47 protein-coding genes and 2 pseudogenes (2 of these 49 running past the window's edge) are annotated in these 57,671 nt (G+C 64.0%); 23 read left to right on the forward strand and 26 right to left on the reverse strand.

Annotation, left to right across the window (positions count from 1 at the left end; all coding sequences use genetic code 11):
- Nucleotides 1-168, reverse strand: the 5' portion of a protein-coding gene (locus tag X733_RS156565; protein ID WP_023688887.1) for a F0F1 ATP synthase subunit delta. 393 nt of this gene lie to the left of the window's left edge; the window shows 168 of its 561 coding nt (coding positions 1-168); the start codon lies at nt 166-168; its stop codon lies off the left edge, out of view.
- Nucleotides 169-414: 246 nt separating this feature from the next.
- Nucleotides 415-810, reverse strand: coding sequence for a DUF4345 family protein (locus X733_RS156560; RefSeq protein WP_023684099.1), 396 nt, complete (start codon nt 808-810; stop codon nt 415-417).
- A 138-nt stretch (nt 811-948) separates the two neighbouring features.
- Here X733_RS156560 and X733_RS156555 point away from each other — a divergent pair, with 138 nt between their 5' ends.
- Nucleotides 949-1,137: a hypothetical protein gene (locus tag X733_RS156555; RefSeq protein WP_023818245.1), complete on the forward strand. Its 189-nt coding sequence runs from the start codon at nt 949-951 to the stop codon at nt 1,135-1,137.
- Nucleotides 1,138-1,153: 16 nt separating this feature from the next.
- On the opposite strand, the gene X733_RS156550 is transcribed toward X733_RS156555, so the two are convergent.
- From X733_RS156550 to X733_RS156530, 5 genes are all read right to left on the reverse strand, one after another.
- Nucleotides 1,154-1,849 (reverse strand): aspartate/glutamate racemase family protein, encoded by a 696-nt coding sequence (locus X733_RS156550; protein WP_023726135.1) that lies wholly within the window; start codon nt 1,847-1,849, stop codon nt 1,154-1,156.
- 110 nt (nt 1,850-1,959) lie between these two features.
- Nucleotides 1,960-3,294, reverse strand: a complete 1,335-nt coding sequence (locus tag X733_RS156545) for a SidA/IucD/PvdA family monooxygenase (protein ID WP_023684096.1) — start codon at nt 3,292-3,294, stop codon at nt 1,960-1,962.
- Complete coding sequence (locus tag X733_RS156540) at nt 3,291-5,111, reverse strand: IucA/IucC family siderophore biosynthesis protein (RefSeq protein WP_050588639.1); 1,821 nt, start codon at nt 5,109-5,111, stop codon at nt 3,291-3,293. The genes X733_RS156545 and X733_RS156540 overlap by 4 nt, the downstream gene beginning before the upstream one ends.
- Nucleotides 5,108-6,172, reverse strand: a complete 1,065-nt coding sequence (locus X733_RS156535; RefSeq protein ID WP_023684094.1) for a GNAT family N-acetyltransferase — start codon at nt 6,170-6,172, stop codon at nt 5,108-5,110. The genes X733_RS156540 and X733_RS156535 overlap by 4 nt, the downstream gene beginning before the upstream one ends.
- Nucleotides 6,169-7,956: an IucA/IucC family protein gene (locus X733_RS156530; protein WP_031193155.1), complete on the reverse strand. Its 1,788-nt coding sequence runs from the start codon at nt 7,954-7,956 to the stop codon at nt 6,169-6,171. Before X733_RS156530 ends, X733_RS156535 begins: the two co-directional genes overlap by 4 nt.
- A 121-nt stretch (nt 7,957-8,077) precedes the next feature.
- Here X733_RS156530 and X733_RS156525 point away from each other — a divergent pair, with 121 nt between their 5' ends.
- A complete protein-coding gene (locus X733_RS156525; RefSeq protein WP_023752656.1) occupies nt 8,078-9,250 on the forward strand; it encodes an MFS transporter in 1,173 nt (390 codons plus the stop codon).
- An 11-nt stretch (nt 9,251-9,261) separates the two neighbouring features.
- Here X733_RS156525 and X733_RS156520 read toward each other — a convergent pair whose 3' ends face one another.
- From X733_RS156520 to X733_RS156505, 4 genes are all read right to left on the reverse strand, one after another.
- On the reverse strand, nt 9,262-10,548 hold the full coding sequence (locus tag X733_RS156520) for an MFS transporter (protein WP_023818247.1): 1,287 nt from the start codon (nt 10,546-10,548) through the stop codon (nt 9,262-9,264).
- Nucleotides 10,545-10,919, reverse strand: coding sequence for a hypothetical protein (locus X733_RS156515; protein WP_155924176.1), 375 nt, complete (start codon nt 10,917-10,919; stop codon nt 10,545-10,547). Before X733_RS156515 ends, X733_RS156520 begins: the two co-directional genes overlap by 4 nt.
- A 15-nt stretch (nt 10,920-10,934) precedes the next feature.
- On the reverse strand, nt 10,935-13,139 hold the full coding sequence (locus X733_RS156510; RefSeq protein ID WP_023818249.1) for a TonB-dependent receptor: 2,205 nt from the start codon (nt 13,137-13,139) through the stop codon (nt 10,935-10,937).
- 280 nt (nt 13,140-13,419) lie between these two features.
- Nucleotides 13,420-15,603, reverse strand: coding sequence for a primosomal protein N' (locus tag X733_RS156505; RefSeq protein WP_023684089.1), 2,184 nt, complete (start codon nt 15,601-15,603; stop codon nt 13,420-13,422).
- A 90-nt stretch (nt 15,604-15,693) separates the two neighbouring features.
- On the opposite strand from X733_RS156505, the gene fsa reads away from it, so the two are divergent.
- Entirely contained in the window at nt 15,694-16,350 is a 657-nt protein-coding gene (fsa, locus tag X733_RS156500) for a fructose-6-phosphate aldolase (protein ID WP_023684088.1), read from the forward strand.
- An 87-nt stretch (nt 16,351-16,437) separates the two neighbouring features.
- Here fsa and lptE read toward each other — a convergent pair whose 3' ends face one another.
- Together lptE and leuS are read right to left on the reverse strand one after the other, a co-directional pair.
- On the reverse strand, nt 16,438-17,034 hold the full coding sequence (gene lptE / locus X733_RS156495; protein ID WP_023818250.1) for an LPS assembly lipoprotein LptE: 597 nt from the start codon (nt 17,032-17,034) through the stop codon (nt 16,438-16,440).
- Nucleotides 17,021-19,648 carry a leucine--tRNA ligase gene (leuS, locus tag X733_RS156490; RefSeq protein ID WP_023818251.1) on the reverse strand — a complete coding sequence of 876 codons (2,628 nt, stop codon included), beginning with the start codon at nt 19,646-19,648 and terminating at the stop codon, nt 17,021-17,023. Before leuS ends, lptE begins: the two co-directional genes overlap by 14 nt.
- Before the next feature lie 147 nt (nt 19,649-19,795).
- Between leuS and X733_RS156485 the strand changes: the two genes are divergently transcribed.
- The 3 genes and pseudogenes from X733_RS156485 to X733_RS01000000166030 all read left to right on the forward strand — a co-directional run bounded on the left by X733_RS156485 (nt 19,796) and on the right by X733_RS01000000166030 (nt 22,069).
- Nucleotides 19,796-20,458 (forward strand): YggS family pyridoxal phosphate-dependent enzyme, encoded by a 663-nt coding sequence (locus X733_RS156485; protein WP_023818252.1) that lies wholly within the window; start codon nt 19,796-19,798, stop codon nt 20,456-20,458.
- A 197-nt stretch (nt 20,459-20,655) separates the two neighbouring features.
- Nucleotides 20,656-20,799 carry a hypothetical protein gene (locus X733_RS1000000171430; protein ID WP_348625858.1) on the forward strand — a complete coding sequence of 48 codons (144 nt, stop codon included), beginning with the start codon at nt 20,656-20,658 and terminating at the stop codon, nt 20,797-20,799.
- Nucleotides 20,800-20,943: 144 nt separating this feature from the next.
- A pseudogene (locus X733_RS01000000166030) lies at nt 20,944-22,069 on the forward strand (aldo/keto reductase).
- A gap of 51 nt (nt 22,070-22,120) precedes the next feature.
- On the opposite strand, the gene X733_RS156480 reads toward X733_RS01000000166030, so the two are convergent.
- Nucleotides 22,121-23,029, reverse strand: coding sequence for a LysR family transcriptional regulator (locus tag X733_RS156480; RefSeq protein ID WP_023818253.1), 909 nt, complete (start codon nt 23,027-23,029; stop codon nt 22,121-22,123).
- A 126-nt stretch (nt 23,030-23,155) separates the two neighbouring features.
- On the opposite strand from X733_RS156480, the pseudogene X733_RS01000000166035 reads away from it, so the two are divergent.
- Nucleotides 23,156-24,341: pseudogene (locus X733_RS01000000166035) on the forward strand (MFS transporter).
- Between the two features lie 43 nt (nt 24,342-24,384).
- Nucleotides 24,385-25,419: an aldo/keto reductase gene (locus X733_RS156475; protein WP_023818254.1), complete on the forward strand. Its 1,035-nt coding sequence runs from the start codon at nt 24,385-24,387 to the stop codon at nt 25,417-25,419.
- 181 nt (nt 25,420-25,600) lie between these two features.
- On the opposite strand, the gene X733_RS156470 is transcribed toward X733_RS156475, so the two are convergent.
- Nucleotides 25,601-25,873, reverse strand: coding sequence for an usg protein (locus tag X733_RS156470; protein ID WP_023668649.1), 273 nt, complete (start codon nt 25,871-25,873; stop codon nt 25,601-25,603).
- 305 nt (nt 25,874-26,178) lie between these two features.
- On the opposite strand from X733_RS156470, the gene acs reads away from it, so the two are divergent.
- Together acs and X733_RS156460 are read left to right on the forward strand one after the other, a co-directional pair.
- Nucleotides 26,179-28,134 (forward strand): acetate--CoA ligase, encoded by a 1,956-nt coding sequence (acs, locus tag X733_RS156465; protein ID WP_023818255.1) that lies wholly within the window; start codon nt 26,179-26,181, stop codon nt 28,132-28,134.
- Nucleotides 28,135-28,143: 9 nt separating this feature from the next.
- Nucleotides 28,144-28,881, forward strand: coding sequence for an MOSC domain-containing protein (locus X733_RS156460; RefSeq protein ID WP_023818256.1), 738 nt, complete (start codon nt 28,144-28,146; stop codon nt 28,879-28,881).
- Nucleotides 28,882-28,947: 66 nt separating this feature from the next.
- On the opposite strand, the gene X733_RS156455 is transcribed toward X733_RS156460, so the two are convergent.
- Nucleotides 28,948-30,216 (reverse strand): cyclopropane-fatty-acyl-phospholipid synthase family protein, encoded by a 1,269-nt coding sequence (locus X733_RS156455; protein WP_023818257.1) that lies wholly within the window; start codon nt 30,214-30,216, stop codon nt 28,948-28,950.
- 386 nt (nt 30,217-30,602) lie between these two features.
- Nucleotides 30,603-31,472 (reverse strand): transglutaminase family protein, encoded by an 870-nt coding sequence (locus X733_RS156450; protein ID WP_023700201.1) that lies wholly within the window; start codon nt 31,470-31,472, stop codon nt 30,603-30,605.
- Nucleotides 31,473-31,652: 180 nt separating this feature from the next.
- Here X733_RS156450 and X733_RS156445 point away from each other — a divergent pair, with 180 nt between their 5' ends.
- The gene (locus X733_RS156445; RefSeq protein ID WP_023693195.1) at nt 31,653-32,318 is read left to right on the forward strand and encodes an HAD-IA family hydrolase; all 666 of its coding nucleotides are present in this window, start codon (nt 31,653-31,655) and stop codon (nt 32,316-32,318) included.
- A 77-nt stretch (nt 32,319-32,395) separates the two neighbouring features.
- Here the strand turns inward: X733_RS156445 and X733_RS156440 are convergent, their stop codons facing one another.
- Nucleotides 32,396-32,602 carry a DUF1674 domain-containing protein gene (locus X733_RS156440; protein ID WP_023688862.1) on the reverse strand — a complete coding sequence of 69 codons (207 nt, stop codon included), beginning with the start codon at nt 32,600-32,602 and terminating at the stop codon, nt 32,396-32,398.
- Nucleotides 32,603-32,707: 105 nt separating this feature from the next.
- Here X733_RS156440 and htpX point away from each other — a divergent pair, with 105 nt between their 5' ends.
- Nucleotides 32,708-33,733 (forward strand): zinc metalloprotease HtpX, encoded by a 1,026-nt coding sequence (gene htpX / locus X733_RS156435; protein WP_023818258.1) that lies wholly within the window; start codon nt 32,708-32,710, stop codon nt 33,731-33,733.
- Nucleotides 33,724-35,109, forward strand: coding sequence for an RsmB/NOP family class I SAM-dependent RNA methyltransferase (locus tag X733_RS156430; RefSeq protein WP_023818259.1), 1,386 nt, complete (start codon nt 33,724-33,726; stop codon nt 35,107-35,109). Before htpX ends, X733_RS156430 begins: the two co-directional genes overlap by 10 nt.
- Nucleotides 35,110-35,128: 19 nt before the next feature.
- Here the strand turns inward: X733_RS156430 and X733_RS156425 are convergent, their stop codons facing one another.
- On the reverse strand, nt 35,129-36,067 hold the full coding sequence (locus tag X733_RS156425) for a phytanoyl-CoA dioxygenase family protein (protein WP_023742198.1): 939 nt from the start codon (nt 36,065-36,067) through the stop codon (nt 35,129-35,131).
- Nucleotides 36,068-36,160: 93 nt separating this feature from the next.
- Between X733_RS156425 and X733_RS156420 the strand changes: the two genes are divergently transcribed.
- From X733_RS156420 to purH, 3 genes are all read left to right on the forward strand, one after another.
- Nucleotides 36,161-37,000: an AraC family transcriptional regulator gene (locus X733_RS156420; RefSeq protein ID WP_023693199.1), complete on the forward strand. Its 840-nt coding sequence runs from the start codon at nt 36,161-36,163 to the stop codon at nt 36,998-37,000.
- Between the two features lie 217 nt (nt 37,001-37,217).
- Nucleotides 37,218-38,942, forward strand: a complete 1,725-nt coding sequence (locus X733_RS156415) for a heparinase II/III family protein (RefSeq protein ID WP_023742197.1) — start codon at nt 37,218-37,220, stop codon at nt 38,940-38,942.
- Nucleotides 38,943-39,043: 101 nt separating this feature from the next.
- Nucleotides 39,044-40,660, forward strand: a complete 1,617-nt coding sequence (gene purH / locus X733_RS156410; RefSeq protein WP_023742196.1) for a bifunctional phosphoribosylaminoimidazolecarboxamide formyltransferase/IMP cyclohydrolase — start codon at nt 39,044-39,046, stop codon at nt 40,658-40,660.
- Between the two features lie 44 nt (nt 40,661-40,704).
- Here purH and X733_RS156405 read toward each other — a convergent pair whose 3' ends face one another.
- Entirely contained in the window at nt 40,705-42,084 is a 1,380-nt protein-coding gene (locus X733_RS156405) for an MFS transporter (protein ID WP_031193159.1), read from the reverse strand.
- 275 nt (nt 42,085-42,359) lie between these two features.
- Nucleotides 42,360-47,150, reverse strand: coding sequence for an NAD-glutamate dehydrogenase (locus X733_RS156400; protein ID WP_023818261.1), 4,791 nt, complete (start codon nt 47,148-47,150; stop codon nt 42,360-42,362).
- Between the two features lie 131 nt (nt 47,151-47,281).
- On the opposite strand from X733_RS156400, the gene X733_RS156395 reads away from it, so the two are divergent.
- Both X733_RS156395 and X733_RS156390 read left to right on the forward strand, forming a co-directional pair.
- Nucleotides 47,282-47,845: a peroxidase-related enzyme gene (locus X733_RS156395; protein WP_023736824.1), complete on the forward strand. Its 564-nt coding sequence runs from the start codon at nt 47,282-47,284 to the stop codon at nt 47,843-47,845.
- A gap of 3 nt (nt 47,846-47,848) precedes the next feature.
- Nucleotides 47,849-48,289 (forward strand): hypothetical protein, encoded by a 441-nt coding sequence (locus tag X733_RS156390; protein ID WP_023736823.1) that lies wholly within the window; start codon nt 47,849-47,851, stop codon nt 48,287-48,289.
- A gap of 25 nt (nt 48,290-48,314) precedes the next feature.
- On the opposite strand, the gene X733_RS156385 is transcribed toward X733_RS156390, so the two are convergent.
- Nucleotides 48,315-48,929 (reverse strand): LysE family translocator, encoded by a 615-nt coding sequence (locus X733_RS156385; protein WP_023818262.1) that lies wholly within the window; start codon nt 48,927-48,929, stop codon nt 48,315-48,317.
- A 141-nt stretch (nt 48,930-49,070) separates the two neighbouring features.
- Between X733_RS156385 and X733_RS156380 the strand changes: the two genes are divergently transcribed.
- Both X733_RS156380 and X733_RS156375 read left to right on the forward strand, forming a co-directional pair.
- Complete coding sequence (locus tag X733_RS156380) at nt 49,071-50,105, forward strand: L-idonate 5-dehydrogenase (protein WP_023818263.1); 1,035 nt, start codon at nt 49,071-49,073, stop codon at nt 50,103-50,105.
- A gap of 335 nt (nt 50,106-50,440) precedes the next feature.
- Nucleotides 50,441-51,067 (forward strand): DUF1062 domain-containing protein, encoded by a 627-nt coding sequence (locus X733_RS156375; protein WP_196813716.1) that lies wholly within the window; start codon nt 50,441-50,443, stop codon nt 51,065-51,067.
- A gap of 59 nt (nt 51,068-51,126) precedes the next feature.
- Here the strand turns inward: X733_RS156375 and typA are convergent, their stop codons facing one another.
- Nucleotides 51,127-52,956: a translational GTPase TypA gene (typA, locus tag X733_RS156370; protein ID WP_023681424.1), complete on the reverse strand. Its 1,830-nt coding sequence runs from the start codon at nt 52,954-52,956 to the stop codon at nt 51,127-51,129.
- A gap of 197 nt (nt 52,957-53,153) precedes the next feature.
- Here typA and X733_RS156365 point away from each other — a divergent pair, with 197 nt between their 5' ends.
- Entirely contained in the window at nt 53,154-53,432 is a 279-nt protein-coding gene (locus X733_RS156365; RefSeq protein ID WP_023753187.1) for a hypothetical protein, read from the forward strand.
- A 100-nt stretch (nt 53,433-53,532) separates the two neighbouring features.
- Here X733_RS156365 and X733_RS156360 read toward each other — a convergent pair whose 3' ends face one another.
- Nucleotides 53,533-54,816, reverse strand: coding sequence for an MFS transporter (locus X733_RS156360; RefSeq protein ID WP_031193160.1), 1,284 nt, complete (start codon nt 54,814-54,816; stop codon nt 53,533-53,535).
- A 73-nt stretch (nt 54,817-54,889) separates the two neighbouring features.
- On the opposite strand from X733_RS156360, the gene X733_RS156355 reads away from it, so the two are divergent.
- Together X733_RS156355 and X733_RS156350 are read left to right on the forward strand one after the other, a co-directional pair.
- Complete coding sequence (locus X733_RS156355; protein ID WP_023818266.1) at nt 54,890-55,507, forward strand: TetR/AcrR family transcriptional regulator; 618 nt, start codon at nt 54,890-54,892, stop codon at nt 55,505-55,507.
- Nucleotides 55,508-55,762: 255 nt separating this feature from the next.
- Nucleotides 55,763-56,356, forward strand: a complete 594-nt coding sequence (locus X733_RS156350; protein ID WP_023818267.1) for a hypothetical protein — start codon at nt 55,763-55,765, stop codon at nt 56,354-56,356.
- Between the two features lie 228 nt (nt 56,357-56,584).
- Here the strand turns inward: X733_RS156350 and ppa are convergent, their stop codons facing one another.
- Together ppa and X733_RS156340 are read right to left on the reverse strand one after the other, a co-directional pair.
- Nucleotides 56,585-57,118 carry an inorganic diphosphatase gene (gene ppa, locus X733_RS156345; protein ID WP_023668623.1) on the reverse strand — a complete coding sequence of 178 codons (534 nt, stop codon included), beginning with the start codon at nt 57,116-57,118 and terminating at the stop codon, nt 56,585-56,587.
- A 123-nt stretch (nt 57,119-57,241) separates the two neighbouring features.
- Nucleotides 57,242-57,671: the 3' portion of a GNAT family N-acetyltransferase gene (locus X733_RS156340; RefSeq protein WP_023668622.1), read on the reverse strand. It continues 77 nt past the right edge of the window; only the last 430 of its 507 coding nucleotides appear in the window; its start codon lies beyond the right edge, outside the window; the stop codon is at nt 57,242-57,244.

Here is a 57,671-nt window from a genome sequence, read left to right on the forward strand (position 1 = left end):
CGGGCTGTTGATGAGGCGCGTCAGGTCGGCGCTGTCATCCAGCATCCTGGCGAAACTGTCGAGGTCGGCCTCGACCTTGGCCACCGAATTCGACTGCCGCGCAAGTTCGAACAGCGAACCCGCGTAGCGTTCTGCGACACCCGAGATTGGCGATGACGATTGAGCCACGGACCGTCTTTTCTCTTGTCTGAGGGGCCGCAGATTGTTGGCGCGAGCAAAAACTCTGGCTAAATCTTTGACCTTACTAAGTTTTTCCAAGCACGGAGGCGCGGCTTCCGCTATCCCCGGCCGAAAGTCGATTGCCGTCTAGCACAGGCATTTTAAGACCGCAATGCGTCGTCCCGCATGCTTTTCGGGCACTATTGTCGCATCCGGCCGCAGAGTTCAACCGAAGCCTTTGGATTGGCTGCCGATTCAGGGCAGAAAGCCGAAGACGAAGGCAAGCGGCAACGCGGCCAGGACGAGTTCGACGACGATCGACGCCCAGTTGAAAGGCGTGTTGGCGCCGTCCGACATCATCGACAGCAAACGGCCAAAAGCGGTGAACAGCCAGGAAAAGCCGAGTGCCATATAGAGCCACGGCTGCGCCAACAGAATGCAGCACAGGCTGACGCCGAGATAGAAGCCCGACATCCGGCCGCGCCCTTCCGCGATTGCCGCTGCCCTTTCGGGCCGGACCTGCAGCCGCAGAATCCGAAATGCCAGCCCTGGCGCGAGGAAAAACAGCAGACCGAGCGCCAAGGTGACGACGGCGCTGGACCAAGCCAGCCATTCGCCCTGGCTGGTCGGCCACGGAAACGCAAATTCCATCTTGCTTTCATCCCCTCACAGCAATGCCGGATGTATTGAATGTCGCTGCAAAAAGAAGTCAAGCGCGCGGCAGTTTTGGCACGCAATTCGTGAAGGAGCGGAAGGCTGTTTAGGCCGCGCGCGCGTCCGGCCAGCATCGTGGCCAACCTGTATTGTCAGGCGACGCCTCACTCCTATCTGCAGGACCGGTTTTGCACAGCCAAAGGCCCCGACACCGATCGCCTTTATTTCCTGACCAAGCACCTCAATCTGGCCGGCACGGAAGCAGATCGATGGAAGCTGAAAGTGGTCGGCAGCGGCAATGTCGCCGTGGCCGCCCAGCCCTGATCTCTGTTTTGGCCCTTCAGGGCAGCATGAATGCGACCGCCGCCTCGGCATGGATGCGCGTGGTGTCGAACACCGGAATGTCGAAATCGCGCTCGCCAATCAACATGGTGATCTCGGTGCAGCCCATGATGACGCCATCGATCTTCTCATCGCGTCGCAGACGGGCGACCTCGTCGATATAGGCCGCCTTCGATGCCGCGCTGACGATGCCCCGGCAGAGCTCGTCGTAGATTACCTGGTGCACCATGTCGCGCCCGGCCTGGTCCGGCACCACGGGCTGCAGCCCGTATTTCTCCGTCAGTCGGCCCTTGTAGAAATCCTGCTCCATGGTGAAGCGGGTCGCCAGCAGCGCCGGCCGCTTGACGCCGGCGCCCTTGACCGCGACGGCCGTGGCGTCGGCAATGTGGATAAGCGGGATCGACACCGCCGCCTGCACCCGGTCGGCGAGCTTGTGCATGGTGTTGGTGCAGATCAAAAGCCCCTCTGCGCCGCCCGCCTCCAGCTTGCGCGCCGCATCCGCCAGCAGCACGCCCGCACTGTCCCAGTCGCCATGATGCTGCCGGTCGGCGATTTCGGCGAAGTCGAAGGAATAGAGCAACAGCTTTGCCGAATGCAGCCCGCTCAGCCGCTCGCGCACGATCTCGTTGAGCAGGCGATAATAGATCGCCGTCGATTCCCAGCTCATGCCGCCGATGAGGCCAAGGGTTTTCATGCGCTGAGCCTCCAGCAGGACCGAACGATCTCTCTCACAGAAAAGCTTTACGGGTCGATGTCAACCTTAACGCGCGCCGTACCACGCTCTTCGGCCCGCCTCCACAAACATCACCGCGCGCCCGATTCGGTCATCCTCGCATTGGCGCCGAGATGATGCAGGCTTTGTGTCGTGTGCCTTGAACTCCAGGCAACCGGCGGATCGGGCAGATCGAGATCGAACTGTGCCCGCCCGAGCAGCGAATTGACGATCTTGGCGCTGCGCCAAGCCATCAGGCTGAGCTGCGGCTCGGCTATGCCATGGCTGAGCCGGCCGGCATTGAGCGCGTAGATCCGGCGGTCGTCGGGCCCGTCCCATTCGACCTCGAAGCTGGCGTTGAGCCTGTAATGACCGCGCTCGTCCAGCGCGATCCTGTTCATGAGCGGCGCCATGCAATCAGGAATGGCAAAGGCATAGCCGGTGGCCAGAACCACCGCATCGACGGTGCGCGTCTCGATGGCGCCGTCGAAGCCGTTGCGCATGATCAGCCGGTATTCGCTGCCTTCCCGCGTCACGTTCAGCACTTCGCGGTGCGGCGTCATGTTGACCGCCGTCGTTTCCTCCGAGAGGTGCCGCAGCGTGTAAAGCTGGCGATAGATCGCCTTCAGCGTGCTCGTCGATGCGCCGTCACCGGCAAGCAGTTGCTGTTCCAGGATCGTCTCGCGCCGCCCTTGCGGCAACCGATGGAAGTTTTCGACATAGCCCGGCGTGAAGAGTTCGTCGGTGAAAGGCGAGTCGTCCAGTGGCAGGAAATTCGGCCGCATCGAGATCCACTCGATTTCGCGGCCGGCGAAGCGGTCGGAGGAGATCAGATGCAGAAGCACTTCGGCGCCGCTCTGGCCACCGCCGATCACGGCGACACGCTGTCCGCTCAGGCGATCGAGGCGGTTGGCGGCCTGGGCGTTGTGGAAGCATTGATCGGAGGCCGCCGCCCGCGCCCAGGCGGGGATGTTGGGCACCAGCCCGACGGCAATGGCGAGATTGCGCGCGTTCACCTGCTCGCGGCCGATACGCAGCCTGAAATTCGTTCCGTCGAAGTCGATCCGGTCGACGGCGCTGGCGAAGCGCAGCGAAGACAAGTTCTCGCCGACCCATCCAAGATAGCGGGCGAATTCCGGCCGCGGGATGGCTGAGAAATCCGCGTTGAGGAATTCATAGAACCGCTTCTGCGCGACCAGATAGGACATGAACGACCATGGGCTGGTCGGATGCGTCGCGGTGACGAGATCCTTGAGGAAGGATGTCTGCAGTTCGACGCCCGGCAGCATCATACCCGGGTGCCATTCGAGCCGCGTCGCCCGATCGAAGAAGCGCGCTTCGACGCCGTCCACCGCATCGAGATGGGCGGCGAGGCTGAGATTGAACGGCCCGATGCCGATGCCTGCGAGGTCAAGCGTATGGGTCATGGCGAACTCCTTATGGAGCTGGCTGGGCTGATGGGAGATCGCCGGGCTGACTCGGGGTTAAGCGGATTGTCGAGCGGTGTGCCGAGGTCCGGCAGAGGGCGTTCGCCGCTGTCACCGTACCCGATCGCGAAGCGCACCTTGTTGATGGCGATGCGCGGAATCTTCGGCGCAAACAGATCGAACAGCACGAACCGTTCCGCCAGCTCGGTGTTCTGCGCCTGGTAGCGCCGGATGGCGCCGGCGAGGATGGCGTAGAAAGTCCTCTCGTCGAAGCGGTCATAGGCGGCCAGCGCCTCGGACAGGAAACGCAGAACGCTGACGATGTGTCCCGTTTGCAGATGCTGGAGAAGATGTGCCGGGGGCCGGCGCTTCAGCGTCGACAGGATTTTGGGGTCGAGGCCGGCCAGTTCGGGAAACGGCTGGTCGACGAGATCGAGGTCGCCCTGGAAATCCTTGACCGCCACGCCGAGAGGCGTCGCTCCGTCGAGGATGATGGTGACGTTCTGGCCATGGGCGATGAAGCCGACGCCGTAACGGCACATGAAGTGGTAGAGCGGCACGAAGGCCGTGGAGAACAGGCGATCGAGCCATGCCTCCGGACCAAGGCCGGACTGCTCCATCAGGGCGCTGGCGATCGGCCTGCCGTGGGCGTCGCGCTGCGGCAGGGCGCCCATCATCATCGGCCGCTGGCCCGCTGTCAGATCCTTTTCGGGGCTTTCGCGCCATATGGCGCCCAGCATCTCGCAAAACTGATAGGGCGCGCCTTCAACGCCGGTATAGTGCGGATGCGGATAGAAGGCGCCGGCGACTTCCTTCAGCACCTTGACGTCCTTGAGCACCGGGTCCGCGGCCGCCACCGTGGCCAGCCAGCGCGACAGATCGGCGCCGATCGCCATGTATTTGCCCGGCACGCCGCGCCACGCTGAGGTGTTGAGGACGGTCAGCGGCAGCTTGACGTGCAGCGCCTCGGGCCGTGCCACATTGGCAAGCGTGCGCAGCGACTGCAAGGGCAGGAACGGATCGCCGAACTGGCCAAGCGGCACCAGCCGGCCGGCGGCGATCTCGCTACCATATTGCGAGGCGATCATCGCCTGCCACTGCCAGGGGTGGACCGGCAGCAGCCTATGCGTCGATCGCGAGATCCCGGCGGCGCTGAAAGCCGCTTCGAGCCTTGCGCGCTCGTAGTCGCCGAGTGCGGCCTGCAGCAGCGCCTCTTCGTCGAGCCCGCAGTCAAGCGCCAGCAGGCAGCGATCGCTGGCGGCGGCAAGCCAGAAGAGCTGGAATGCGGTGGCCGATTCTGGCGCGTAGCGCTCGAAGTCGTCCCGTCCCCAGCCAAGCCGTCCCTTGTTGGCAGGGGCCTTCGGATGGCCGTCGAGCAATGCCTGCAACTCGGTATCCGGCAGCGCGGCTAGATCGGCGGCCGGTCGATTGCCGCGTGCCTTGGCGATCCGCATGTCGGCCATCAGCGTGTTGTAAAGCTCCTTCGCATAGGTGCAGAATGTTGCCGGCGACATGCCGAGCGTCTCGCGCGCGTCGGCGAAGAAGGCGACCGCATCGTCGACCGGCAGCTCGATGCCGGCGTCGCGAGTCAGCGTCTCCGGACGGACGGCGATCTGGCCCCACAGGCGCCGCGTCGCGGCAAAGCGATAGGTCACGCCGGGGCCGGGCGTCAGCTCCCATCGGCCGGGCGAAAGCTCGCGCGGCGACAGGCACTCCTCGAAGGTCAGTTCGGAAATGGCCTTGGCGACGGCGTCGCGGTTGATCGCGGCCCAGCGTGTCGCCTCCCCCGCTTTGGCAATCGGTTGCTGCACCGTCACAGCGGCACCTCGCGGAAGAAGCGCTCGCGTTCGCAGCAGACCAGCGCCGCGCGCTTGTGCGGGAAGTCGAACTCCTTGACCTTGTCGTAGGCGGCGCCGGCGCAATAGCTCAGCATCTTCTGGTGCGCGGCGCGTGGCTCGCCGACGACGCGCTGCGTGCGCGGCTCGTCGAGGAACAGATAGTGGGTGACGGAGCGGAACAGTGACAGCGTCTTCGGCCGGCCGAGATGGCGCATATTGCCGATCAGCCCATGCCAGCCGCGGTCCCAGTCGAGCGGCTCATAATAGGGCCCGAGCCGGTCCTCCTTGGCCCAGTAGAACTCGAAATAGCCGGTCGGCTCGCCGTCGAAGCTGGCGATGACGCCGAAAATATGCGGATCGCTTTCCTGCTCGGCGAGATATTTGTCGAGATCCTCATGGCTCTGGGCAAGTTCCCAGAAGAAGGCGACGCGGCCATCGTTCATCCAGCGATGGAAGAGGTCGAGATCGGTCCGGCGGTCGATCGGCCGCAGCGACACGGTGAGGCCGATTTCCGGAATCCAGCGTTCGTACATCGGGCCGCAGGGGCGCGGTTGGCGCAATGGCGGCAGCCGGTCTTCCGGGCCGATAGCGGTCGTCAATGCCGGATAGGTGACATGCGAGGCCTGGCTGCGCCACAGCAGCGGCAGCTGGCGCAGGACCGACCGATGGATGACGGCGCATTCCGGTTCACCCGGAACCGTCTCGGTGGCCAGCGCCGAAACCGGCCACAGCGTCTTGGCCGCCGGCAGGAAGGCGCAGTCGAAGGAAGGATGCAGGCGCAGCGCGGCGTCGACGAGACCTGCCAGGATTTGCGGTTGGTCGAGGCGGCCGCCAATGAACGCGACATCGTCGATGAGCAGGCGGCCATCCGCGTCGGAGATGCGGGCCTGTCCCACCGCTGTTCCCTCAGCGTTGACCAGGCTGACATGGCCATCGCCGGCACGGATGGCGAGCGGCTCCGCGGCCGAGGCCAGATGCTGCCATCCTTCGTTGCCGGCGACGGTGGCGGGTGACCAGTTTTTCGCAGCCTCGATGTTCATGCGTATTCTCTCACATGCAGGGGGTTCGGAAGCTCGACGTAACCTGCCAGCGGGTCGGTCACTTCGGTGTTCTCATTGATGTCGCGCAGCGCGATCAGGAAATTGCCCTTGGCGGCGAGCGTCGGCGCGTTGAGCAAATAGTCGACGCAGGACCGGTCAGCCATCGGCGTGGCGGCCAGCCGCTCGAGCGAGCGGCGGAATATCGCCAGCAGATCGTTTTCGTTGGTGAGGCCAGCGGCCGCAAGGGCTGCGACGGCGGCGAAAGCGCCATTGACGACCAGATAGTAGCCGAACAGCTTCGCGGCCGCTTCCGCTGGGAAGACATGATCGCCCGCCTGACCAGCCTCGGGCACGAATTCGCGCAGCCTGGGCAGGAATTCCTCGACATAACCGGTGCCCTGGCAGTCGCGAAAATAGAGCGCATTCGGCCAGCCGCCGGCGAGGCCGACGACGAGGTTTTGCTGATGGGCGCCGAACAACAGGCCGAATTCCGAGAAGGCCACAATAAACGGCACGATGGCAGTTTCGAGGAAACGCTCGAACCAGAAACGCGCCGTTTCCTCGACAGGTCGCTTCTCGTCGCGGGCGATACGGTGGACCAGGTCGGACAGATGGCTTTCGGTACGGCCGGGATGGCGCTCGCAAAGCGCGCCGAGAACGGCAGCCGGCGGACTGCCCGTGCCGCGAAACGGGTTTTCGCGGAACGAGACGATGGTGTCCGTCATCAGCCGGCCGTCTTCGTCGCGCAAGCCGAACCAGGCCGGCTCACCCAGCACCGTCATGGTCGGGCAGCGCCGCTGCAAGGCATCGCCAAGCTTGCCCTTGACCAGCCGGTGGACCGAAAGGCCGCGCCGGCACTCATGCTCCTCGACGATGCGCCTGGAATTGGTCAGGCGCAGGCTGAGCGAGAATTTCAGCATCCACTCGGCTTCAGACGAATGAACCGTGCGCAGCGAGGTCGTGGCCTGCCACGCTGGTCCGCCGAGCCCAACATCGACGATACGGCCGGCGCAAAACAGGCGCTCGACGCGGTCTTCCAGCATGAGCCGTACGGCCTGCCACGGATGCATCGGAACGAGAACCTTGCCCTGTTGCTTGCCAGCCCGAGCAAGCAGCTGCGGATCGCTGGCGGCAAGCCCGCGGACCATCTCGGTGACATCTAGTGGCTCGACGCTGCCCCCAGTGAGGATGGTCGGGTCGACGGCCCACCAGCGCAGTTTGAACGCATTGCAGTATTCATGCCCGAAGCGCGCGGAATCCGTGTGCGTGAACTCTTCGCGACTCATCGGCGCCGGATGCACGGCATGGCCGAAGCGCAGGGCGCTTTCGGCGTCGATGAAATCAGGATCGCCTTCGGAGAAGGGCCGCGACGATCCACGCGCCGCAGTCGCGTCAGCGATTGCGGCGATGCTGGCCAGGCTGCGGCGCAGGAAGGTCAGTCGGCTTTTCGCTGTCGCCCGGCCGGCAATGTCGGGATCCGCCAGGATCAGCGCCAAAAGGCTGAAAAGGTCGATCTCGGTCGCTTCGCAATCGGCCCCCTCGTTACTAATATCGAGGCGCCAGAGCGGCATCGCTAAATCGTGGTAACCAACCTTCGAGCGATGCCGCGCCTCGACGAGCACCGCCGCGCGCGAGGCAGGGAAATTCAGACGCAGCACGGCTGCCTGCGGCCGAAACAGCCCGGTTTGCCTGGCGTTGACGAATTCCCAGCCATCCCATTCACGCAGCAACGCGTTGAGTAACGGGCTTAATGCTGAGGAAGATTCAGGTTTTACTTGTTCCATGTGCATCCCCATAAATCCTAATAATACTGAATGCATTTACGTTTATACATTGTCGTCTTTAAACATTTGTGTTGATTAACTGTTCTAAACAAGAAATAAGCTTGGTCTTATGACGACCGGTATGAAAAATCGATCTTCGCTTCTGCGCCGCCTGGCGATCGCGGTCTCGGCAATCGGCTTCGGCCAGTCGGCCTTCGTATCGCTCGTTCCCCTGGTGATGGAGCGGCTGAGGCTCGACACGTTTGCTATCGGCGCGGCAACTGCTGTCGGCGCGGCGGCCTTTCTGGTCGGCTCGCCGCTGTGGGGTCGCATGGGCGAGCGGCTTGGCCATGCCAGGCTGCTGCGCTTGCTCGGCCTCGCCATGCTGGCCGGCCAGACGGTGTTCGCCATTCTGCTGATAGCCGGCATGGGAGCCGCGCTCGGCATCGCTTTGCTGATGCTTTCGCGAACCGTGTACGGTTTTGCCGCGTCCGGCGTCATGCCGACGGCGCAGGTCTGGGCCAGCCGCTCGGTTGCCGATGACAGGCGACAGGCGGCGCTGGGACTGCTTGGAGCCGGCGTCAGCATGGGGCGGCTGGCCGGTGCGCTGGCGGCAACGGCTGCCGTCCTGTCGCCGCTGCTGCCGCCCATCCTGTTCCTGTTCAGCCCGCTGTTGCTGTGGCTCGCGCCGGGCAAAGGGGAAGCCGGCGGACGGAGCGACGGCAAGGCAGCCGACGTCGGCCGTGGAATATCGCCCTTCGATCGCCGCGCTCTGCCTTGCCTGGCGATGGGCTTGTGCCTGACGCTCGGCTTCGGACAGGTGCAGATGATGCTCGGCCCGATGGCCCAGCAGCGTTTTGGCCTTGGTGCGACGCAGGCCACGACGGTGACCGGCCTGGCCCTGATGCTGGTCGCCATCGTCATGGTTTTGGTCCAGGGACTGCTCATGGCGCGCCTGCGGCTGGCGGAGCGCAACAGCGTCGTCGTCGGCTGTCTCATGGTTTGCGTCGGCATGACGGCGCTGGCCGTCACGGCCAGCCATGTTGCCTCGGCAGTGTCTCTGGTGGTGGCGGCGGCCGGCATTGCCCTGGCGACACCCGGCTACACCGCCTGGCTGATGAAGCGCCTGGAGCCCGGCGAGCAGGGCGCGGCGGCCGGCTGGCTCACCAGCACCCATGTGCTCGGCCAGAGCATCGGCGCATTGGCCGGCGGCTTCGCCTTCACGCTCTGGCCTTTTGCGCCACTGGCTGGCTGCGCGGCGTTGGCGCTGGCCGCCGCCTGTCTCGCTGCCATGGTTCGTGAGACCGGGCGTTAGGAAGACCGCGCTCATTCGGCGACCTCCGGCAATGGCGGCATCGGAGTACCCGGTTGGGCTTTTGCGGTATCGGCGAAATGGGCATTCAACATGCGATAGGTCGCCACCACGGCTATGCCCGACAGCACGGTCGCCAGGGTGAACAGCGCGGAGTAGCCGAGCATGTCGGCGAGGCGCCCGGCAAGCATGGAGCCGACGAGGTAGACGATAAGCTGGGCGCAGGACAGGATGGTGAAGTCGGTGCCCGGCTGGTCCGACGACGTCACGGCCATGAACAGGCTGTAGAGCGCCACGATCTCCATGTAGCGCACCAGCGTCTGCAGGAACGAGGCGCCGAAGATCGGCCAGAAGCCGGCGATAGCGCCGAAAGCATGCAGTGCAAAGATCAGGAAGCAGATGGTGCGCAGCGCGCCGAGCAGGCCGAGCACCGAGGCGGCGCCCCTTTTGTGCAGCAGCCATGCCGCCAGCGCCGAGCCGCCGAGCCCGACGGTGAGCGCGGCGCCGCCCGAGAGATAACCGATGATGTCGAGCGGCACGCCGGCATCGACGAGATAGGAGCCTTCCATCGACTTCACCAGCCCCTCGCTGGCGCGGTAGATGAGCGCGATCCACAGGATCTGGCGTGCCTCGGGCCGGCGCAGGAAACGCAGGATCGAGGGGCGGTCGATGGCCGCCTGCAGCGCGCTGGCGACGGGATCGGTCTCGCGCATGGCGAAGGCAGCAAACAGCGGGATGACGGACAGCGCGGCCACCATGGCCACCATGGTTTGCCAGCCGGCATGATGATAAACCAACAGGCCGAGCGTGCCGCCGAGAACGACGCCGAGCGCGACGGCGCCGCCCTGGATCGCATTGCCGATCGGCCTGTCCTTCGGGTCGAGATATTTGGCCGCGTAGCCGTCGGTGGCGATGTCCTGGGTCGACATCAACAGGCTCACGACAAGGCCGACGGCAAAGATACCGGCGACATCGGTCGGCTCGATCCAAAGCATGGCGGCGATGCCGGCGATGACGCCGATCTGGGTGATGATGACCCAGCCGGCGCGATGGGCGCGGGCCATTGGCCGAAAGCGGTCGACCAGCGGCGCCCATAGGAATTTCAGCACCAGCGGCAGCATCAGCAGCGCCATCAAGCCAATGGCGGTGCGCGACACGCCCTGCTCGCGCAGGATCGGCGGGATCGCCGCGGCAAACAGATAGCTCGGGATGGCCTGCGCCAGATAAAGGCAGGCGAGAACGACGAAAAGCCGCAGGCGCGAAAGCCCGGCGGGCGCCGGCCGGTCTGCGTCGGCGCTCATTCGACATAGTCCTTCGGTGCGTAACCGTTCAGGAAGGCGCCGGCCTCCGCCCGGCTGCGGGTGACGAGCACTGGAAAGCCGAACAGGCTTTGCCAGATGCGCTGCATGTTCTCGTCGACGGCGGTGCGCACCAGCGCACAGGCGCGGCAGGCTTTTTCGAGCTGCTCGCGTTCCGCCTTGTACCAGAGGTTTTGCGCCTTGCGCTGGGCGTCGCTCAGCGCGATCTCGATGCGGATATCGACCAGGAGCACGAACGGCTCCCGTTCCTGCGAAAGGCGGCCGAGCGCCTCGATATAGCGCGCGCCATCCGCCGGATCGGCTGGCGCTTCTGCCAGCAGCGAGACTAATGCACCGTTTCGTTGGAGAGACACCGCCACCGCCGCCCCTCAGAATGTGATCTGATAGGACAACGCAACCGAACGTCCCAGACCCGGAACGTCGGCGCCGCGGGTCGCCGATGCGGAAGGGTTGATGTAGTAGGTGTCGAACACATTGCGCACGGCAAGGTTCAGCACGCTTTCATTGCCGAACGTCTTCGAGACGGCGAGATTGACCAGTGCTGCACCGTCCAGTTCCTGGGTGGCGATGCGGTCGCGTCCGGAAAACAGCTCCAACTCGCTGCGCAGGGTCAGCTCGTTCTCGAAACGGGTGGTGAGATAGACCAGGCCCTTGTAGGTCGAGGGGACACGGTTGTTCGGCAGATACTCGTTCGCTTCGATGTGGCCGTCGCGATCCGCGTCGTATTTGCCTTCGACATAGCCGACCGATCCGCCCAGCGTGAACATGCCGCTGAGGTCTGCCTCGAGATTGGCTTCGACGCCCCAGATACGTTCCTTCTGCTGCGACACCCGGTTGTTGACGATGTCGTAGCTGACGCCGTTGTCCGAGGTCGACAGATAGGTGCTGACGCCGCCGCGATAGTCGCCCCAATCGCCGCGCAGACCGGCTTCCCAGGTGTTCACCAGCTGGGGTTCAGGCGCGATATCGGCATAGCTGATCGCGTAATCCGGCGCGTTGGTGCACGGCAGCAGCGGCCGGATGGCGGTGCCATAGGCGTCGCAGGTTTCGGCGTTGGAGTTCAACCCGGCGCGGCGGGTGAAGCCGCCAATGTCGGTCAGGCTGTAGCCTTGCGAGAAATTGCCGAAAAGCTGCATCCTTTCGGTCAGATCGTAGACGGCGCCGGCGTTGAAGGTGACGGCGTCGTAGTCGAACGAGCCGCCGGTCACCCGGATCGCCGGCAGGCCGATAATGTTGCGGCCGAGCAGAACGGCAGCGGCAGGCCGGGTGAAGTCTTCAACATTGAGATAAAACTGGTCGTAGCGCGCGCCGCCGCTGATGCGAAAGCGATCCGTCACCGGAATTTCGCCTTGCGCAAACAAGGCAACCGAGTTCTGGGTCGTGGGCGAGATGGCGTCCTGACCGTTGGTCAGCTGCTGATCGGTGGCATCGAAGACGTAGTCGGCGCCCCAGGTCAGCGTGCTGCCCTGAGTGATAAAGTCCATCGGCGTGTTGACGGTCAGGTTGACGCCGCTGCGCCGCGATTGCAGCGCCGTCTGGTTGAAGTCGGCGGTCGGGTCCGTACCCGGCGGCAGGATCACCGGCCGCGTCGGGTTCGTCGGTAAATACACCTGGCTGTTGACGGCCGAGAATTTGGTAAAGGGCGACTGCTTGAAGATGTCGTTGTAGAACGCCTTGACCTCGAGGTTTCCGAGCGCGAAGTCGCTGTCGGTGTATTTGGCGGTCAGATATTTCGAATCTTCCTTCAGCGGCTTGCCTTCATAGGGATCGCCGAAATCCGGGGAGACGGGATTGGTCGTGTAATCGGTGAACCAGTCCGGCTTCTGGTTGGCATAGGTCCAGTCGACGCTGGCCTCGAAGCGCCTGGAATCGAACTGGTAGCCGGCCACGCCGAACAGATTGCCCGTGCCGGTGCGGTCGCCGCCGCCTTGGCCAAGCATGGCGTCCGAAGCCACCTCGTTGCCGTGGCCGTCATAGGTGGGACGCGACAGATCGCCGGACGCCGAGAAGAAATAGTCGAAATCGCCTTTCTTGCCCTCGACCGAGACGCTGGTGCTGGGCCCGGCCGATTTGCCGGGGTTTTCGGTGAAGGCGGTGACGCCGGTGCGCACTGTCACCTTCGGCTTGTCGCTATCGCCGCGCTTGGTGATGAAGTTGATCGTGCCGCCGGTGGCCCCGGCGCCATAAAGGCTGGACGCGCCATTGATGACTTCGATGCGCTCGACCGAATTCAGGTCGATCATCGACAGGATGCGTGAGACGTCCCGCAGCGGTGTGTTGCGCGGCACACCGTCGACCATGATGAGAACGCTGCGCCCGCGGAAGGTTTCCGAAGCGCCGGAAATGGTCTGGTTGCGTGGCGCGTAGCCGGGGACGATGCGGCTGATCAGGGTCGCGGCGTCGATATTTTCCTGCGTTGCTTCCTCGACCTGTTGCCGTTCCACGACCTGAACGGACTGGGCAACGCTGGAAATCGACCTTTCATTGCGGCCGGTGACCAGGATCTGATCGAGCACGGTGGCTCCCTGCTGGTCCGTCGGAGCGGCTTCCTGGGCAAATGCCGCGCCTGCCATAATCGACGAACCCAAAGCCGATGACCAAAGAAGCGTACTGAAAAATCTGCGCATGCTGTCCCCATCCATGCCCTGGTCCCCAGCGCCAGAGCGGAAAGGCCCAGTTATAATTCATGATAAAACGAGTCAACATTTATTTTGTGGCTTTTCAAATCAGGATTAGTCAGCGAACGGATGAGAGCCGGGTACATGAACGGCGCGCATTTTAGCCGGCACTAAGATGCTGAGTTTTCTTGACAAACGGCTTACGGGCGGCCGGCGGCGGCGTCAGCCTTTGTGCTTACAAGAAGCTCTGCGGATCGATGTCGACCTGCACGCGGACCGAGCCGCGCTGCTTCGGCCCTTCGGCCAGCATGGTGCGGATGAAGCCTTGGATGTCGGCGCGCTTTTCACCCTGGATCAGCAAACGGAAACGATGGCGCCCACCGAGCAGCGACAGCGGCGCCTCGGCCGGACCGAGCACGAACAGGTCGCTGGCCTGGGGTGCTGCACGGCGCAGGCCGCGCGCGTGGCCTTCGGCCTCGGCCCGCGTCACCGCACTGACGATGACGCCGGCAAGCCTGCCGAAGGGCGGCAGGGCTGCCCGTTCGCGCTCAGTGATCTCGCGTTCGTAAAAGGCCTCGGCATCGCCCGAGACGATCGCCCGCATCACCGGATGGTCCGGCTGGAAAGTCTGCAGCAGGCCGAGGCTCTTCTTGCCGGTGCGGCCGGCGCGGCCGGTCACCTGGCTGAGCAACTGGAAGGTGCGCTCAGCGGCGCGGGGATCGCCATTGGCGAGGCCGAGATCGGCATCGACGACACCGACCAGCGTCATGTTGGGAAAGTTATGGCCCTTGGCGACCAGCTGCGTGCCGATGACGATGTCGGCCTCGCCATTGGCAATGGCCTCGAGCTCCAGCCGCAGCCGGCGCACTCCACCCATCAAATCGGATGACAGGACGATCGTGCGCGCGTCGGGGAAATGCGCCACGACTTCTTCAGCTATCCGCTCGACGCCAGGCCCGCAGGCGACCAGATGGTCGAGCGTGCCGCATTCCGGGCAAGCCTCCGGCCGCTTCTCATTGTGCCCGCAATGATGGCAGACGAGTTGGCCGCGAAAGCGGTGCTCGACCAGCCAGGCCGAACAAACCGGGCAGCCGAAGCGGTGGCCGCAGACACGGCACAGCGTCAGCGGCGCATAGCCGCGCCGGTTGAGGAACAGCAGCGACTGCTCCTTCTTCTCCAGCGTACGTTGCATCTGGTCGATCAGCAGCGGCGACAGAAAGCCGCCGCGGGCCGGCGGCGCGCGCCGCATGTCGATCGTCTTGAGATCGGGAAGCGCGGCTTCGGCAAAGCGCGCCGACAGCACCGCCCTGCTGTAGCGGCCCTGCTGCGCATTGACCCGGCTTTCGACCGATGGCGTCGCCGACGCCAGCACCACCGGGAAGCCGCTGATATGGCCGCGCACCACCGCCATGTCGCGCGCATTGTAGAAGACGCGATCCTCCTGCTTGTAGGCGGGGTCGTGCTCCTCGTCGACGACGATCAGCCCGAGCTCGCGGAACGGCAGGAACAGCGCCGAACGCGCCCCGGCAACGACGCGCACGCCGCCTTCCGCCACCTGTCGCCAGACCTTTTCGCGCATTCGGGGCGGCAGGTCGGAATGCCATTCCGCCGGCTTGGCGCCGAAACGCTGCTGGAAGCGTTCGAGGAAGGCATGCGTCAGCGCGATCTCCGGCAGCAGGATCAACACCTGCCTGCCCTGGTCGAGGGCTGCCGCCACCGCCTCGAAATAAACTTCCGTCTTGCCCGAGCCGGTGACGCCGTCGAGCAGCGTGACGTTGAAAGCAGCGGCCGCGACATTGGCGCGCAGCATGGCGGCCGCGTCTGCCTGGTCCGGCATCAGCTCCGGCATGGCGTAGGAGGGATCGGGCGCGGCGACCACCGGTCGAGGCGGGATCATCACCGTCTCGAACACGCCTTGCGCCTTGAGTCCCTCGACCACCGTCGACGACACGCCCGCCGCGTGCGCCAGGCCGGATCGCGTCCAGGCAAGCCCCCCTTCCGCCGTCTCCAGCACGCGCGTCCTGGCATCCGTCATCCGGTCGGGCATGACGAGGGTCCGCTGCAGGCCCTCGATCCATGGTTCGGGATCGAACGCCTCCGGCGCGCGCAACAGCATGCGCGCCACCATGCCGGGCGGCGACAGCGTGTACTGCGCCACCCAGTCGACGAAGCGGCGCATGCCGCGGTCGATCGGCGGGCAGTCGAAGACCTGTTCGATCGGGCGCAGCTTTTTGGCGTCGATATTCTCGACCGCACCATCCCAGACGATGCCGGCAACCTGGCGCGGACCGAGCGGCACGCGCACGATCGAGCCCGGCACCACGCGCACGCCGGCAGGCACAGCGTAGGTGTAGGGCCGTTCGGCCGGCATCGGCACCAGCACCGGCGCGGCTGCGACAAAGGGCGAATCTTCGATCATCGGGCGTGACCTTGCCCCGACTTTGGTCTAGATCAAAGGGCAACCCGGAATGTGCATGGCATGCACATGGAAATCTTTCAGGAGACCCCCATGAAATTTTTTGTCGACACCGCTGACATCAAGGACATCAAGGAACTGAACGACCTGGGGCTGCTCGACGGCGTGACCACCAATCCCTCGCTGATCCTGAAATCCGGCGGCAAGATCGCCGAGGTCACCAAGCAGATCTGCGACATCGTCAAGGGCCCGGTTTCGGCCGAGGTCGTTGCGATCGAATACAAGGACATGATGGCCGAGGCCAACATCCTGGCCAAGATCGCCGACAATGTCTGCATCAAGGTGCCGCTGACGCTCGACGGCCTGCGCGCCTGCAAGACGATCCGCACCGAGATGAACCGCATGGTCAATGTAACGCTGTGCTTCTCGGCCAACCAGGCGCTGCTGGCGGCAAAGGCCGGCGCCTCGTTCATCTCGCCCTTCGTCGGCCGCGTCGACGACACCGGCGCGGACGGCATGGAGCTGATCCAGGAGATCCGTCAGATCTACGACAATTACGATTTCGACACCGAGATCCTCGTTGCTTCGGTTCGCACCGTGAACCACGTCAAGCAGGCAGCCCTGATCGGCGCCGATGTCGTTACCGCGCCGGCCGCGACGCTGAAGGCGCTGGTCAAGCACCCGTTGACCGACAAGGGCCTGGATCAGTTCGCGGCCGACTGGGCCAAGACCGGCCAGAAGATCGGCTGAGATCGGTTCGATACAAACAAAAAGGCCGGGAAACCGGCCTTTATGTTGCGGACTGCTAAAAGTCTAGTTGGCAGCGCCAGGGAATGCTCAGGCCTTCTTGCCATGCCTGACCAAGTCCTGGGCGACCGACAGGCTCACCATTTCAGCCAGCTCACGCGCGGCGCGGTTCTCGGCGTCGAGCTGTGCCCGGTAGGAGGCGAACTCCTGCGTCGGTTTGTCGAAGGATGATGGGATCGACCGTTTGCCGGTTGCGATCACCACGCCGGTCCTGGCATCGGTCAGCACATAGTTCGCCGTCAGCGTCACCATGCCTGCCGTCGGCTCGTCTTCGTCGGTCTGGATCTGCACCACCGCGGCCGATTCGACCAGTTCGGTGACGCCGAGATCGAGCATGTAGACCGGCGCCGGCGGCTCGCCGGCGCCTTGGCCAAAGGCAAAGATCAGATTGTTGCGGACCTGCTGGGCGTAGCGTGTCTTGACCGGCTTGACCGCGACCGACGCCAGTTCCGCCGAAGCGCTGACCGTGGAGCCGGCGCTCAGCGGCGCGCTGGAATAGAGCGGCCTGACCGTACAGGCCGAAACCAGCGCCATCGAAGCGACCATGCCGTACAGCGCTGCGCGGCGCAGCAAGCGCGCCGTCTTTTCCAGATCAGGCCCCATCCTTCTGAAGTCAAACAACGACATTGACGATCCTCTGCGGCACGATGATCACCTTGCGGGGCGCCTTACCTTCCAGCGCTTTCTGCACGAAGTCGAGAGCCAGAACCGCTTTTTCGATCGCACCTTGGTCCGCGTCGCGGGCAATTGTCAAATAGCCGCGCATCTTGCCGTTGACCTGGACCGGCAGCACAACCTCGTTGTCGACGACCAGCGCCGGATCGTAGACCGGCCAAGGCCGTTCGGCGACCAGATCAGTGCCGCCCAGCGTGTGCCAGCACTCTTCGGCCAGATGCGGCATGACCGGCGCGACCACATGCACCAGGATCTCCACCGCCTCGCGGCAGGCGCCTTTGAGCGCCGCATCGGCCTTGCCCTCGGCGATGTCGTTGAGCGGCGTGGTCAAGGCATTGGCCAGTTCGTAGATGCGGGCGATGGCGCGGTTGAAGCCGAGCTTCTCGATATCCTCGCCGATGGCCTTCAGGATCTTGTTCGCGGCCTTGGAAACGGCGCCCGCCTCGCCCTCCTTCGCCGCCTGCGGCTTGACGCCGTCGAGCGTCTCGGCGGCGATCGACACCAGGCGCCAGATGCGCTGGATGAAGCGGTGCGCGCCGGCCGCGCCGTCGTCGGTCCATTCGACGTCGCGCTCGGGCGGCGAATCCGACAGCATGAACCAGCGCGCAGTGTCGGCGCCGTAGCCATCGGTGATGTCTTCCGGGCTCACCGTGTTCTTCTTCGACTTCGACATCTTTTCGAGCGAGCCGATCGCTGCCTCTTCGCCGGTGGCGATCTCGATGGCGCGGCGCGTGCCGCCGGCATCCTCGATCCTGACCTCAGCCGGCGACAGCCAGCGGCCATTGTTCGACGCACCGCCGACGCGGTAGGTCTCATGCACCACCATGCCTTGCGTAAACAGGCCCTTGAACGGCTCGGCGAGGTCGAGATGACCGGTCGCGCGCATGGCGCGGGTGAAGAAGCGCGAATAGAGCAGATGCAGGATCGCGTGCTCGATGCCGCCAATATACTGGTCGACGGCCAGCCAGTCATCGGCAGCCTTCGGCTCGGTCGGCTCATTGGCCCAGGGCGCGGTGAAGCGGGCGAAATACCAGGACGAATCGACGAACGTGTCCATCGTGTCGGTCTCGCGCCGCGCATCCTTGCCGCATTGCGGGCATGTGACATGCCGCCAGGTCGGATGACGGTCGAGCGGATTGCCGGGACGGTCGAACTCGATGTCGTCGGGCAGCTTGACCGGCAGGTCGGCCTTCGGCACCGGCACCACACCGCAATCCTCGCAATGGATCATCGGGATCGGACAACCCCAATAACGTTGCCGCGAAATACCCCAGTCGCGCAGGCGGAAGTTCACCTTGCGCTCCGCCATCGGCCGGCCGCCGATGGTCTTCTGCTCCAGCAGTTTCGCGACCTCGTCGAACGCCTGCTCCGGCTTCATGCCGTCGAGAAAGCGCGAATTGATCATCACGCCATCGTCGACATAGGCCTCTTCCGTGACCTGGAAGGTCTTTGCGTCACCATCTTCCGGCATCACAACCGGAATGACCGGCAGGCCGTATTTGTTGGCGAAGTCGAGGTCGCGCTGGTCGCCCGACGGGCAGCCGAAAATGGCGCCGGTGCCGTATTCCATCAAAACGAAATTGGCGACATAAACCGGCAGTTTCCATGAGTCGTCGAACGGATGGACGACGCGGATGCCGGTGTCGAAGCCTTTCTTCTCGGCAGTCTCCAGTGCGGCCACCGACGTGCCCATATGCCTGATTTCGTCGATGAACTTGGCCAGCTCGACATTGGTCTCGGCGGCCTTCCTGGCCAGCGGATGGTCGGCGGCGACCGCCATGAAAGAGGCGCCGAAAATGGTGTCGGGCCTGGTCGTGTAGACTTCCAGTTCGTTCGCATCGCCGATCGGAGCGGCCAGCGGCCAACGGATCAGCAGCCCTTCCGAGCGGCCGATCCAGTTCTGCTGCATCAGCTTGACCTTTTCCGGCCATTCGCCAAGCCCGTCCAGCGAGTCCAGCAGGTCCTGCGCGTAGTCGGTGATCTTGAAGAACCACTGCGTCAGCTCGCGCTGTTCGACCAGCGCGCCCGAGCGCCAGCCGCGCCCGTCGATGACCTGCTCGTTGGCGAGCACCGTCATGTCCTCCGGGTCCCAGTTGACCTTGGAGGATTTGCGCGTCACCAGCCCCTTCTCGACGAAATCGAGGAACAGCATCTGCTGGCGGTGGTAATAGTCGACGTCGCAGGTGGCGAACTCGCGCGACCAGTCCAGCGACAGGCCCATCATCTTGAGCTGCTCGCGCATGGCGGCGATGTTGGCGTAGGTCCATTCCTTGGGATGGACCTTGTTCTGCATCGCCGCATTTTCGGCCGGCATGCCGAAAGCGTCCCAGCCCATAGGGTGCAGCACGTTAAAACCCTTGGCCCGCTTGTAGCGCGCCACCACGTCGCCCATCGTGTAGTTGCGGGTGTGGCCGATATGGATCTTCCCGGAGGGATAGGGGAACATCTCCAGCACGTAGTATTTCGGCTTCGGATCGTCGTTATGCGCTTCGAACAGCTTCTTTTCGGCCCAGGCCTTCTGCCATTTGGGCTCTGACGCGCGCGGATTGTATCGTTCGGTTGCCATCGGATGATTTTCACTTAAAAGCAGGCGCAGACCGCCGGACAAGGCCCGGTGGCCAAGGTAAATGTCGTGGCGGTGTTCACCATGGATTGCCGGACCCGTCAACTGCGGTGAGCCGGCGAGGGCTAGAAAGACAGGCAGGATATAGGCATGGCGAGCGCCGTCGAACAGTTTTTCGCCGTCAGGACGAGGATCGCTGCCGCCGAGCGCGAGGCCGGCCGCGACGCCGGTTCGGTGACGCTGGTTGCGGTGTCGAAGACTTTTGAGGCCGACGTCATCCGCCCGGTCATCGAGGCTGGCCAGCGCGTTTTCGGCGAAAACCGCGTGCAGGAAGCGCAAGGCAAATGGCCGGCCTTGAAAGCGGAATTCCCTAATATCGAACTGCATCTGATCGGCCCGCTGCAGTCGAACAAGGCGAGGGAAGCCGTCGCTCTCGCCGACGTCATCGAGACCGTCGACCGCGAAAAGATCGCCGCCGAACTCGCCAAGGAAATCGTGCGCCAGGGCCGCACGCCGAAACTCTACGTCCAGGTCAATACCGGCTCGGAGCCGCAAAAGGCCGGCATCGAGCCGCGCGACGCCGTCGCCTTCGTCGCCCGCTGCCGCGATGTCCATGGCCTCGCCATCGAAGGCCTGATGTGCATCCCGCCGGCCGACGAAAACCCCGGCCCGCATTTCGCCTTGCTGGAAAAGCTCGGCAAAGAGGCCGGGGTCGCAAAACTGTCGATGGGCATGTCCGGCGACTTCGAGACCGCCATAGCCTTCGGCGCCACCAGCGTCCGCGTCGGCTCGGCGATTTTTGGGAGCCGGTAGCCTTCGGCTTCGTGAGACACCTGTCGTTCCCCGGCTATTCGAGCTAATGTTTCGAGCACATCGGCGAGTTAGCGAGGACTATTCTTCTTGGACTGGCACCTCATGGACGCGAGAAACAATCTTTCGAAGCTTGCACGACAGGCGCGCGAAGAAGGGGCGCAAACCATCACCTTGCGCGGAAGCCGGCTGCCGTCGCATTGTCTCCTGATGACTATGACCAACTGATCGGCGCAAAGCCTTCGCTTGCCGAATATCTTCTCTCCGGTCCCGCGTGGGACGACGATTTCGACGAGGAGGTCAACCGCCGCTCAAAGACGATCATCCGGCCCGTGGAATTCTGATAGATTTTTCGGCATGAAGATCATCTCGCGACGGTTGACGGGCTCTATGGGCCAACTGCACTAGGTCGATTGTGCCACCACTGGAAACGAAACGCACCGTTCCTATTTGCTTGGCGTCATCACCAATCTGCTGGAGCCGCCACCATGCGCTACAATCAACTCGGAAATACGGGGATGTTCGTTTCCGAACTGTGCCTCGGCACCATGACCTTCGGCGCCGCCGGCGAGAATGCCCAATGGGGCCTGATCGCCAGCCTCGACCAGAAGGGCGTCAACGACATCGTTGCCCGTTCCATCGCCGCCGGCGTCAATTTCTTCGACACGGCCGACGTCTATTCATTCGGCCAGTCCGAACGACTGCTTGGCCAGTCGCTCAAGGATCTTGGCGTCAAGCGCTCGGACGTCGTCATTGCCACCAAGGTGCATGGCGCCATGGGCCAGGGCCCGAACGAGCGCGGCTCTTCGCGCGGCCACATCATGGATTCGGTCGAGGGCAGCCTGGAGCGGCTGCAGCTAGACCATATCGATCTCTACCAGCTGCACGGCACCGACACCGTGACGCCAGTCGACGAGACGCTGCGGGCGCTCGACGATCTCGTTGCCAGCGGTAAGGTCCGCTATGTCGGCGTCTCCAACTGGGCGGCCTGGCGCATCGCCAAGGCGCTGGGCGTTGCCGAGCGCAAGGGATTTTCCCGCTTCGAGACCATCCAGTCCTATTACTCGATCGCCGGCCGCGACCTCGAGCGCGAGATCGTGCCGCTCATCAACGAGGAAAAGCTCGGCCTGATGGTCTGGTCGCCAATGGCCGGCGGCCTGCTGTCGGGCAAATACGGCCCCGGCGCGCCCGGCAATGGCGAAGGCCGCCGCGCCGCCTTCAACTTCCCGCCGGTCGATGAGGACCGCGCCTGGGCGGCTGTCGCCGTGATGCGCGAGATCGCCCAGAAGCACGGCGTCAGCGTCGCCACGGTGGCGCTCGGCTATGTCCTGGCCAAACCTTTCNATGCGCGAGATCGCCCAGAAGCACGGCGTCAGCGTCGCCACGGTGGCGCTCGGCTATGTCCTGGCCAAACCTTTCGTCATGAGCGTCATCATCGGCGCCAGCCGCATGGAGCAGCTCGAGCAGAACCTTGCCGCCGCCGAGGTGAAGCTCGACGTCGACGATCTCGCCAGGCTGGACGAGGTCAGTGCGCTGCCGGCCGAATATCCCGGCTGGATGCTGGAGCGTCAGGGCGCCGGTCGCCGCCCGGCGCCGTTCACCCCGAAGAAATAGTCATCGCTGTCGCCTGATGCTTGGGGGGTCATCTGGCTCCCCAACGTCTTTTCAGCTCATCCGCATGCTCTCGACCAGAAAGTCGAGAAACGCCCGCACCCGTGCGGGCAAATGCCGGCCCTGGCCGACATAGACGGCGTGGGTAGGCTCCTCGTCGCCCGGATTGAAATCCTCCAGCAGCGCCGTCAGCCGCCCCGCCGCGATGTCATCGGCCACATGCCAGTGTGCCAGCCGGGCGATGCCGGCGCCGCCGACCGCCATCAACCGCATCGACTCGCCATCGCCGACCAGCGTGTTTCCGGTGATCGGCACCATGACGGCGTTCCCGGTTGCATCGACAAACGACCAGCCATCGACATGCCGGACAAAGCCGAAAGCCATGCGATTGTGCCGGTCGAGATCTGCTGGAACCAGCGGCGTGCCATGCGTCTTGAGATAGGACGGTGCGGCAACGACTGTCATCCGGCTTTGCCCGAGCTTGCGCGCCACCAGCCGCGACTCGCCGAGCGGCCCGGCGCGGATGGCGACGTCGGCACGTTCAGCCATCAAATCGATGACGCTGTCGGTCAGCACCAGATCGACCGAAATCTCGGGATAGCGTTCGAGGAAATCAGGCAGCAGCGGGATCAGCCGATGCACCCCGAAGGGCACATAGGAGTTGACGCGCAGCCGTCCGCGCGGCGCGGCACCCACGGCCGCCTCGCGCTCGGCCGCCGCCATATCGGCCAGGATGCGCACCCCGCTGTCATAGAACGCCGTCCCTTCCGGCGTCAGCTGCAGCTTGCGCGTCGAGCGGCTAACCAGCCGCGCGCCGAGCCTTGCCTCCAGTCGCGCGATCAGCTTGCTCACCGCCGACGGTGTCATACGCAGCGAACGAGCCGCAGCCGAGAAGCTGCTCGCCTCGACGACGCGGACGAACACTTCGATCTCGCCGGAACGATTGATATCGGGTCTGGCCATTTGTGAATCTATTTCACAAGAAATATGCCCAAGGCAAGTCTGGTTCACAAGGCATGGCAACACGATCTCTGCGGTCGGGGCGCGGGTCTGGACAGCGCGCTCATCGAGTTCGAACTGGAAACCGCCATGCCTCTTGCTCTCTACGCCCTCGCTGCCGGCGCCTTCGGCATCGGTGTCACCGAATTCGTCATCATGGGGCTGCTGATTGATGTCAGCAAAGATCTCGGAGTCTCGATCTCGGCCGCCGGCCAGTTGATTTCGGGCTACGCGTTGGGCGTCGTCATCGGCGCGCCGCTTTTGACCATCGCCACCGGCAACTGGCCCCGCAAGACCGTCCTTCTGGCCCTTATGGCGATCTTCACGCTCGGCAACCTCGCCTGTGCGATCGCCCCCGACTACTGGACGCTGATGGGCGCCCGCATCATCACCGCCTTTGCCCATGGCACTTTCTTTGGCGTCGGCTCGGTGGTCGCCACCGGCCTGGTCGCACCCAACAAGAAAGCCTCGGCGATCGCGCTGATGTTCACCGGCCTGACTATCGCCAACATCCTCGGCGTGCCCTTCGGCACTTGGCTCGGCCAGACCTTCGGCTGGCGCGCCACCTTCTGGGCTGTAACCCTGGTCGGCTTGGCAGCCTTTGCCGTCATCCTGCTTCTGGTGCCGCGCAGCAAGGAAGCGCCCGAGAAGACCAATCTGCGCGCAGACCTCGCAGTGCTGCGCCGCACGCCGGTGCTGCTCGGCCTCGCCACCACCGTGCTCGGCTATGCCGGCGTCTTCGCCGTCTTCACCTACATCGCCCCGCTGCTCACCGNCCGAGATCACCGGTTTTGGGGAAGCCGCCGTGTCGCCGATCCTGCTCGTCTTCGGCGGCGGTCTTATCGCCGGCAATCTGCTTGGCGGCAAGGTCGCCGACCGCTGGCTGGTGCCGGCGGTGCTCGGCAGCCTCGTGGTGCTGGCGTTGGTGCTGGCCACCATGACCTTCGCCGTCCACAGCCAAATCCTGGCCGTCATCTATGTCGGCCTGCTTGGTGCCGCCGCCTTCGCCACCGTGGCGCCGCTGCAGATGTGGGTGCTGGAAAAGGCGCAAGGCGCGGGCCAGAGCCTCGCCTCCTCCTTCAACATCGCCGCCTTCAACCTCGGCAATGCCGCCGGCGCTTGGCTTGGCGGCGCGGTGATTGCCCATGACCTCGGCCTCGGCTCACTAACCTGGATCGCCGCTTTGCTGCCGGTCGCGGCTCTTGGCGTCGCTGCCCTGGCGCTGCGCCTCGATCGCGCCCCCACAATCGGGGTGCCGGTCTGCGCCCAGTCATGAGCATCACGCGCAATCCTTCTTCGACATCATCAAGGAGCATAAAATGGATTATCGACGTCTCGGCGCATCGGGCCTGAAAGTGCCCGCACTCTCTTTCGGCGCCGGCACTTTCGGCGGCTCCGGGCCGCTGTTCGGGGCCTGGGGCAACAGCGATGCCAAGGAAGCGCGGCGGCTGATCGACATCTGCCTCGAGGCCGGCGTCAATCTGTTCGACACCGCCGATGTCTATTCGAACGGCGCCTCCGAGGAAGTGCTTGGCGAAGCCATCAAAGGCCGCCGCGACGCGGTGCTGATCTCGACCAAGACTTCGCTGCCGATGGGCGACGGACCGGCCGACTACGGCTCGTCGCGCTCGCGGCTGATCAAAGCCGTCGACGCCGCCCTGAAGCGCATGGGCACCGATTACATCGACCTGTTGCAGCTGCACGCCTTCGATGCCGGCACGCCGATCGAGGAGGTGTTGTCGACGCTGGACGACCTCGTGCGCGCCGGCAAGCTGCGCTATGTCGGCGTCTCCAACTTCTCCGGCTGGCAGGTGATGAAATCGCTGGCGGAAGCTGACAAGCATGCTTATCCGCGCTACGCCGCGCATCAGGTCTACTACTCGCTGGTCGGTCGCGACTATGAATGGGAGCTGATGCCGCTCGGTATCGACCAGGGCATCGGCGCGCTGGTGTGGAGCCCGCTCGGCTGGGGCCGCCTGACCGGCAAGATCCGCCGCGGCCAGCCCCTGCCGGAAAAGAGCCGGCTGCACGACACCGCCGATTTCGGCCCGCCGGTCGCGGACGAACATCTCTACCGGGTCATGGATGCGCTTGATGCGATGGCTGAAGAGACCGGCAAGACCGTGCCGCAGATCGCCATCAACTGGCTGTTGCGGCGCCCGACCGTGTCCTCGGTCATCATCGGCGCCCGCAACGAGGAACAGCTGCGCCAGAACCTCGGCGCCGTCGGCTGGGCATTGACGCCGGAGCAGGTCAAAAAGCTCGACGCCGCAAGCGAAGTGACCGCGCCCTACCCGTACTTCCCCTATCGCCGCCAGGAAGGTTTCGCCCGACTGAACCCGCCTGCGGTGTGATCGCCGACGCTGCCAAATCTCCCCCCTCGAGGGGGAGATGTCGCCGAAGGCGACAGAGGGGGTCGCCGCGCGTGGAGCGCTAGCCCCCATCTGCCGCAGGAGGGTCGCGTCCGGTCGAACCGACCCCCTCTGGCCGCTTTGCGGCCATCTCCCCCTCAAGGGGGGAGATCAAGCGCGCCGCTCAGTGCAGCACGAACTCCCCATCCACCTTCCGCCATTCGTTCGGCGCGATCAGCTTCTGGTGCGTGTAGCTGATCGAATGCAGCGGCCCGTCGAGCCTGGCCTTCCAGAACTCGATGAATTTGATCAGCACCGGAAACTTCGGCGCCAGATCGTAATCCTGCCAGATGAAGCTCTGCAGCAGATGCGGGTGGTCGGGAAAATGGTATAGAATCTTGGCCGTGGTCAGGCCATACCCCTTGAGCATCAGGTCCATTTCGGAATGATCGCGCATGACAGCCCCTTGGCCTAGTTGATTCTCCATTCCTCCCAACACCGAATTGTGCGCGCCGTTCCTTAACTGTCTATGATTTTCCTGATCCCAGTCGGGTTTTATGCACGAAAACATGCAGTTAGCAGCGACCGCTGCCGAGTGCTGATACAACCGAAACGGGAGCTGCGGCATCCCGCCACGCGAATCCAACGTCTAATGTTGCCGTCAGCGCGGAACTGTTAATAATGCCGCCGAATTCGCGGCTGCGTCGCCGTGATCCTGGCTGTGGTCAAGCCGGCGGGGTGGTTTGGGAGGAAAGTGAAGACATGTCCGAGGTGAAGATCCACCGCGTCCAGCCGGCGTGGAAGAAGAATGCGCTGATCGACAATGACACCTACCTCAAATGGCATGCCGACAGCGTGAAGAATCCGGACAAGTTCTGGGGCAAGCACGGCAAGCGCATCGACTGGTTCAAGCCGTTCAGCAAGGTCAAGAACACCTCCTTCGAGGGCAAGGTCTCGATCAAATGGTTCGAGGACGGCGAAACCAACGTCTCCTACAACTGCATCGACCGCCATTTGAAGAAGCGCGGCAACCAGACAGCCATCATCTGGGAAGGCGACAATCCCTACGACGACAAGAAGATCACCTATAACGAGCTCTACGAGCATGTCTGCCGGCTCGCCAATGTGATGAAGAAGCACGGCGTCAGGAAGGGCGACCGCGTCACCATCTACATGCCGATGATCCCGGAAGCGGCCTACGCGATGCTGGCTTGCACCCGCATCGGCGCCATCCACTCGATCGTCTTCGGCGGCTTTTCACCGGACGCGCTGGCCGGCCGCATCGATGACTGCAAGTCGACCTTCGTCATCACCGCCGACGAAGGCCTGCGCGGCGGCAAGCCGATCCCGCTGAAGGAAAACACCGACAAAGCGATCGAAATCGCCGCCAAGGCCGGCACCAAGGTCGATAAGGTCGTCGTCGTTCGCCGCACCGGCGGCAAGACCGGCTGGGTCCAGGGACGCGACATCTGGTACCATGACGAGATCGCCACGGTGACAGGCGACTGCAAGCCGGAGAAGATGAAGGCCGAGGATCCGCTGTTCATCCTCTACACCTCAGGCTCGACCGGCAAGCCGAAGGGCGTGCTGCACACCACCGCCGGCTATCTCGTCTATGTCTCGATGACCCACCAATATGTCTTCGACTACCATGATGGCGATATCTACTGGTGCACCGCCGATGTCGGTTGGGTCACCGGCCACAGCTATATCGTCTATGGCCCGCTCGCCAACGGCGCCACCACGCTGATGTTCGAGGGCGTGCCGAACTACCCCTCGCAGTCGCGCTTCTGGGAAGTCATCGACAAGCACAAGGTCAACATCTTCTACACCGCGCCGACGGCACTGCGCGCGCTGATGGGCGCCGGCGACGAACCGGTGAAGAAGACCTCGCGCAAGTCGCTGCGCGTGCTGGGCTCGGTCGGCGAACCGATCAATCCGGAAGCCTGGGAGTGGTATTTCAACATCGTCGGCAACGGCAAGGTGCCGATCGTCGACACCTGGTGGCAGACCGAGACCGGCGGCATCCTGATCACGCCGCTGCCCGGCGCCACCGACCTCAAGGCCGGCTCGGCGACGCGGCCCTTCTTCGGCATCAAACCGCAGCTGGTCGACGGCGAAGGCAAGGTGCTGGAAGGGGCGGCCGACGGCAATCTCTGCATTGCCGATTCCTGGCCCGGCCAGATGCGCACCGTCTATGGCGATCACGACCGCTTCGTGCAGACCTATTTCTCCACCTACAAGGGCAAATACTTCACCGGAGACGGCTGTCGCCGCGACGCCGATGGCTATTACTGGATCACTGGCCGCGTTGACGACGTCATCAACGTTTCCGGCCACCGCATGGGAACGGCCGAGGTCGAATCGGCGCTCGTCAGCCATGAGAAGGTGTCGGAAGCAGCTGTCGTCGGCTATCCCCACGACATCAAGGGCCAGGGCATCTACAGCTACGTTACCTTGATGAAAGGCGTGGAGCCGAGCGAGGAACTGCGCAAGGAGCTCGTGGCCCATGTCCGCAAGGAGATCGGCGCCATCGCCTCGCCCGACAAGCTGCAGTTCGCGCCCGGACTGCCGAAAACCCGCTCCGGCAAGATCATGCGCCGTATCCTGCGCAAGATCGCCGAGGACGATTTTTCCGCACTCGGCGATACCTCGACACTGGCCGATCCGGCCGTGGTCGATGATCTGATCGCCAACCGCCAGAACAAGAAGGGCTGAGGGGATTTGATGGCTGCACTGGGCGCAGTCACGGAGCTCTGGCGTTACCCTGCAAGTTCGCTTGCCGGCGAACGCCAGGACGCCATTTCGGTCGGCCTTGAAACCATCGACGGCGACCGGCTGTTCGGCCTTGTCGATGTCTCGGACAATGAGATCGCGCGGCCCGACCGCGACGCCAAGTGGCACAAGGTGCCGCGCATCCGCACCCGGCTGAGCAAGGACCGCAAGCTGGAGATCGCCGTTCCCGACGGCGACTGGCTGGTAGCGCCGGGCGCTGAATGCGACAGCGCCGTCTCGACCTATCTCGGCTTCGCCGCCTCGATCCGGCCGTTCAGCCAGGACAACGCTCCCGGCTACACCGGCCCGCTGACCGCGGCGCGCTACCGCAAAGCGCCGATCCATCTCTTGACCACCGCATCGCTGGCCCGGCTCAAGGCGCTGCACCCCGAAGGCATTCCCGATCCGCGCCGCTTCCGCCCCACCATCGTCGTCGACATGGCGGCGGTCGAAGGCTCGTTTCCCGAGACCGAATGGATTGGCCGCAAGCTTGCCATCGGCGACCTGCTGGTGACCGTCTCGGAGCCGTGCCGCCGCTGCGGCTTCACCATCATCAGCCAGGACGGCTTCGACCACGATCCCGGCATCCTGCGCAATCTGGTCCGCCACAACGCCCATAATCTCGGCGTCTATTGCACTGTGGACAGGCCTGCCCGTGTCGAGATCGGCGCGCCGATGCGGTTCGTGTAGGCCTCTACCGCGAGGCAGCGAATCGCAGACCTTGGAAAGCGTGGGGTTCGGCCCCGAATCCTATCCCTACCGATACAGATCCGCCCGTGTCGGCGGCAGCCCGCTCGGGCCGCGTGCGCGTTTGGTGACGACGGTCTGAAAAATCTGCGCCGAGGCGCGCTCGAAGGTGATCGAGCAGCCGGTGAGATAAAGCAGCCACAGCCGTGCCTTGGCCTCGCCGACTTCGGCGACCGCCTCGTCGAAGCGAGCCTGTAGCCGCTGGGCCCACAGCCGGCAGGTGCGCGCATAGTGCTCGCGCAGATTCTCGACGTCGTAGACCAGGAAGCCATGCGCCTCCAGATTGCCCAGCGTCATGCCGATCGTGTCGAGTTCCCCGCCGGGGAAAATGTATTTGAGCAGCGCCTTGAACTCCGGCCCCTTGCGCAAGGTTTTCTTCAAGTCGCCCTTGCTTCGCCTGGTGATGGCGTGGTGCAGATAGATGCCGCCGGGCTTCAGCAAGCGATGGATGGTCTTGAAATAGGTGGCGTGGTTGGCGAGGCCGAGATGCTCGAACATGCCGATCGACGATATCTTGTCGAAGGAGCCTTTGAGTTCCGCATAGGATTTGATCTCGATGGTGATGCGGTCCTGCAGCCCTTCGGCGCGGATGCGCTCGCGGGCGAGATCGGTCTGCGCCTGCGACAGCGACACGCCATGGCCGACGACGCCGTAATTTTTGGCCGCATGGATCAGCATGGCGCCCCAGCCGCAGCCGATGTCGAGCAGCTTTTCGCCCGATTTCAGCCTGAGCTTGCGGCAGATATGGTCGAGCTTGTCGGCCTGCGCTTGGTCGATGCCATCGGCGAAATCCTTAAAGTAGCCGCAGCTGTAGACCATGCGCTCGTCGAGGAAGAGCCGGTAAAAGGCATTCGAAATGTCGTAGTGATGCTGGATCGCCTCCTGGCTCGACCCGCTGACATAGGGGTTGCGACCCGACAGATCGGTGCGTGCACTCATCTGCTTGCGTGACAGGAGCACCGCCGGCAGGTCGCGCAGGATCGCCAGCTTCGGCAGCGACTTGAGCTTGGTCCTGAGCTTGCCTTGCGACGGCAGTGCATAAAAATCGAAAATCGTCCCGTCTTCGATGTCTATCGTCTTGGAAATCCACATCTCGATCAGCGTCGACAGTGATGGCCGCTTCACCACCTGCCAGACGATGTCCTGGTCGTTGATGGTGAGCACGGGCCCGGTGGCGGGACCGATCCGCTCGCCGGTCCACAGCTTGACCGCAAAACCCGGCTTCAGCGTTTCGATCACCGTTCGCACGATGCGCGCGGCCTTCTCGGCTGCCTCCATGGCCATCCTCCCGAGTCCTGACAATCCACCTTGCATGGATTTTGCCCGCCCGCGCGGCTCTTCGCAACCCGGCGCAAAAGGCGGCTCGCCAGCTATTTCAAATCGGCATCTTGTTTTTTGCTGCAACGCACCCCATCATCTGTACGTGTTCAACAATCGAAAGGAGGTGATCCGATGTCGAGTGATTTCGTTTTCCAGAACGTGGCCTCAGCGGATTGCACTTTCGGGAAGCAGTCTTCCCGTTAAGGCGCGCGAAGCGCGGCGGGTGACCTCGGTCGCCGCCATTGGCCGCGCCACGGACGGAAACACGGAAGGCCGCCGGCTTCGTCAAGAAGCGGCGGCCTTTTCCATTCCCGGATTGTGTGTCGAAGCGGATCAGAGTCCGGTCACGCCAGCATCCGCGCGCTCACCGTCTTGTCGACGCCGTGATAGGGCGGGTTGAACAGATTGCCTTCCTGCTCATAGGTCCAGACCTTGAACAGCGAAAGTTGGTGCGGGCCGAAGCTGTGCAGCAGCGGGACATCCGTGGCATCACGACCGCGCGCGATGACGACGCGGCCTATCCTCGGACGATTATGACGCGGGTCGAACGTGTACCATTTGCCGTCGAGGAACACTTCCATCCAGGCCGAAAAGTCCATCGGCGCCGGGTCGGCCGGTACGCCGATGTCGCCGAGATAACCGTTCACATAGCGGGCCGGGATGTTCATGCAGCGGCAGAGCGTGATCGCTAGATGGGCGAAGTCGCGGCATACACCAACCTGCTCCTCATGCGCCTGGGCTGCGGTGCGCGTCGACCGCGCATAGCCATAGCCGAAGGACAGCCGGTTGTGGACATAGTCGACGATCGCCTGCACCCGCGCCCAGCCGGAGGGAACATGGCCGAAAAGCTGCCAGGCCAGACTGCTCAGATGATCGGTCTCGCAATAGCGGCTGCCGAGGAGGTAGCCGAGCACATCGTCCGGCAGTTCCGCCACCGGCACTTCCCTGGCCAGCGTGTTGACCGCGTCAGGCTCGCCGCTGTCCTCGACGGCTGCGTCATAGAGAATGCGGAAACTGCCGGCGGGTACGGTGAAGCGGCGGCAGGTATTGCCGAACAGATCGTGATAGACCTTGCTCGGCACTGAAGGCGACGTCAGCACGCGCGTCTGCCGTTTGATGTCGGCCTGACGATCCCTGTGGATATCAAGCAGCGAGATGACCGGCGTGGCGCCGACGCATTCAATGGCGATTTCGTAGCCGAGCCGGATCAGCACAATGATTGCCCCTTCGATCCCGTGGAAAACAGTATGCTCAAAACGCCAGAGGCGGGACCATGGTTCCCTGGAACTATCGAAAAGGCTCTCGCGCGGCTTCCCAGGCAGGCGTGGCGACGTTACGGTCGCACGACATGTTTCGACCCTCCCGAAACGATCCCTAACCCCATGGAAAATCTGATGTTTGCAGGCAGAAAATTCGCCGCGTTCCTGTTCGATATGGATGGCACGGTGCTCAATTCGATCGCCTCGGCCGAGCGCGTCTGGGCGGCGTGGGCGCTTAAGCACGGTCTCGACGTCGAAGCCTTCCTGCCGACGATCCATGGCGTGCGGGCGGTCGAGACCATCACCAGGCTGGCGCTTCCCGGCGTCGACCCTGTTCATGAGGCGTTTGTGCTGTTGCAGGCCGAGTCGGACGATGTCGAAGGCGTGCTGCCGATCGCTGGCGCCGTGCCGTTCCTCAACGCTTTGCCGCCAGAGCGCTGGGCGATCGTCACCTCGGCGCCGCGCCCGTTGGCGCTGCTGCGCATGCGGGCCGCCGGCATCCCGGTTCCCGCCTTGGTGGTCGCGGCCGAGGATGTGTCGCACGGCAAGCCGGCGCCCGACTGTTTCCTGCTGGCGGCAAAACGGCTCGGCGTCGATATCGGCGACTGTCTGGTCTTCGAGGACGCACCGGCCGGTATCGCGGCGGCGGAAGCAGCGGGCGCGTCGGTGATGGTGATCAGCGCCACTCACCAGCATCCAATGACGACTCAGCACAACTCGATTGGCGGCTACGAAACCGTCTCCATCACGATCGATGACAGCGGCTGGATGACGTTGGGGGCACAGCGCAGCGCGGCCTGAGAACTGGAGAACTGCTGTGCGCCTTTTTCTTCAACTCTTCAGCTCACCAGTTCCCCAGTTCTTCCGTTCCTGAACCCCTAGAAATCGCTAGCCAGTCCCTTCACTTCCCAGTCGCCGTAGCGGCCGGGTTCCTTGCCGCCGCGGCCGCCGATTTCCTTCGGCAACGCAGCTTCCTTCTGGCGATACGCTTCACGGCGCGCCTCGGCTTCAGCCAGCGCTCGGCTGGCCGCCGGCGTCAGGTCCTTCTCCCGGTCGGCATCAGCTTTGCTGGGTTGGTCGGTCATGCGATAGTCCGGGCGGATTGAAACCAAGGGCGGCGTTTCCCATCATATAGCCATGAGTTCACCCCGATCGACCTTTTTTTGCCACGGCCGCACAGGGAGCAGATGATGAGCACGCTACGCACCACCATGCTTCTGGCCGCGATGACGGCGCTGTTCATGGGCGTCGGTTTTCTGATCGGCGGCACCGGCGGCATGATGATCGCCTTCCTGGTCGCCGCGGGCACCAATCTGTTCAGCTACTGGAATGCCGACAAGATGGTGCTGTCGATGAACCGCGCCGTCGAGGTCAACGCGAAGAACGCGCCCGAATTCCACGCCATCGTCGAGGCGTTGGCCAAGCAGGCCGGCCTGCCGATGCCCAAGACTTATCTGATCGACAATCCGCAGCCGAACGCCTTCGCCACCGGCCGCAATCCCGAGAACGCGGCGGTCGCGGCCTCGACCGGGCTGCTGGAGCGCCTGTCGCATGAGGAGGTGGCGGCAGTCATGGCGCATGAGCTGGCCCACATCCAGCATCGAGACACGCTGACCATGACCATTGTCGCGACACTCGCCGGCGCCATCTCGATGCTCGGCAATTTCGCCTTCTTCTTCGGCGGCAGCCGCGACAACAACAACCCGTTCGGCTTTGTCGGCGTGCTGGTGGCGATGCTGGTCGCGCCCTTCGCCGCCATGATCGTGCAGATGGCGGTCAGCCGCACGCGCGAATACGAGGCCGACCGGCGCGGCGCCGAAATCGTTGGAAATCCGCTTTGGCTGGCATCAGCGCTTGACAAGATCGCCCGCGGCGCCGAACGCATCCGCAACCCGGATGCCGAACGCAATCCCGCGACCGCGCATCTCTTCATCATCAATCCTCTTCACGGCGAGCGAATGGACAGCCTGTTTTCGACCCACCCGAACACCGACAACCGCATCGCCGCGCTGCAGGCGATGGCGCGCGACATGGCAGGCCGCCAGCCGGCGCCGCGCCAGGCGCCGACGCCAGAGCAAACAGAAGAATTCCCGGCCGATGTCGAGCAAGGCCCGTGGGGCAAGGCAGCACAACCCACGCCGCCGACCAAACCGGCCAAGCCGAAAGCCAATCCGTGGGGCCGCAATCCGACCGGACCCAAAGGTCCGTGGTCGTGAGCGGCGCCAGATCCCGGCCCGCACATTCAGGCGATCGCGAAAACAGCTCGGACGAATTCGTCGCCGGCCTCGCCGCGCGCAAGGCAGCGGCGCGGCTGCTGGCCGCCGTTATCGACGCCAAGACGCCGCTCGACGGGCTGACCGACCACGAGAACGGCCATCCGCAATACAAGGTGCTCGACCTGCGCGACCGCGGCCTGGTGCGCGCCATACTGGTGACCGCGCTGCGCTACCGCATGACCATTGCCGGGCTCCTCGCCCGCCGCCTTGAAAAGCCGCTGCCGCCCAACGCCACAGCGCTGTCGCACATCCTGCATGTTGCGGCGGCGCAAATCCTGTTCCTCGACATCCCCGACAGCGCCGCCGTCGATTTGGCTGTGACCCACGCCAAGTCGGACCCACGCACGCAGCGCTTTTCCGGCCTCGTTAACGGCGTGCTGCGCACTTTGGTGCGCGCCAAGGAGACCGAACTGCCGGCAGCTCTTGCCGCCACCGACGAGGCGCCAAAATGGTTCTCCGACCGGCTGAAGGCCGCCTATGGCCCTGAGATGACCAGACAGATCCTGGCGGCGCATCGCGTTGAGGCGCCGGTGGATTTCACGGTCAAGGCCGATCCCGAACTGTGGGCCGAAAAGCTCGGCGGCATCGTGCTGCCGACCGGCACGGTGCGAGTGGAAAAGCTCAACGCCTCCGTCACCGAACTGCCGGGCTTCAGCGAAGGCGCATGGTGGGTCCAGGACGCCGCCGCCAGTTTTCCGGCGCGGCTGTTCGGCGATGTCAAAGGATTACGCGTCGCCGACCTCTGCGCCGCCCCCGGCGGCAAGACCGCTCAGCTGATCCTTGCCGGCGCCAAAGTCACCGCCGTGGACACCTCGAAGAACCGGCTGGCGCGGCTGACGCAGAACCTCGAACGGCTCGGGCTGTCCGCCGAGATCGTGCAGGCCGATCTGCTGAAATACCAGCCGGCGGAGCTTTTCGACGCCGTCCTGCTCGACGCGCCCTGCTCTTCCACAGGCACGGTTCGGCGCCACCCCGACGTGCCATGGACCAAGACGGCAGCCGACGTCGAAAAGCTAGCCGATCTGCAAGCAAAGCTGCTCCCCCGCGCCGTCACTTTGGTCAAACCGGGCGGTCGGATTGTTTTTTCCAACTGTTCGCTGGACCCGATCGAAGGCGAGGATCTGTATCGCGTCTTTCTGGCCGGCAACAAAACCGTCGCCGACGATCCACTGCAGCCCGGCGAAATCGCCGGCATCGACGCCTTCCTGACCCCGCAAGGCACGCTGCGCACCACACCCGCCGATCTTGACCGTGGTTCGCCAGGGGTTTCCGGCCTGGACGGCTTCTTTGCCGCCCGCATGCGACGTCTGGCCTGACTCCGACGCGACGACATGCCTAAAGCATGTCGTCCAAGGACCAGTGCTTCCCCCACCTTGCATCGATCTCATCATCGACATTCTGGTAGCGGATATCGGTGGAGAGCCGGATACGCCCCTCCGCACTCTGGTTGGTTGTCGAGGCGTGGATCATGTAGGGCGAGTGGAGGACGACATCGCCGGCCTCGAAATCCGCGATCAGCCAGCGTGTATCGAACCGCTCCGCCATGTCGGGCAGGTCCTTCGACACCCAGCCGCCCTCGCTCATGTTCCGGTTGTAGGCGCTGATGCGCTCCTGCGGGCTCAGCCCGGCATTGTCCCTAGCGAACCGGGCCTCCATGTCGAGGCCGATGGCGTGCGATCCCTCGAGATAGACCAGGCCGCCCATGTCGACGGGAACGTCGCCGATCGGGATCCAGGCAGTGACGATGCGGCTGGTGCCGCCGCGCAGATAGACGAGATCGTAATGCGCCGGCGTCGCCACTGTGGTGCCCGGTTGGGTGAAACGCATGATCTTGCGCTTGTGCAAATAGGACAGCCCGCCGACGAACGCATCCATCAGCCGCGCCATCAGGGGCTGTGCGCAGAACCCTTCATAGGCGGTGGAGCGAACCAGCGCCATCAACCGGCGATCGGCGAGCTGACGGTCGAACGTGCCGGCGGCCGCCGCCAGGCCAAGCGCGGGATCGGACCCGGGCTGCAGCAAGCCGGTGTCGGCCAGATATGAAAACACCCAGCCGCGAAAATCGATGACGTCGCGGCGCGGCAGCATACTTTTCAGCCAGACATAGCCTTGCTCGGCAAGGAGGCCGCGAATGGCATCGATGCCGACCCCGGCGTCGGTTGGCACGAGATGACCCAACCGGTTCGGCGCCATCGATAATGTCTTGCCGTTGGCGTTCAGATCGATTGACGCAACAGGAATCCGTCGTTGCGTGCCACCTGTTGAGCTTGACATTTCAGCCACCTGCGATTTTCCATCCTTAGCTGGAAATGTCATACTGTTCGCACACTCGCCCATGGACAGAACGAAGCCATGGACTTTTCGCTCATGAACGATCTCTCTTACGCACTCTACAGATCCGCACCGGCCGCGGCCGGCGGCCTGTCGGTTACAGGGATTGGTCGGCATCGCGTCACTCAGGCGATCCAAGCGCGCAAATTGCCGGAATTCGCCGTGGTGCTGATTGAGAACGGTCAAGGCTGGCTTGAAACCAGGACTGCCGGCATGCAGACGATCCAAGCGCCGGCCCTGTTCTGGCTGCTTCCCGGGAGAATGCATTCCTACGGGCCGGACGCATCGGGCTGGCTCGAACGCTGGGCGCTCTTCGACGGGGCCTTGATACGCGATTTCACCCGGCTGCGGCTGATCGCCGAGGACGCCCCTGTCGTCCCCTTGCGCGACCTCGGCAAAATGCAGCGGCTGTTCGACAGGCTGCACGGTGAGCTGTCGCTCGATACGATGCTGAGCCAGGCAGAAGCCGCCGCCACGATGCATCGCATCGTCGTGCGTGCTGCCCGCCAGGCAATGGATTGGAACAACCGTCAACGAAATCCCGGCTTCCAGCATGCCGACATGCAGCCCATCATCGACGAATTGCGCCGCTGCGCGTGCGACCCGGTGGATCTCGATGCCTTCGCCGCGAAATTCTCGATGTCGCCGGCAACCTTGCGGCGCAGATTTGCGCGGGCAGCCGGCATGTCGCCCAAGGCCTTCCAACTGCGCACGAGGCTCGACCGCGCCAAACAGATGCTGGCCGCCTCCGATTCGCCCATCGAGTCCATTGCGGCCGCCGTCGGCATCCACGACGCCTTCTATTTCTCCCGTCTGTTTCGCGACCGCGAAAACTGTTCGCCCAGCGAATTTCGGTCTCGCCACAACCGCAAGTGAGTGCCGGATTGCCGGGCTTAAGCCCGCGAAGCGCTTGACTTTTTTCGGGGTGGGTCGGTGGCCGGCAGCGTGAGGCGCTTCACGTCGGCGGAATTCGACTTCGCATAAGTTCTTGAATCATATAAGCTTGTGCTGGGGTACCGGAACATGATGCCGAAACCTGCGACGCGGTTTTCGGACGACAGCATGCTCTAGCTCCAGGCGACGAGGAGGGGTTTTGGCACTGGCTGCCGGCAGCACGACACGTCTGTGGACGCTTGTCGCTAAGGAGTTTTGGCGCAAGACGCGCCGGCGCCTTCGCGCAGGGCCAGTCTATCGCTGGCGCTATTCCGGGCGCACGCCCGAACGCGTCCTGATCGCACCGCCCGACCTCAGGCTCGCCGATCCGCAGATCGCGCTCGAGATTTATTATGGCCGCTATCCGCTGTCGGGACATCTGGTCGAGACCGGCGGCAAGTCACCATTCCAGATCGACGTCGCCAACCGCGGCTGGGTGAAGACGCTGCACGGTTTCCGTTGGCTGCGCCATATGCGCGCCGCCGGCACCGAGCTGGCCGCCGCCAATGCACGCGCGCTTGTCTCCGACTGGATCGCCATGCATGGCAACCAGATTTCCGGCATAGCCTGGGAGCCCGGCACCACCGCCAAGCGAGTCATTGCCTGGTTGCAACACTCCTCGGTTGTCCTACAAGGGGCCGAATTTCCGTTCTATCGCGCCTTCCTGAAATCGCTCGCCGTGCAGATCCGCTATCTCCGCTCGATGGCGCGCGAGATGCCGGACGGCAAGGACAGGCTGCGCGCTCGTATCGCGCTTGCCTTCGCCGCGCTGTCGCTGCCGGCGCCGGCCTCGGCACTGCGCGGCGCCACCCGCAGCCTGGCGGAAGAACTCGACCGCCAGATCCTTCCCGATGGCGGCCATATTTCGCGCAACCCGATGGCGGTGCTCGAATTGCTCGCCGATCTCCTGCCGCTGCGTCAGACCTATGCCAATCAGGCAGAAACGCCACCGGCCGCCCTGATGGGCGCCATCGACCGCATGCTGCCGGCGCTGCGCTTCTTCCGCCATCAGGATGGCAGCCTCGCCCGCTTCAACGGCATGGGCGCCACCATCCACGACCGTATAGCCACCATCTTGCGCCACGACGACACCGCCGGCGCGCCGCTGCTGCACGCGCCGCATTCCGGCTATGAGCGCCTGTCGATGGGCGGCGTGACGGTGATTGCCGATACCGGCCCGTCGCCGGCCGTCGATGTGTCCAACGCCGCGCATGCCGGGTGCCTGGCCTTCGAACTCTCGTCCGGTCGCCAGCATTATATCGTCAATGCCGGCATCGACACCTATGGCGCCGCCGAGTTCCGGCCGCTGGCCCGTGCCACCGCGGCGCATTCGACCGCCACCATCAACGACACCTCGTCGGCGCGGTTTTCCCATTCGCTGCGCGTCAACGACCTGCTCGGCTCACCCTTGCTCGGCGGCCCGCAGCATGTGCCTTGCAAGCGCATCGACCAGAAGGGCACGCAAGGCTTCATCGCCCGCCATGACGGCTATATGCAGCGCTTTGGCTTCCTGCATGAGCGCGAGCTGAAACTGTCGAGCGAGGCCAATGTGCTCGCCGGCAGGGATCGCTTCCTCCGCCCGGGCGGTGCGGCGATCCGCAACAATGGCCGCGACTTCGTCGTGGTGCGCTTCCACATCCACCCTGATATCAACCTTTTGCAGGACGAGCATGACCGCCTGGTGCTGACCGCCGACCAGGCCGACACCTGGGTGTTCACCTGCACCGAAGTGGTGCCGGAGGTCGAGGAATCGATCTATTTCGCCGGCCTTGGCGGCCCGCGCCGCAGCCGCCAGATCGTGCTCGCCTTCAAGGCCTCGGAGATCGCCGAGGTGCATTGGCAGCTGACACGCACCGGCATCGCCGGCTATCCCGAGAACAGCTGAGCGTCGTTGCCGGGCTTGATCAAGCTTCCGGCTTGATTTCCTGACCTCATGTGCTACGGCCCGGCAACGCTCTCCAATCAGCCCTGAAAGGCCGCCAGCCCATGGCCGTCGCCGCCAAGAACATTCCGGCACCCGACCTCGTTCCGGTCCGCCGCGCCCTGCTTTCGGTCTTCGACAAGACCGGCCTGATCGACTTCGCCAAAGGGCTGGTCGCGGCCGGCGTCGAGCTGGTGTCGACCGGAGGCACGGCAAAGGCGATCGCCGAAGCTGGCCTTGCCGTGCGCGACGTTTCCGAACTGACCGGCTTTCCCGAGATCATGGACGGCCGCGTCAAGACGCTGCACCCGTCGGTGCACGGCGCGCTGCTCGGCGTGCGCGACGATCCCGAACACGCCAAGGCGATGCACGATCACGGTATCGAGCCGATCGATCTGCTCGTCTCCAATCTCTACCCGTTCGAGGAGGTCCGCCGCTCCGGCGCCAACTATGCCGCTGTTGTCGAGAACATCGACATCGGCGGCCCGGCGATGATCCGCGCCTCGGCCAAGAACCACGCCTATGTCGCCATCGTCACCGATCCCGGCGATTATGCCTCGGTGCTGAACGCGCTGGAGATGAACATCGGCTCGCTGTCGCTGGATTTCCGCCAGAAGCTGGCGGCCAAGGCCTTTGCCCGCACCGCCAGCTACGACGCGGCGATCTCCGGCTGGTTCGCCGAAACGCTTGAGATCGAGCACCCGACCTGGCGCGCCTTCGGCGGCAGGCTGGAAAGCGTCATGCGCTATGGCGAGAACCCGCATCAGAGCGCCGGCTTCTATGTCAATGGCGACAAGCGGCCGGGGGTCGCCACGGCTCGCCAGTTGCAGGGCAAGCAGCTGTCCTACAACAACATCAACGACACCGATGCCGCCTTCGAGCTGGTCGGCGAGTTCGACCCCAACCGCTGCGCCGCCGTTGCCATCATCAAGCACGCCAACCCGTGCGGCGTCGCCGAGGACGCTTCGCTGGCTGCTGCCTATGCGAGAGCGCTGGCCTGCGACCCGGTTTCGGCCTTTGGCGGTATCGTCGCCATGAACCGCATCCTCGATGCCGAAGCGGCGCAGGAGATCGTAAAAACCTTCACCGAGGTGATCATCGCGCCGAACGCGTCGGAGGACGCTGTCCGCATCGTCGCCGCCAAAAAGAATTTGCGCCTGCTGGTCACCGGCGGTCTCCCCGATCCGCACGCCGGCGGCATCACTGTGAAATCCGTCGCCGGCGGCATGCTCGTCCAGGGCCGCGACAACGCGGTGGTCGACGATCTCGAACTGAAGGTGGTGACCAGGCGCGCACCGACGGCGGCCGAGATGGCCGACCTCAAATTCGCTTTCCGCATCGCCAAGCACGTCAAGTCGAACGCCATCGTTTACGCCAAGGACGGCGCCACGGTTGGCATCGGCGCCGGCCAGATGAGCCGCGTCGATTCCTCGCGCATCGCCGCCCGCAAGGCGCTCGACGCGGCGGAAGCAGCTGGCCTCGCGGAGCCGTTGACCAAGGGCTCGGTGGTCGCCTCCGACGCTTTCTTCCCTTTCGCCGACGGGCTCATATCCGCGATCGAAGCCGGCGCCACGGCGGTGATCCAGCCCGGCGGCTCGATGCGCGACGACGACGTTATCGCCGCTGCCGACGCGCATGGCATCGCCATGGTGTTTACCGGCGTGAGGCATTTCAGGCATTGAGCGCCTCTGCCTTTTCCCACAAGGGGAGAAGGAAAAGTGCGGCGCTATTCCACCGGCTGATCCGCCGGGTACGGCGTCTTGATCAATATCGCGATCCCAACGCCCAGGAACAGCACGATGGCCGCCATGCCGAGCCGCGCCGAGCCGCTGGCGAGCGTGATCGACGCCACCATGAACGGCGCCAGGAAACTCGTCGCCCGTCCGGCCAGCGCATAGATGCCGAAATAGCGGCCGGACTCGGCTGCGGTCACGCTGCGCGCCATGTAGGAGCGTGACGACGCCTGCACCGGTCCGAACGCCAGCCCTATCAGCAGGCCATAGAAAATGTAGGCCTTTTCCGCCGCCGTGCCGAACAGGCCGCCACTATCGGCTCCCGGCATCATCCAGGCGCCGAACAACGTGTAGCCTGGCCCGGTCGAAACGATGCCGATGGTGGCGATGCTGAGCAGGACGAGCGAAATCATCACGATGGTCTTGGAGCCAAGCGCGGTGTCCAGCCATGCGGCAACCAGGCAGCCGACGATGGCGACGACGTTGAGGATAATGCCGAACATGCCGATCTCAGTGATCGACCAGTGGAACATCGCTGCCGCAAAGGTGCCGCCCAAAGCGAGCAGCGCATTGACGCCGTCCTGATAAATCATGCGGGCGACAAGGAAGCGGAAGATGCCTTTGCGCCGGCGCACTTCAGTCAGCGTCGACTTCAGTTCCGACAGCCCCTCGCGCACCGCGGGCCCGATCGGAATCCCCTTGATGGCGTCCGGCGTAAAGAAGAACATCGGCAGGATGAACAGGAAATACCAGCCGGCCGACAGCGGCCCGGTGGCGCGCGCGTCCTCGCCGAGTTTCGGGTCGAGCCCAAAGAGCGGGTCGATGCCGATGATCGTCTTGCCGGTCTCCGGCGAACCCGCAAGACAGGCGACAACAAAGATCAGCGCGATCATGCCGCCGAGATAACCAAGTCCCCAGGCAATGTTGGAGACGTGGCCGATCTCGCTCTTCGGCACCAGGCGCGGCATCATCGAATCGTTGAACACGGTCGAGAATTCCGCCGCGACCGAAGCGAGAGAAAAGAACAGCACCACCAGGAAAAGGTTCGAGCCGGGAGCGGCGAACCATAGCAGGCAAAGGCTGATGATCTTGATCGAGGCGAAGAACGCAATCCACGGCTTGCGCGGCCCGGTCTGGTCGGCAATCGAGCCGAGGATGGGAGACAGCACGGCAATGACCAGGCCCGCAACAGCGATGCCGTAGCCCCAGGCCGCCTGGCCTGAGACCGGATCGCTCGCCATGCGCGAGACGAAATAAGGCCCGAAGATGAAGGTGGTGACGACGGTGAAAAACGGCTGCGCCGCCCAGTCGAAGAACATCCATCCCCAGATGCCGTGCCCGGATGCCCGCTGCACTGTTTCTACCGCCGCCATGATGATTCCCCCGGGACACCGCGCTTGTCGGATGCCATGTCTGCATGTTTCGAATGCTCATGCAAACCGCCAAAGATTCGCGCTGCCCCTCACCTGCCTGCCAGCATCCTCTCCCCGAATAGTGACGGGGAGAGGGTTGCTCTCATCGATGATTTCGCTAGTCGCCAGCGTTGCAACAAGGGCGCCAAGGCTACGGCCCGCCCTTTCTCCTCGTCACTATACGGAGAGAAATGCCCGGCAGGGCAATGAGGGCGGCGCCGGCGTTTCGGAGATGTTCACATCCCCGTCAGATCGCTCATCAGCCCCGAAGCCACCGACAGCCTGGACACGGTGATATCCCCGCCTTCGGTCAGCGCCTGCAGCCGCTCGCGGATGCGCGCCACGCGCTCGCCTCCGGCTTCCAGCCAGGCCGCCACAGGATCCGCCGTCCCGGCATGGCCGGCGAGAGCCGCCACCGCAATGCCGCGCCGCGCCGCGCCGATCGTGTCGGTGGCGCGCGACAGCGCCAGCTGGTCGTAATAGTCCGACGGCGTGATTGAACGCGCCGCCTCTTCGACGCGCGGAATGCGGAAGGCATCGCTGACGGCGAAGAACGCCTTGGCCGAGGCGACGACGTCGGCATTGGCCGTGCGCGCCGTCAGTGCGATGTCGGGGATCAGTCCCGCCACATCGGCCATTGCCAGCTGCCCGGCGAGCTTTTCGGGGGCGCCGGCCTTGAACAGGCCATACCGCCTCTCCTCGACCCGCTCGCGCGAGAAGGCCGGTAGCAGCGAGAGCAGCTTCGGCTCCAGCGCCATGCGCGCCTCTTGCAGTTCGGCAATGCGCTGGCCGAGCGCTGCGGTGCCGGCATCGTTCTTCAGATACCAGCCGCTGGTCACGAAGATATGCCGGCTGACGGACTGGTAGAGATCGAGCTGCGCCTGGCCGTCGATGTGGCTGTCCAGCGCATCGATCTCCCGATAGAGCGCCGGCAACGCGAAGCCGTCGCGCACCACGGCGAAGGTGCGCACCACGTCGGCCGCGCTGCGCCCCGTGGCTTCCTGCAGCCGGTTGACGAATGACGGTCCGCCGCGATTGACGAGATCGTTGGCGACGACGCGGGCGATGATTTCGCGGCGCAGCCGGTGGCCATGGATCTCGGCCGCATATTTCTTCGCCATCCGGTCAGGGAAATAGCCCATCAGGTCGCGGTCGAAATGCGCGTCGTCAGGCACGTCGCTGGCGACGATGTCGGAAAACAGCACGATCTTGGCATAGGCGAGCAGCACGCCAAGCTCCGCCCGGGTCAGCGGCTCGCCACGCGCCTCGCGCTCGGCAAGGGCGGCCGGCGACGGCAGCGTCTCGACAGCGCGGTCGAGCAGGCCCCGAGCCTCCAGCGCCGCCATGAACCGGCTCTGGTGCGCGATGTCGGCAAGGCCGCGCTTGCGGGCGATGGAGAGCGCCAGCGTCTGTTCGTAATTGTTGGACAGCACGAGGCCGGCGACCTCGTCGGTCATCTCGGCCAGCAGCTTGTTGCGCGCCGGCCGGGTCAGCGATCCCTTGCGCATGGCGGACGCCAGCGCGATCTTGATGTTGACCTCGACGTCGGAGCAGTTGACGCCGCCAGAATTGTCGATGGCGTCGGAATTGCAGCGGCCGCCGGCGAGACCGAATTCGATGCGGGCACGCTGCGTGACGCCGAGATTGGCGCCCTCACCGATCACTTTGGCCCGCACATCGAGCGCGGTGATGCGGATGGCGTCATTGGCGCGGTCGCCGACTTCGGCATTGGTTTCGCCCGAGGCCCGTAAATACGTGCCGATGCCGCCGAACCACAGAAGGTCGACGTTCGCCTTGAGGATGGCGGTCATGATCTCGGCCGGTGTCGCGGTGATCTTGGCGAGGCCAATCGCCGCCGCCGCTGCCGCAGGCAGCGTGATCGACTTCTGGCTGCGCGAGACGATGACGCCGCCTTCCGACAGCTTGGTCTTGTCATAGTCCTGCCAGGACGAACGCGGCAGCGCGAACATGCGCTCGCGCTCGGCCATCGACGCCACTCTGTCTGGATCGGGATCGATGAAGATGTCGCGATGGTCGAAGGCGGCGATCAGCCTGGTCTGCGGCGACAGCAGCATGCCGTTGCCGAACACGTCGCCCGACATGTCGCCGACGCCGACGACGGTGAAGGGGGTGGTCTGGATGTCGCGGTTGATCTCGCGGAAATGCCGCTTGACCGCTTCCCAGGCACCCTTGGCGGTGATGCCCATCTTCTTGTGGTCGTAGCCGGCCGAGCCGCCGCTGGCGAAGGCATCGTCGAGCCAGAAACCGTGTTTCTCCGAAATGGCATTGGCGGTGTCGGAGAAGGTTGCCGTGCCCTTGTCGGCGGCGACGACAAAGTAGGGGTCGTCAGGATCGCGCCTGACGACACCGGCTGGGGGTATGACGCCATCGAGCCCGATATTGTCGGTAATCGACAACAGGCTGGAAACGAAATTCTTGTAGGCCGAGGTGCCGGCCTCGAAGATGGCGTCGCGGCCGGCGCTCATCGGCAGCTTCTTCGGATAGAAGCCGCCCTTGGCGCCGACCGGCACTATGACGGCGTTCTTGACCTGCTGCGCCTTGACCAGGCCGAGCACCTCGGTGCGGTAATCCTGGGCGCGGTCCGACCAGCGCAGGCCGCCGCGCGCAACCGGGCCGAAGCGCAGATGCACGCCCTCGACCTCGGACCCATAGACGAAGATCTCGCGCCACGGCCGCGGCGCCGGCAGGCCATCGACCGCTTGCGAGTCCAGCTTGATCGCCAGCGACTGGCCCCGCGCCTTCGTTCCCGCAACGAAATGATTGGTGCGCAACGAGGCTTCGATCAGGTTGAGATAGCGGCGGATGATGGTGTCGTCATCGATGTTGGGGACTTCCTCCAGCGCGTCCTTGATCTTGGCCTTGAGGTGCTTGGCGGCGATGACGCCTTCCGTCTCGGCGGTCGGGCCGAGACGAGCGACGAACAGTGCATGCAGGCCGCGCGCAATGTCGGGATAGCGGTTGAGCGCGGCCGCGATGAAATCCTGGCTCTGCGGGATACCGGCTTGCTGCAGGTAGCGGCCATAGGCGCGCAGAATGCTGACTTCGCCCGACCACAGGCCGGCGGTCTGGGCAAGCCCGTTATAGCTGTCATTGTCGATGTCGCCGCGCCAGACCGACAGGAACGCGTCCTCGAACAGCGCGCCGCCATCGCTGAGGTCGATCGGCTTGCCGTAGCTGTTCTCCAGCTCCATGTCGTGGACGAAGACGGTGTCGCCGCCGTCCTCGCCAACCTCGAAGGTGCGCTCGCTGATGACGCGGAAGCCGATGTTTTCCAGCACCGGCACGCGACGCGACAGCGCTACCGGGCTGCCGTGGTGGTAGATCTTCAGCGCTGCCTGATGCGGTTTCTGCTCGGCATGGCGGTAATAGTCGATGGCGATCGGGTTGGCGGTGCTGATGCCGGCGATGCGCCCCGCATCCTTCAGCGCGATGGCCGCGCTGAAGGAATCGCGATAGCTCTCAGGCAGACGCGCGGCGATCGCCTTCAGCGATGGATCGCCGCCGACGGCTTCCGCGGCTTCGGCCAGCGCGTCGTCCCAGGTTCGCACGATATCGCGGATCGCCGCTTCGATCGCCGCCTGCTCGACCTTCGGCGTCTTGCCGCCCGAGCGGCCGATGATGAAATGCACACGCGCCAGCCCGCCCTCCGGAAACGCCGGATAATAAGCCGACAAACGGCCCTCGAAGACGGTCTTGAGATAGGTGCCGATCTTCTCGCGCACGACGCTGTCATAGCGGTCGCGCGGCACGAAGACGAGGATCGAGACGAAGCGGTCGAACTGGTCGGCGCGCACCAGCGCCCGCACCCGCGGCCGCTCGACCAGGCCGAGAATGGCCGCGGCGTGCTTCTTCAGGATCGGCACCGGCACCTGGAACAGTTCGTCGCGCGGATAGCTCTCCAGAACGTTGATCAGTGCCTTGCCGGAATGGTCGTGCCGGTCGAAGCCGGACTTGGCGATGATGGTCTCGGCCTTTGACCTCAGATACGGGATTTTCATCACCGAGCGCGTGTAGGCAGTCGAGGTGAACAGGCCGACCATGCGCAACTCGCCGGCAAGCGTGCCCTTGGCGGTGTAGGTTTTGACGCCGATATAATCGAGATAAATGCGGCGGTGCACCAGCGACTTGGCGTTGGCCTTGGTAACGATCAGCGGCTCCGGCCCATGCAGGAAGGCGCGGATTTCGGGCGTCGTCGTCACCGCCTCGGTGCCGCGCCGGAGCACCAGCACATCCGGGTCGGCGAGGATGCCGAGACCGGGCTTGTCGGCGCGCTCCAGATTGCCGCTCTCCGTGCCGCCGGAATATTTGAACTCGCGCATGCCAAGGAAAGTGAAATTGTCGTCGCGCAGCCATTCAAGGAAGGCGATGGCCTCGGCAACGCTCTTCTTGTCGAGCGGCACGGCGGAATAGCGGAATTCGGAAATCGCCTGGTCGAGACGGGCGAGCATCGGCTTCCAGTCGCTGACGGCGGCGCGCACCTGGTTGAGCATCTTGCGCAGGCGGTCGGCCAGCGCGTCGGCCTGCTCCGCCGTCAGGCGCGGAATATGGACATGGACGACGCTCAGCCGGTCGTGATTGCCATCGTCCTTGAGGGCGCTGCCGTCGCCGAGGATCTCGTCGACGCCGGCCTTGCCGTGGCGCACGACGATGACCGGATGGGTGACCAAAGTCGGTTCGCCGGCAGTTTCTGTGATCTCGCCGAGGATCGAATCGAACAGGAACGGCATGTTGTCGTTGACGACGGTGATGATCGTCATCGGGCGGCCCTCGCGGGATACGCCCGACTCGGCATCGACGGCGACGACACTTTGGCCCTTTTTGTGGGCGGCGACCGCACGTCCTGCCAGGTCGGCGGCTCGCTCCAGGTCGGCGGCGTCATAGGCGGCAATGTCTTCGGCCGGCGCGCGGGCCAGCAGATAGTCGGCGAGCCTGGCCGGCTTCCCGTCGGGTTTCACCCCGGCAGTGGCTGTTTTCTTCGGCTTAGCTGCGGATTTCACGCTCGCCATGTTGTCCTCCCGTCACATGCTTTTACGACTATGGTAGCAGATGACCGCTGTTTGGCGACAAAGGTTTGACGGCTCGATAAGAATTACAGGAATTCGACGGTCAGGCGGCGGTGAACGAGGAGGAAGACCCCATGTCCGGCAAAATCAGCGCACTTGACCTCGGTATCGCGGAACTGAGCGAGGCGACAAAAGCCTATTTCGCCAAATGCGAGGAAAAGCTCGGCCTGGTTCCCAACGTGCTTCTTGCCTATGCCTTCGACGAGAAGAAGCTGCGCGCCTTTACCGAAACCTACAATGATCTGATGCTGGGTGAATCCGGCCTGTCGAAGCTGGAACGGGAGATGATCGCGGTCGTCGTCTCCTCGATCAACCATTGCTATTATTGCCTGACCGCGCATGGCGCGGCGGTGCGCCAGATCTCCGGCGATCCGGCTCTCGGCGAGATGATGGTGATGAACTTCCGCGCTGCCAATCTTTCACCGAAACAGACGGCGATGCTCGAATTCGCCGTCAAGCTGACGGAAGAGCCGGCAAAGATCGTCGAGGCGGACAGGGAAGCACTGCGCAACGCCGGCTTCACCAACCGCGACATCTGGGACATCGCCTCGACCGCCGCCTTCTTCAACATGTCGAACCGCGTGGCGGCGGCCATCGACATGCGCCCGAACGACGAATACCACGCCATGGCGAGGTGACCAATGACGATAGATACGTCAGGCAAGTGGTGGGTTGGCAGCGAGCCCACTGACATCGGAGAATACTTGGAAGCCTATGGCGCCGACAACGCCGAGGTTCATGACTTCAGGCTCGCCCGCTGCAAGTGCGGTTCCATCTCGTTTCTCCTCGATGCCGACGATGACGAGGGTGTGGCGCGACGAACGTGCACGGTCTGCGGATCCGAGCATCTTATCTGCGACAGTGCGGAATTTTGGGACGAAGCCCAGCCGGAACGATGGGCGTGCACCGAGTGCGGCTCCGAAGCTGCAAACATCGGCGTCGGGTTTTCCATCTACCCGGAACGTGACGGCGTTCGCTGGCTGTATGTTGGCGTACGATGCGCGGCCTGTGGCGTTTTGGGATGCTTCGCCGGCTGGAAAGTTGGCACGTCTGATAGCATGGATCTATTGGACAAAGTCTAGCTTTGAGGTTCCCATAGAAAGGCGGTCAGGATCGCGCCGCGATGGCCCCGGCAGCGCCGGCCATCGTCGTGGCGCTGATGCGGTTGGCGATCTTCATCGCACGCTTGCTCTTCAACAGTTTGCGCGCCTGTGAGGCCGCGACGACCCAGGCGAGATCGATGGCGATCAGAACCACCGCCATCGTCGCCGTCAGTTCGACCCAGCCGATGACACTCACCGAAGCGAGGTCGATGATCGTCGGCAGCAGCGCCAGATAGAACATCATGATCTTGGGATTGCCGAGCGTCACCGCCATGCCGGCAAAGAACAGCTTTGTCGCCGAATCCTCGCGCGGCATCTCGCCTTCTTTTGCGTCGACAGGTGCGGTCCACATCTTGAAGGCGAGGTAGGTGAGGTAAGCGACGCCGATCCATTTCACGACGACGAAGGCGAAATGGAAGGTCTGCGCCACGACCGCCAGCCCGAACACCGCCAGCGACAGCCAGATGGCCTCGCCGATCCACATGGCGAGCAGGAACGGAAACACGTCACGAAAGCCCTTCGAGATGACGCGGGCAACCAGTGCCGCGATCGATGGGCCGGGCGAGCCGGCGGCAACGAAGAGAGCGGCGGCGAAGATCAGCAGCGAGGTGAGGTGCATGGCGGAGCCTTCGAGCGTTGGATGGCAAATGATATCCGATCGGTGGCGATTTGGCACCCCTCGGCCTGATGGGCCAACGAACGCAACATATTTCGGAGATCGGACTTGCCCGTGCCAGTGGTTTGAGAAAGGATCGCGGCCATGAAATCAATCGTCATCCACGCGGCAAAAGACCTTCGCATCGAAGAGACCGATCCCGGCGCGCCTGGCGCAGGACAGGTCGAAATATCGGTCGAGGCCGGCGGCATCTGCGGCTCGGACCTGCACTACTACAATCATGGCGGCTTCGGCGTGGTGCGCCTGCGCGAGCCTATGATCCTCGGACATGAGGTCGCCGGCACGGTGAAGGCGCTTGGCGCCGGCGTCTCCAGCCTCGCCGTCGGCGACCGCGTCGCTATTTCGCCCAGCCGGCCCTGCAATGCGTGCCGATACTGCCTGCAGGGCGTGCAGAACCAATGCCTCGACATGCGATTCTACGGCAGCGCCATGCCGATGCCGCACATACAGGGGGCCTTCCGCCAGCGCCTCGTCGCCGAGGCCTGGCAGTGCCACAAGATCGCCGACCATGTCTCCATCAACGAAGCCGCCTTTGCCGAGCCGTTCGCGGTAACGCTGCATGCCGTCAACCGCGCCGGCTCGCTGCTCGGCAAGCGGGTCTTGGTCACCGGCTGCGGGCCGATCGGTGCGCTCAGCATCCTTGCCGCACGTGTCCACGGCGCGCGTGAGATCGTCGTCACCGATGTCATGGACGCGGTTCTGGCCAAGGCCAACGAGATCGGCGCCGACCGCACCATCAATGTCGCCACAGATGCCGACAAGCTCGCTGGCTACAATGTCGAGAAGGGCAGTTTCGACGTCATGTTCGAATGCTCCGGCAATGAGCGCGCGGTGCGAGCCGGGCTCGATGTGCTGAAGCCGCGCGGGGTGCTCGTGCAGCTCGGCCTAGGCGGCGACATGTCGCTGCCTCAGAATCTCATCGTCGCCAAGGAGATCGAAATGCGCGGCTCCTTCCGTTTCCACGACGAGTTCGCGCTGGCCGTCGATCTGATCAACAACCGTCGCGTCGACGTTAAGCCGCTGCTGACCGGCATCTATCCAATGGACGAGGCGGTTGCGGCTTTCGAGATCGCCGGCGACCGCAACAAATCGATGAAGGTACAGATCGCCTTCGCCTGAGCAGGGCGAGACACCCTATGAACCTTGCCCGCTCGGCATCTTGCCGCTAGAAGAACCGTCCCGACATTCATTTCGAGCTTCATTTTGCCTCAGTAACCGCCGGTCTCGCCAACTCCCCTGATCACACTTGGCAGGGCGCCGCATTAAGCGGTGCCTGCTCCATTTCACGTGTTCCTCAGGCGGCGGTTCGAGACCGGTTTGGCACTGCTGAACCGTTGTCGCGCGCTTTGCCGCCCGTGACAGCTGATTTCCGACATAGCTAGCTCTCGCCACGCCGTGCCCGCATGGGCATCTCGCCATTGCCGGCCTGAAGAACTTCCCGACGGGAAGGGCTTATCGGCATGTCTCTGCGCATACACTGGGCGATTGCGCCCGAAATCGCACCTCGACCCCTGATCAACTGCAATCGCTGCGGCACGGTGAAGGCCTATCGCTGCAGCGACAAATTCCGCGTCAACGCCAATGGCAAACGCATTGATGTCTGGCTGATCTATCGCTGCATCGACTGCGACAATTCGTGGAATTTCGGCATTTTCGAACGCTGCAACCGCCGCGACATCGAACCCGCGCTGCTGGCAGCGCTCGAAAGCAACGATCCGGCCCTCGCCCGCCGCCATGCCTTCGATGTCGTGGCTTTGCGAAACCGGGTCGGCCGCGTCGAGGAGTTTCCCGATGTCGCCGTTCACAAACACCGGCTCGGCGGCGAAGGCCGACCCGCAGCCGCGCTTGAAATCAGGCTTGATCGGGAGATGCCGACATCGCTGCGGCTCGACCGTCTGCTCGCCGGCGAACTCGGCATCTCCCGATCAAGGCTTCAGGCGCTGGAGGAGAAACGATTGCTGTTTGTCGTTTCCGAAGGCGCCAGGGCTTTGCGCAAGCCGGCTCGCGATGGCACGATCGTGCGAATTGATCTCTCCGGCGAAGCCGACCGAGAAACCATCATCTCAAGGGCGAGCAGATAATCGAAATAGGGCGAAGCACATCGGTGCTTCGCCCCTCTCGAATTTAGACAATCAGACGATTACGCCGCGCCCACAACCTTGGCCGACTTCTCGAAGCGCTTGCGCTCGTTCGGGTCGAGATAGAGCTTGCGCAGGCGGATGGTCTTCGGCGTCACCTCGACCAGCTCGTCGTCCTGGATCCAGGCCAGCGCGCGCTCCAGCGTCATGCGGATCGGCGGCGTCAGCTTCACCGCCTCGTCCTTGCCGGCGGCGCGGATGTTGGTCAGCTTCTTGCCCTTCAGCACGTTCACTTCGAGGTCGTTGTCACGGCTATGGATGCCGATGATCATGCCCTGATAGACCTTGACGCCCGGGTCGATGACCATCGGGCCGCGGTCTTCGAGGTTCCACATGGCATAGGCCACTGCCTCGCCCTGTTCGTTGGAGATCAGCACGCCGTTGGTGCGGCCCGGCAGTTCGCCCTTGTAGGGCTGGTAGGCGTGGAACAGCCGGTTCATCACGGCGGTGCCGCGCGTGTCGGTCAACAGTTCCGACTGGTAGCCGATCAGTCCGCGCGTCGGCGCGTGGAAGACGATGCGCTGACGGTTGCCGCCCGAAGGCCGCAGCTCGACCATCTCGGCCTTGCGCTCCGACATCTTCTGCACGACGATGCCGGCGTGCTCCTCGTCGACGTCGATGACGACTTCCTCGACCGGCTCCAGCAATTCACCGTTCTCGCCCTTCTGCATGACGACGCGCGGACGCGACACGGCGATTTCAAAGCCTTCGCGGCGCATCGTCTCGATCAGCACGGCCAATTGCAATTCGCCACGGCCGGAAACGAAGAACGAATCCTTGTCAGGCGATTCCTCGATCTTGAGCGCGACATTGCCTTCGGCTTCGCGCAGCAGGCGGTCGCGGATGACGCGGCTGGTCACCTTGTCGCCTTCAGTGCCGGCGAGCGGCGAATCGTTGACCAGGAAAGACATGGTCACGGTTGGCGGATCGATCGGTTGCGCATGCAACGCCTCGGTCACCGCCAGGTCGCAGAACGTGTCGGCGACGGTGCCTTTGGACAGGCCGGCAATGGCGACGATGTCACCCGCCTGCGCCTCTTCGATCGGCTGGCGCTCGAGGCCACGGAACGCGAGAATCTTGGAGATGCGCCCGGTTTCGATCTGCGTGCCGTCATGGTGGAGCACCTTGACCGCCTGGTTGGACTTCAGCGTGCCGCTCTCGATACGGCCGGTAATGATGCGGCCGAGGAAGGGATTGGCTTCCAGGATGGTGCCGATCATGCGGAACGGGCCGGGATGAACGGTCGGCTCCGGCACATGCTTGATGACGAGGTCGAACAGCGGCGCCAGGCCCTGGTCCTTCGGGCCTTCCGGATTTTCCGAGACCCAGCCATCGCGGCCAGAACCGTAGAGGATCGGGAAGTCGAGCTGCTCGTCGGTGGCGTCAAGCGCTGCAAACAGGTCGAACACCTCGTTGACCACCTCGACGTGACGGGCGTCCGGACGGTCGATCTTGTTGATGACGACGATCGGCTTCAGGCCGACCTTGAGCGCCTTGCCGACGACGAACTTGGTCTGCGGCATCGGGCCTTCGGCGGCGTCGACCAGCACGATCGCCGAATCCACCATCGACAGGATGCGCTCGACCTCACCGCCGAAATCGGCGTGGCCGGGTGTGTCGACGATGTTGATGCGGGTGTCCTTCCAGTCGACCGAGGTCGCCTTGGCCAGGATGGTGATGCCGCGTTCCTTTTCGAGGTCGTTGGAATCCATGGCGCGCTCGGCGACGCGCTGATTGTCGCGGAAGGAACCGGATTGCCGCAGCAATTGGTCGACGAGGGTGGTTTTTCCATGGTCGACGTGCGCGATGATCGCGATATTACGAATTTTCATTTTGTGGTCTCGGGAGCGTTGCAGGCAGCAGGCCAGAAGGCGCCGCCTCTTTCGGTTGCGCGGCTCATACAGGGTTTTTCGCAATTGCGAAAGAGGAGGCGCACCACCAAATACTCATCAAATCTTAAGCATCTCGGTGTGAGATGGTTTTGTTAACCAAGGCGGGAACCTTTCTGGGCCCGGGTAGTTCGAAATTCATGACCGACAAACTCAACCGATTTTGGCCCCTCATCGCTTCGGTCGCATTCGCTGCCGTGCTGGCGGCGAATGCCGCTCAATCGGCCGCCACGGTGAAGGAAGCCAATCCGGCCTCGTCGTCCGACCGGACGGCCGAGCAGATGTTTGCCGACGCCCCTGATGGCGTCGACCCCGTGGTCACCGGCCCGGTCAGCGCCTCTTTCAAGCAGAGGCAGCAGGTTGCCGGCTGCGACAGCGCGGTGTGGCCGAAGATTCCGACGGTTTGCTACCCGGACTGACGGCTGCCCATTCCAGGCGTAGCGATCCTTCGCACCGACCCAAAGGCTTACGCCGACCGCACCGGATCGAGCGTCACCAGGGGGAGATTAGTACCGCGCCCTACGCCGCTTGCGGCTCCGGATCGAAAGCCGGCCTGCTCGTATTGATCAGCAGCGACAGACACGCAGCCACGATCGCCGTCATGCCGGCGATCAGGAAAGCCAGTTCGTAATTGCCCTGCAATTCGCGCATGGTGCCGCCGAAGGCGGCGGCGGTGGCGGCGCCGACTTGGTGGCCGGCTACGATCCAGCCGAACACGATCGGGCCGCTGCGGTCACCGAAGGCCTCGTTGGCGAGCCTGAGCGTCGGCGGCACGGTGGCGATCCAGTCGAGACCGTAGAGCACCGCGAAGATGATCAGGCTGGTCGCCGAGAAGCCGGAATAGGGCAGATAGATCAGCGCCAGGCCGCGAATGCCGTAGTAGACGCCGAGCAGCTTGCGCGGGTCGAAACGGTCGGTGAGCCAGCCCGAGAGCGTCGTCCCGATCAGGTCGAAAATGCCCATAAGCGACAGCAGGCCCGCGGCCTGTACCTCGGGGATGCCCATGTCGCCGCAGAAGGAGATCAGATGCGTGCCGACCAGCCCGTTGGTGGTGAAGCCGCAGATGAAGAACGTGGCGAACAGATACCAGAAGACGCGGGTGCGGGCAGCGCGGCGTAGCGTGTTCAGCGTATGCGCCAGGAAATTGCCTTGCGATGCCGGCGATACCGGCGGCACGTCATCCGCCCCGGCGCCATAGCGCACCATGCCGATCGAAGCGGGACGCTCCGGAACCAACAGCCAGACCAGCGGCAGAAGACAGGCGGCGGCGATCGAGACGGCGATAGCGACGGGCTGCCAGCCGCCCGACTGGGCGAGCGATGCCAGCAGCGGCAGGAACACCAACAGGCCGGTGGCGCTGGAGGCCGACATCAGCCCCATCACCAAGCCGCGATTGGTCTTGAACCAGCGGTTGACGATGGTGGCGCCGAGCACGGTGGCGACCGCGCCGGAGCCGATGCCGGAAAACACGCCCCAGGTGAGGAACAGGTGCCAGGGCTCGGTCATCAGTAGGCTGAGCGCGGTCGAGCCCGACATGATCACAAGCGAGGCAAGCAGCGTGCGGCGCAAGCCGATACGCTCCATCAATGCGGCGGCAAACGGCCCGGTCAGGCCGTAAAGGAAGATGCCGATCGCAGCGGCAATCGAAACCGTATCGCGCCCCCAGCCGAAGCTTTTATCCAACGGCAGCATCATCACCGAGGGTGCGGAACGAAGCCCGGCCGCGATCAACAGGCAAAGGAAGATGACGCCAACCACGACGAAAGCGTAGCGCTGGCCAAAGGGACGGGATTGAGCTATCATGTTACTGACCGGTACGTTGCAGGGTGAGGACATGTATACGTACCGATCGGTAACACGTCAATCGAGTCATACCATGCCAACGAACAAAAATATTGAACTGACCATCAAGGACGGTCATGCAGCCGCACCGCCCAAGGCTGCCAAGAAAATCCTCGACGTGGCGTACGACCTGTTCTACCGCCGCGGCATCCGGGCGATCGGCGTCGACGAGATCGTCAAGCGCGCCGGCGTCACCAAGCCCAGCCTCTACCGCAGCTTTCCCTCCAAGGACGAGCTCGCCGCTTCCTATCTCAGGCAATATGACCGTGAGTATTGGGAGCGTTTCGACGAAGCCGTGGCTGCCCATCCCGGCGACCCGCGCGCACAGCTCAGGGCTTTCCTGACTCGCGTCGGCAAGCGCACGCAAAAGCCGGACTATCGCGGCTGCGGCATGACCAACGCGGCGGTGGAATATCCCGAACATGGCCATCCGGCGCGCGTCGTCAGCGAGGCCAACAAGCAGGAGTTGCGCCACCGCCTGCGCGCGATGGCCGCAGCGATGGGCGCTAAAGACCCTGACACGCTCGGCGACGGCCTGCTGCTGTTGATCGAAGGCGCCTATATCAGCGGCCAGCTCTTCGGCCTCGGCGGCCCGGCGCAATCGGTGGCCCACAACGCCGACCTGCTGATCGAGGCGAGCTTGAAGAAATAACATTTCGAGCGTTGGCGCCGCCCCTCACCTGCCGGCATCCTTTCCCGGAAATGGGGCGAGGAACGCTCTCATCACGATTTCGCCAATTGCCAGCGTTACAAGGTTGTCGCCAGCGGCGCAGCCGGCCACTTTCTCCCGTTCAGGGGGAGAATTGCCCGGCAGGGCGATTTGGGCGGCGCCAACGTTGAGATTGGCACGCTAGGCCGGCCGCAGATTTGGCGATAGGCTGGGGCGAACTTCACGGGAGACGTCCGCATGCGAACCCTGCTGCTTGTTCCATTCGCCCTCGCCGCCCTATCCCAAACCGCCCATGCCGACGGCATATCCAGCGTCTACACCGACCTCGACTCGCAAAAGGACTGCGTCACCTATGCGCAGGCGCAGGAAGGTGATGGCGACTGGGCCGAACTCGCCTGCTCCGGCTATCGCGGCTATCCCGTGCTGATCGCCTATGACGATGCGCGTGAATCGCTTTTTTACGGGTTTCCGCCCGGCGGCGAGATGACCTCGGTCTGGGAGAGCTTTTCCGGCTTCAACTCGTCCGGCGCCAAGGTCGAATGGCGCATCGAGACCAAGGGCGAGGTTGCCGTTCCCTTCGCCGTCATCCACCGCCGCTCGATCAGCAATCCCGAAGACGAGAACAAGCCGACCGAAGTGCTGCTCGTCGCCAAGGTCGCCCAGATGGAAGCCCGCGACGGCTGCACCATCGGCCTCGTGCTGGCCACCGGCAACCCGCAGGCCAACGACCAGGCGCGCAAGCTGGCGGACGAGGCGAAGAGTTTCGCCTGTGGCAAGGACAAGCACGCCGTCATCGGCAACGTGCCGGCGTTTGGTCGGGTGGATAACTAGCCACGTGGGTGCAAGGCACCCCCCTCTGCCCTGCCGGGCATCTCCCCCTCAAGGGGGGAGATTGGCAGCTTCGCTGGCGGCGGTTTTTCTTTCGGCGCTAAAAATTGACGAAAGCCGTTGCGACATCCGATCTCCCCCCTTGAGGGGGAGATGGCCGGCAGGCCAGGGGGGGGTGCCTCGCGCTGGCGTTTGCCGCTTACTTGAACGAGACGCAGGCCCCTCTCGGCGCTACTTCGCCGCCTTCGCCCGTGCGATCGCGTCGACGATCATCTTCTTGGCGTATTTGGAATCGTGCCAGCCTTCGATCTTGACCCATTTGCCGGGCTCGAGATCCTTGTAGTGCTCGAAAAAGTGCTGGACCTGGTCGCGGGTGATCTCGGGCAGCTGCGTGTATTCGGTGACGTTTTCGTAGCGCAGCGTCAGCTTCGGCGACGGCACGGCAATGACCTTCTCGTCCTGGCCGGCATTGTCTTCCATCACCAGCACGCCGATCGGCCGCACATTGATGACGCATCCCGGCACCAGGGCGCGCGTGTTGCAGACCAGAACGTCGATCGGGTCGCCGTCGCCCGAGAGCGTGTGCGGCACGAAACCGTAATTGCCGGGGTAGCGCATCGAGGTGTGCAGGAAACGGTCGACGAACAGCGTGCCGGCCTCCTTGTCCATCTCGTACTTGATCGGCTCGCCGCCGATCGGCACCTCGATGATGACGTTGATGTCCTCGGGCGGGTTCTTTCCGATGGCAATGGCTTCGATTCGCATGGCTTAAATCCCTCTCTCGATGTCCAAGATCGATAGCGGGCGGCGCGGCATGGTGCAATGCGGCGATTGGTGCGAAGCGCTAACGGAAGCGCACGGTTTATGATGATTTGTAACCGAGGCCGGTCATTCCCAGACGAAGGCGACCTTCTTGAGCGCCCTCTGCTCGAAAATCTCGACGCCTTCGGCGACGTCACGGCCACCCGCGCCGGCATAGAAGGAAAGTGCGTTCTGGTTGTCTTCCAGCGCCCACACCACCATTCCCTTCAGCCCGTGGTCGGCAAGCCGCGCCCGCGCCGCCTTGAACAGCCGGCTGCCGAGCCCGATGCCTTGATATTCCGGACGCAGGTAAAGTTCGTAGATTTCGCCCTGTTGCTTCAGCTCGCGGGCGCGGTTCTTGCCGATCGTGGCATAGCCGGCGATGGTGCCGCCGATCTCGACCACCAGAACGGTGGCGGCGCGGCGGATGGCGTTGGCCCACCAGTCGGCGCCGCGGCGGTTGATCATCGAGGTCAGCGAGCGATGCGGGATGATGCCGGAATAGGCGCCCTCCCAA

The sequence above is a fragment of the Mesorhizobium sp. L2C066B000 genome, assembly GCF_000502335.1.
Taxonomy (GTDB): domain Bacteria; phylum Pseudomonadota; class Alphaproteobacteria; order Rhizobiales; family Rhizobiaceae; genus Mesorhizobium.

What these genes read in the sequence shown, in the direction of transcription:
- acs (WP_023818255.1), top strand. Translation starts at nt 26,179, where the DNA reads ATGTCCGAGGTGAAGATCCACCGCGTCCAGCCGGCGTGGAAGAAGAAT.
- leuS (WP_023818251.1), bottom strand. Translation starts at nt 19,648, where the DNA reads ATGGCAACCGAACGATACAATCCGCGCGCGTCAGAGCCCAAATGGCAG.
- X733_RS156470 (WP_023668649.1), bottom strand. Translation starts at nt 25,873, where the DNA reads ATGCGCGATCATTCCGAAATGGACCTGATGCTCAAGGGGTATGGCCTG.
- ppa (WP_023668623.1), bottom strand. Translation starts at nt 57,118, where the DNA reads ATGCGAATCGAAGCCATTGCCATCGGAAAGAACCCGCCCGAGGACATC.
- X733_RS156355 (WP_023818266.1), top strand. Translation starts at nt 54,890, where the DNA reads ATGCCAACGAACAAAAATATTGAACTGACCATCAAGGACGGTCATGCA.
- X733_RS156445 (WP_023693195.1), top strand. Translation starts at nt 31,653, where the DNA reads ATGTTTGCAGGCAGAAAATTCGCCGCGTTCCTGTTCGATATGGATGGC.
- lptE (WP_023818250.1), bottom strand. Translation starts at nt 17,034, where the DNA reads ATGTCGTTGTTTGACTTCAGAAGGATGGGGCCTGATCTGGAAAAGACG.
- X733_RS156460 (WP_023818256.1), top strand. Translation starts at nt 28,144, where the DNA reads ATGGCTGCACTGGGCGCAGTCACGGAGCTCTGGCGTTACCCTGCAAGT.
- X733_RS156560 (WP_023684099.1), bottom strand. Translation starts at nt 810, where the DNA reads ATGGAATTTGCGTTTCCGTGGCCGACCAGCCAGGGCGAATGGCTGGCT.
- X733_RS156395 (WP_023736824.1), top strand. Translation starts at nt 47,282, where the DNA reads ATGTCCGGCAAAATCAGCGCACTTGACCTCGGTATCGCGGAACTGAGC.
- typA (WP_023681424.1), bottom strand. Translation starts at nt 52,956, where the DNA reads ATGAAAATTCGTAATATCGCGATCATCGCGCACGTCGACCATGGAAAA.
- X733_RS156360 (WP_031193160.1), bottom strand. Translation starts at nt 54,816, where the DNA reads ATGATAGCTCAATCCCGTCCCTTTGGCCAGCGCTACGCTTTCGTCGTG.
- X733_RS156390 (WP_023736823.1), top strand. Translation starts at nt 47,849, where the DNA reads ATGACGATAGATACGTCAGGCAAGTGGTGGGTTGGCAGCGAGCCCACT.
- X733_RS156350 (WP_023818267.1), top strand. Translation starts at nt 55,763, where the DNA reads ATGCGAACCCTGCTGCTTGTTCCATTCGCCCTCGCCGCCCTATCCCAA.
- X733_RS156535 (WP_023684094.1), bottom strand. Translation starts at nt 6,172, where the DNA reads ATGAACATCGAGGCTGCGAAAAACTGGTCACCCGCCACCGTCGCCGGC.
- X733_RS156530 (WP_031193155.1), bottom strand. Translation starts at nt 7,956, where the DNA reads ATGGAACAAGTAAAACCTGAATCTTCCTCAGCATTAAGCCCGTTACTC.
- X733_RS156480 (WP_023818253.1), bottom strand. Translation starts at nt 23,029, where the DNA reads ATGGCCAGACCCGATATCAATCGTTCCGGCGAGATCGAAGTGTTCGTC.
- X733_RS156405 (WP_031193159.1), bottom strand. Translation starts at nt 42,084, where the DNA reads ATGGCGGCGGTAGAAACAGTGCAGCGGGCATCCGGGCACGGCATCTGG.
- X733_RS156485 (WP_023818252.1), top strand. Translation starts at nt 19,796, where the DNA reads ATGGCGAGCGCCGTCGAACAGTTTTTCGCCGTCAGGACGAGGATCGCT.
- X733_RS156475 (WP_023818254.1), top strand. Translation starts at nt 24,385, where the DNA reads ATGGATTATCGACGTCTCGGCGCATCGGGCCTGAAAGTGCCCGCACTC.
- fsa (WP_023684088.1), top strand. Translation starts at nt 15,694, where the DNA reads ATGAAATTTTTTGTCGACACCGCTGACATCAAGGACATCAAGGAACTG.
- X733_RS156380 (WP_023818263.1), top strand. Translation starts at nt 49,071, where the DNA reads ATGAAATCAATCGTCATCCACGCGGCAAAAGACCTTCGCATCGAAGAG.
- X733_RS156550 (WP_023726135.1), bottom strand. Translation starts at nt 1,849, where the DNA reads ATGAAAACCCTTGGCCTCATCGGCGGCATGAGCTGGGAATCGACGGCG.
- X733_RS156420 (WP_023693199.1), top strand. Translation starts at nt 36,161, where the DNA reads ATGAACGATCTCTCTTACGCACTCTACAGATCCGCACCGGCCGCGGCC.
- X733_RS156425 (WP_023742198.1), bottom strand. Translation starts at nt 36,067, where the DNA reads ATGTCAAGCTCAACAGGTGGCACGCAACGACGGATTCCTGTTGCGTCA.
- X733_RS156525 (WP_023752656.1), top strand. Translation starts at nt 8,078, where the DNA reads ATGAAAAATCGATCTTCGCTTCTGCGCCGCCTGGCGATCGCGGTCTCG.
- purH (WP_023742196.1), top strand. Translation starts at nt 39,044, where the DNA reads ATGGCCGTCGCCGCCAAGAACATTCCGGCACCCGACCTCGTTCCGGTC.
- X733_RS156385 (WP_023818262.1), bottom strand. Translation starts at nt 48,929, where the DNA reads ATGCACCTCACCTCGCTGCTGATCTTCGCCGCCGCTCTCTTCGTTGCC.
- htpX (WP_023818258.1), top strand. Translation starts at nt 32,708, where the DNA reads ATGAGCACGCTACGCACCACCATGCTTCTGGCCGCGATGACGGCGCTG.
- X733_RS156440 (WP_023688862.1), bottom strand. Translation starts at nt 32,602, where the DNA reads ATGACCGACCAACCCAGCAAAGCTGATGCCGACCGGGAGAAGGACCTG.
- X733_RS156520 (WP_023818247.1), bottom strand. Translation starts at nt 10,548, where the DNA reads ATGAGCGCCGACGCAGACCGGCCGGCGCCCGCCGGGCTTTCGCGCCTG.
- X733_RS156455 (WP_023818257.1), bottom strand. Translation starts at nt 30,216, where the DNA reads ATGGAGGCAGCCGAGAAGGCCGCGCGCATCGTGCGAACGGTGATCGAA.
- X733_RS156400 (WP_023818261.1), bottom strand. Translation starts at nt 47,150, where the DNA reads ATGGCGAGCGTGAAATCCGCAGCTAAGCCGAAGAAAACAGCCACTGCC.
- X733_RS156505 (WP_023684089.1), bottom strand. Translation starts at nt 15,603, where the DNA reads ATGATCGAAGATTCGCCCTTTGTCGCAGCCGCGCCGGTGCTGGTGCCG.
- X733_RS156510 (WP_023818249.1), bottom strand. Translation starts at nt 13,139, where the DNA reads ATGGCAGGCGCGGCATTTGCCCAGGAAGCCGCTCCGACGGACCAGCAG.
- X733_RS156365 (WP_023753187.1), top strand. Translation starts at nt 53,154, where the DNA reads ATGACCGACAAACTCAACCGATTTTGGCCCCTCATCGCTTCGGTCGCA.
- X733_RS156545 (WP_023684096.1), bottom strand. Translation starts at nt 3,294, where the DNA reads ATGACCCATACGCTTGACCTCGCAGGCATCGGCATCGGGCCGTTCAAT.